Source organism: Grimontia sp. THUN1695 (assembly GCF_059704325.2).
The window spans coordinates 1,268,772-1,326,442 of record NZ_AP046577.1 but is presented as its reverse complement, the minus strand read 5'-3'; the positions used below and the strand labels follow the sequence as shown (position 1 = coordinate 1,326,442).

General features: G+C 48.0%; 46 protein-coding genes and 1 pseudogene (2 of these 47 cut by a window edge). 23 read left to right on the top strand and 24 right to left on the bottom strand.

What is annotated here, in order from left to right; genetic code table 11:
* The 11 genes from AC6IB1_RS09530 to AC6IB1_RS09480 form a co-directional block, all read left to right on the top strand.
* Positions 1-302: the end of a sigma 54-interacting transcriptional regulator gene (locus AC6IB1_RS09530; RefSeq protein WP_497568825.1), read on the top strand. Its footprint begins 1,210 nt before the window's first position; the window shows 302 of its 1,512 coding nt (coding positions 1,211-1,512); its start codon lies beyond the left edge, outside the window; the stop codon is at positions 300-302.
* Between the two features lie 11 nt (positions 303-313).
* Entirely contained in the window at positions 314-625 is a 312-nt protein-coding gene (locus AC6IB1_RS09525; protein WP_114995166.1) for a HypC/HybG/HupF family hydrogenase formation chaperone, read from the top strand.
* A complete protein-coding gene (gene hypD / locus AC6IB1_RS09520) occupies positions 612-1,790 on the top strand; it encodes a hydrogenase formation protein HypD (protein ID WP_497568824.1) in 1,179 nt (392 codons plus the stop codon). The genes AC6IB1_RS09525 and hypD overlap by 14 nt, the downstream gene beginning before the upstream one ends.
* Before the next feature lie 15 nt (positions 1,791-1,805).
* Entirely contained in the window at positions 1,806-2,870 is a 1,065-nt protein-coding gene (hypE, locus tag AC6IB1_RS09515) for a hydrogenase expression/formation protein HypE (protein WP_497568823.1), read from the top strand.
* Positions 2,871-2,939: 69 nt separating this feature from the next.
* The gene (locus tag AC6IB1_RS09510) at positions 2,940-3,536 is read left to right on the top strand and encodes a HupE/UreJ family protein (protein ID WP_497568822.1); all 597 of its coding nucleotides are present in this window, start codon (positions 2,940-2,942) and stop codon (positions 3,534-3,536) included.
* 6 nt (positions 3,537-3,542) lie between these two features.
* Complete coding sequence (gene hypF / locus AC6IB1_RS09505) at positions 3,543-5,915, top strand: carbamoyltransferase HypF (RefSeq protein ID WP_497568821.1); 2,373 nt, start codon at positions 3,543-3,545, stop codon at positions 5,913-5,915.
* A gap of 34 nt (positions 5,916-5,949) precedes the next feature.
* Entirely contained in the window at positions 5,950-6,903 is a 954-nt protein-coding gene (locus AC6IB1_RS09500; protein WP_497568820.1) for an NADH-quinone oxidoreductase subunit B family protein, read from the top strand.
* Positions 6,903-8,411: a nickel-dependent hydrogenase large subunit gene (locus tag AC6IB1_RS09495; RefSeq protein WP_497568819.1), complete on the top strand. Its 1,509-nt coding sequence runs from the start codon at positions 6,903-6,905 to the stop codon at positions 8,409-8,411. The genes AC6IB1_RS09500 and AC6IB1_RS09495 overlap by 1 nt, the downstream gene beginning before the upstream one ends.
* Positions 8,412-8,415: 4 nt before the next feature.
* The gene (locus AC6IB1_RS09490) at positions 8,416-8,901 is read left to right on the top strand and encodes a hydrogenase maturation protease (protein WP_497568818.1); all 486 of its coding nucleotides are present in this window, start codon (positions 8,416-8,418) and stop codon (positions 8,899-8,901) included.
* A complete protein-coding gene (locus AC6IB1_RS09485; protein ID WP_497568817.1) occupies positions 8,898-11,090 on the top strand; it encodes a response regulator in 2,193 nt (730 codons plus the stop codon). The genes AC6IB1_RS09490 and AC6IB1_RS09485 overlap by 4 nt, the downstream gene beginning before the upstream one ends.
* On the top strand, positions 11,087-12,361 hold the full coding sequence (locus tag AC6IB1_RS09480; protein WP_497568816.1) for a sensor histidine kinase: 1,275 nt from the start codon (positions 11,087-11,089) through the stop codon (positions 12,359-12,361). The genes AC6IB1_RS09485 and AC6IB1_RS09480 overlap by 4 nt, the downstream gene beginning before the upstream one ends.
* A gap of 284 nt (positions 12,362-12,645) precedes the next feature.
* On the opposite strand, the gene AC6IB1_RS09475 is transcribed toward AC6IB1_RS09480, so the two are convergent.
* From AC6IB1_RS09475 to AC6IB1_RS09465, 3 genes are all read right to left on the bottom strand, one after another.
* The gene (locus tag AC6IB1_RS09475) at positions 12,646-12,879 is read right to left on the bottom strand and encodes a hypothetical protein (RefSeq protein WP_497568815.1); all 234 of its coding nucleotides are present in this window, start codon (positions 12,877-12,879) and stop codon (positions 12,646-12,648) included.
* 78 nt (positions 12,880-12,957) lie between these two features.
* The gene (locus AC6IB1_RS09470; RefSeq protein WP_497568814.1) at positions 12,958-13,239 is read right to left on the bottom strand and encodes a single-stranded DNA-binding protein; all 282 of its coding nucleotides are present in this window, start codon (positions 13,237-13,239) and stop codon (positions 12,958-12,960) included.
* 12 nt (positions 13,240-13,251) lie between these two features.
* Entirely contained in the window at positions 13,252-14,193 is a 942-nt protein-coding gene (locus AC6IB1_RS09465) for a phage/plasmid replication protein, II/X family (RefSeq protein ID WP_497568813.1), read from the bottom strand.
* Positions 14,194-14,433: 240 nt separating this feature from the next.
* On the opposite strand from AC6IB1_RS09465, the pseudogene istA reads away from it, so the two are divergent.
* Positions 14,434-15,956: pseudogene (gene istA, locus AC6IB1_RS09460) on the top strand (IS21 family transposase).
* Positions 15,957-15,967: 11 nt separating this feature from the next.
* Positions 15,968-16,711: an IS21-like element helper ATPase IstB gene (gene istB / locus AC6IB1_RS09455; protein WP_497566252.1), complete on the top strand. Its 744-nt coding sequence runs from the start codon at positions 15,968-15,970 to the stop codon at positions 16,709-16,711.
* A gap of 72 nt (positions 16,712-16,783) precedes the next feature.
* Here the strand turns inward: istB and AC6IB1_RS09450 are convergent, their stop codons facing one another.
* Positions 16,784-17,161 carry a phage/plasmid replication protein, II/X family gene (locus AC6IB1_RS09450; RefSeq protein ID WP_497568812.1) on the bottom strand — a complete coding sequence of 126 codons (378 nt, stop codon included), beginning with the start codon at positions 17,159-17,161 and terminating at the stop codon, positions 16,784-16,786.
* Between the two features lie 120 nt (positions 17,162-17,281).
* Here AC6IB1_RS09450 and AC6IB1_RS09445 point away from each other — a divergent pair, with 120 nt between their 5' ends.
* A complete protein-coding gene (locus AC6IB1_RS09445; RefSeq protein ID WP_497568811.1) occupies positions 17,282-17,698 on the top strand; it encodes a helix-turn-helix transcriptional regulator in 417 nt (138 codons plus the stop codon).
* 868 nt (positions 17,699-18,566) lie between these two features.
* On the opposite strand, the gene AC6IB1_RS09440 is transcribed toward AC6IB1_RS09445, so the two are convergent.
* From AC6IB1_RS09440 to AC6IB1_RS09425, 4 genes are all read right to left on the bottom strand, one after another.
* Positions 18,567-18,971 (bottom strand): PPC domain-containing DNA-binding protein, encoded by a 405-nt coding sequence (locus tag AC6IB1_RS09440; RefSeq protein WP_497568810.1) that lies wholly within the window; start codon positions 18,969-18,971, stop codon positions 18,567-18,569.
* A gap of 17 nt (positions 18,972-18,988) precedes the next feature.
* Positions 18,989-19,279, bottom strand: a complete 291-nt coding sequence (locus AC6IB1_RS09435; protein WP_497568809.1) for a DUF3634 family protein — start codon at positions 19,277-19,279, stop codon at positions 18,989-18,991.
* Between the two features lie 9 nt (positions 19,280-19,288).
* The gene (matP, locus tag AC6IB1_RS09430; RefSeq protein ID WP_497568808.1) at positions 19,289-19,738 is read right to left on the bottom strand and encodes a macrodomain Ter protein MatP; all 450 of its coding nucleotides are present in this window, start codon (positions 19,736-19,738) and stop codon (positions 19,289-19,291) included.
* A 63-nt stretch (positions 19,739-19,801) separates the two neighbouring features.
* Positions 19,802-19,951, bottom strand: coding sequence for a hypothetical protein (locus tag AC6IB1_RS09425; protein ID WP_497568807.1), 150 nt, complete (start codon positions 19,949-19,951; stop codon positions 19,802-19,804).
* 48 nt (positions 19,952-19,999) lie between these two features.
* Here AC6IB1_RS09425 and AC6IB1_RS09420 point away from each other — a divergent pair, with 48 nt between their 5' ends.
* Together AC6IB1_RS09420 and fabA are read left to right on the top strand one after the other, a co-directional pair.
* Entirely contained in the window at positions 20,000-21,682 is a 1,683-nt protein-coding gene (locus AC6IB1_RS09420; protein WP_497568806.1) for an AAA family ATPase, read from the top strand.
* Positions 21,683-21,745: 63 nt separating this feature from the next.
* A complete protein-coding gene (gene fabA / locus AC6IB1_RS09415) occupies positions 21,746-22,264 on the top strand; it encodes a bifunctional 3-hydroxydecanoyl-ACP dehydratase/trans-2-decenoyl-ACP isomerase (RefSeq protein ID WP_497568805.1) in 519 nt (172 codons plus the stop codon).
* Between the two features lie 237 nt (positions 22,265-22,501).
* Here the strand turns inward: fabA and rmf are convergent, their stop codons facing one another.
* The 10 genes from rmf to pepN form a co-directional block, all read right to left on the bottom strand.
* The gene (gene rmf / locus AC6IB1_RS09410) at positions 22,502-22,672 is read right to left on the bottom strand and encodes a ribosome modulation factor (RefSeq protein ID WP_081456037.1); all 171 of its coding nucleotides are present in this window, start codon (positions 22,670-22,672) and stop codon (positions 22,502-22,504) included.
* Between the two features lie 173 nt (positions 22,673-22,845).
* Positions 22,846-24,684, bottom strand: coding sequence for a DUF3466 family protein (locus tag AC6IB1_RS09405; RefSeq protein WP_497568804.1), 1,839 nt, complete (start codon positions 24,682-24,684; stop codon positions 22,846-22,848).
* Positions 24,684-26,603 (bottom strand): ATP-binding cassette ATPase Uup, encoded by a 1,920-nt coding sequence (gene uup, locus AC6IB1_RS09400; RefSeq protein WP_497568803.1) that lies wholly within the window; start codon positions 26,601-26,603, stop codon positions 24,684-24,686. Before uup ends, AC6IB1_RS09405 begins: the two co-directional genes overlap by 1 nt.
* Entirely contained in the window at positions 26,590-26,847 is a 258-nt protein-coding gene (locus AC6IB1_RS09395) for a glutaredoxin family protein (protein WP_497568802.1), read from the bottom strand. Before AC6IB1_RS09395 ends, uup begins: the two co-directional genes overlap by 14 nt.
* Complete coding sequence (gene rlmKL, locus AC6IB1_RS09390) at positions 26,847-28,979, bottom strand: bifunctional 23S rRNA (guanine(2069)-N(7))-methyltransferase RlmK/23S rRNA (guanine(2445)-N(2))-methyltransferase RlmL (protein ID WP_497568801.1); 2,133 nt, start codon at positions 28,977-28,979, stop codon at positions 26,847-26,849. Before rlmKL ends, AC6IB1_RS09395 begins: the two co-directional genes overlap by 1 nt.
* A gap of 994 nt (positions 28,980-29,973) precedes the next feature.
* A complete protein-coding gene (locus tag AC6IB1_RS09385; RefSeq protein WP_497568800.1) occupies positions 29,974-30,522 on the bottom strand; it encodes a cell division protein ZapC in 549 nt (182 codons plus the stop codon).
* A gap of 144 nt (positions 30,523-30,666) precedes the next feature.
* Positions 30,667-31,677 (bottom strand): quinone-dependent dihydroorotate dehydrogenase, encoded by a 1,011-nt coding sequence (pyrD, locus tag AC6IB1_RS09380; RefSeq protein WP_497568799.1) that lies wholly within the window; start codon positions 31,675-31,677, stop codon positions 30,667-30,669.
* A 57-nt stretch (positions 31,678-31,734) separates the two neighbouring features.
* Positions 31,735-36,552 carry an NAD-glutamate dehydrogenase gene (locus tag AC6IB1_RS09375; protein WP_497568798.1) on the bottom strand — a complete coding sequence of 1,606 codons (4,818 nt, stop codon included), beginning with the start codon at positions 36,550-36,552 and terminating at the stop codon, positions 31,735-31,737.
* 155 nt (positions 36,553-36,707) lie between these two features.
* Positions 36,708-36,935, bottom strand: coding sequence for a DUF2835 domain-containing protein (locus AC6IB1_RS09370; protein WP_005505438.1), 228 nt, complete (start codon positions 36,933-36,935; stop codon positions 36,708-36,710).
* 68 nt (positions 36,936-37,003) lie between these two features.
* Entirely contained in the window at positions 37,004-39,613 is a 2,610-nt protein-coding gene (pepN, locus tag AC6IB1_RS09365; protein WP_497568797.1) for an aminopeptidase N, read from the bottom strand.
* Between the two features lie 437 nt (positions 39,614-40,050).
* Here pepN and pncB point away from each other — a divergent pair, with 437 nt between their 5' ends.
* Complete coding sequence (gene pncB / locus AC6IB1_RS09360; RefSeq protein WP_497569123.1) at positions 40,051-41,211, top strand: nicotinate phosphoribosyltransferase; 1,161 nt, start codon at positions 40,051-40,053, stop codon at positions 41,209-41,211.
* 111 nt (positions 41,212-41,322) lie between these two features.
* Here pncB and AC6IB1_RS09355 read toward each other — a convergent pair whose 3' ends face one another.
* The 4 genes from AC6IB1_RS09355 to msrC form a co-directional block, all read right to left on the bottom strand.
* Complete coding sequence (locus AC6IB1_RS09355) at positions 41,323-41,988, bottom strand: hypothetical protein (protein WP_497568796.1); 666 nt, start codon at positions 41,986-41,988, stop codon at positions 41,323-41,325.
* 252 nt (positions 41,989-42,240) lie between these two features.
* On the bottom strand, positions 42,241-44,244 hold the full coding sequence (gene prc, locus AC6IB1_RS09350; protein WP_497568795.1) for a carboxy terminal-processing peptidase: 2,004 nt from the start codon (positions 44,242-44,244) through the stop codon (positions 42,241-42,243).
* 17 nt (positions 44,245-44,261) lie between these two features.
* Positions 44,262-44,918, bottom strand: coding sequence for an RNA chaperone ProQ (gene proQ / locus AC6IB1_RS09345; protein WP_497568794.1), 657 nt, complete (start codon positions 44,916-44,918; stop codon positions 44,262-44,264).
* A 114-nt stretch (positions 44,919-45,032) separates the two neighbouring features.
* Positions 45,033-45,491, bottom strand: a complete 459-nt coding sequence (gene msrC, locus AC6IB1_RS09340; RefSeq protein WP_497568793.1) for a free L-methionine (R)-S-oxide reductase MsrC — start codon at positions 45,489-45,491, stop codon at positions 45,033-45,035.
* 270 nt (positions 45,492-45,761) lie between these two features.
* On the opposite strand from msrC, the gene AC6IB1_RS09335 reads away from it, so the two are divergent.
* The 3 genes from AC6IB1_RS09335 (at position 45,762) to rsmF (ending at position 51,144) form a co-directional block, all read left to right on the top strand.
* On the top strand, positions 45,762-46,970 hold the full coding sequence (locus AC6IB1_RS09335; protein WP_497568792.1) for a PqiA/YebS family transporter subunit: 1,209 nt from the start codon (positions 45,762-45,764) through the stop codon (positions 46,968-46,970).
* Complete coding sequence (locus tag AC6IB1_RS09330; RefSeq protein WP_497568791.1) at positions 46,963-49,587, top strand: PqiB family protein; 2,625 nt, start codon at positions 46,963-46,965, stop codon at positions 49,585-49,587. The genes AC6IB1_RS09335 and AC6IB1_RS09330 overlap by 8 nt, the downstream gene beginning before the upstream one ends.
* A 126-nt stretch (positions 49,588-49,713) precedes the next feature.
* Entirely contained in the window at positions 49,714-51,144 is a 1,431-nt protein-coding gene (gene rsmF, locus AC6IB1_RS09325) for a 16S rRNA (cytosine(1407)-C(5))-methyltransferase RsmF (RefSeq protein WP_497568790.1), read from the top strand.
* Positions 51,145-51,382: 238 nt separating this feature from the next.
* On the opposite strand, the gene AC6IB1_RS09320 is transcribed toward rsmF, so the two are convergent.
* Entirely contained in the window at positions 51,383-52,219 is an 837-nt protein-coding gene (locus AC6IB1_RS09320) for a CvfB family protein (protein ID WP_497568789.1), read from the bottom strand.
* Between the two features lie 345 nt (positions 52,220-52,564).
* Here AC6IB1_RS09320 and AC6IB1_RS09315 point away from each other — a divergent pair, with 345 nt between their 5' ends.
* Positions 52,565-53,632, top strand: coding sequence for a 3-deoxy-7-phosphoheptulonate synthase (locus tag AC6IB1_RS09315; protein WP_497568788.1), 1,068 nt, complete (start codon positions 52,565-52,567; stop codon positions 53,630-53,632).
* A gap of 81 nt (positions 53,633-53,713) precedes the next feature.
* Positions 53,714-54,196 (top strand): YajQ family cyclic di-GMP-binding protein, encoded by a 483-nt coding sequence (locus AC6IB1_RS09310; protein ID WP_497568787.1) that lies wholly within the window; start codon positions 53,714-53,716, stop codon positions 54,194-54,196.
* Between the two features lie 58 nt (positions 54,197-54,254).
* On the opposite strand, the gene AC6IB1_RS09305 is transcribed toward AC6IB1_RS09310, so the two are convergent.
* Complete coding sequence (locus tag AC6IB1_RS09305; protein WP_497568786.1) at positions 54,255-56,606, bottom strand: helicase-related protein; 2,352 nt, start codon at positions 56,604-56,606, stop codon at positions 54,255-54,257.
* 234 nt (positions 56,607-56,840) lie between these two features.
* Between AC6IB1_RS09305 and AC6IB1_RS09300 the strand changes: the two genes are divergently transcribed.
* Positions 56,841-57,671, top strand: the 5' portion of a protein-coding gene (locus AC6IB1_RS09300) for an NAD-dependent malic enzyme (RefSeq protein WP_497568785.1). Its footprint extends 861 nt past the window's final position; 831 of the gene's 1,692 nt are visible here — the first part of the coding sequence; its start codon is at positions 56,841-56,843; its stop codon lies off the right edge, out of view.

Genomic DNA, 57,671 nt, shown 5'->3' with positions numbered 1-57,671 from the left:
AAAACGAAGTCAGACGGATGTTGGTGATGACGGATTCAGCAACGTTGGGTGCGGACTTGTTATCACCTAACGTCCTGAAAGGGGCATGTGGAGAAATACCAGAACAAAGCCTGATGGCGTCGGAAGAAGGCAGTTTGAAAGATCGTGTTGAACTACTTGAAGCACAGATCCTTAAAGAAACCCTTATCCGGCATAAATGGAATAAGAGTAAAGCGGCGCTTGAGCTCGGGCTTTCACGTGTTGGGTTGCGGGCTAAACTGGAACGCTATGGGCTCGATCAAGACAGGCTTAGCTTTCAATAGGGAGAGAAGACATGTGCCTCGGAATTCCCGGACAGATCATTGGCATCGAAGACGACACCAATTGTATTGCCACCGTTGAAATATCCGGCGTCCGTCGTCCTGTGAATATTGCCTGTGTGCTGAATGGTCAGACACCCAAAGCATGTGTGGGCGAATGGGTACTGGTTCATGTGGGGTTTGCCATGAGTCGTATTGACAGTGAAGAAGCAGAAAAAACTCTCGCGCTTCTGGCTGAAATTGGTGAATTGCAGGAAGAGCTGGAAGCCATAGAACATGCCTCTTATCACGCACACAGGGAGGATGGCAGCCATGAAATACGTTGATGAGTTCCGTAACCCAGACGTGGTTGAAAGCGTCCTTCAGGCGATCAATGTCAAGCTGGATATCATCGAAAAGAGACGCGCTAAAGGACAATCGATGCGCCCGCTTCAGTTGATGGAGTTTTGTGGCGGGCATACCCATACATTGTTCCGGTACGGCATCGAGAGCCTGCTTTCAGATCGCATTGAGATGGTGCACGGGCCGGGATGTCCAGTTTGTGTTTTGCCCATGGGACGTGTGGACGACTGCATAGAAATTGCGGCTAACCCGAAAGTGATTTTCACGACCTTTGGCGATGCGATGCGTGTACCGGGACAAAAAGGTAGCCTGCTGGATGCAAAAGCCCGGGGAAGCGATATCCGCATGGTGTATTCGCCACTGGATACGTTAGCGCTCGCCAGAAAACATCCTGATAAGGAAGTGGTTTTTTTCGCCCTAGGGTTTGAAACCACCATGCCCAGTACCGCACTGACGGTGTTGCAGGCAGAAAAAGAAGGGCTGGATAACTTCTCCCTGTTTTGTAATCACATCACGACCGCGCCTACGATTGAAGCAATCTTGAACGAACCGGATTTGAAGCTGGATGGGTTTCTCGCGCCGGGCCATGTCAGCATGGTGATTGGGCTGGAACCTTTCCAGTTTATTGCCCGTGACTATGCCAAACCCATCGTAATTACCGGGTTTGAGCCACTCGATATTTTGCAATCTATCCTGATGCTGGTCACCCAAATTGCTGAAGGGCGTAGTGATGTGGAAAACCAATACCGACGGGTGGTTGACAAGCAGGGCAACGACCCGGGGCTTGCGGCTATTCAGAAAGTGTATGACACCTATCCGGTAACCGAGTTGCGGGGATTTGGCGAAATCGGTGATGCCGGTGTCAGGCTTCGCCCCAACTATTCTGCGTGGGATGCCGAACAAAAATTTACCGTTTCCCGTCATCAATCCAAAGAGCCTGATGCCTGTCAGTGTGGAGACGTGTTGAAAGGGCTGATTAAGCCCTGGCAATGCAACATGTACGGCAAATCTTGTACGCCGCACGTACCGATGGGCGCGTTGATGGTGTCTTCTGAAGGTGCATGTGCGGCATATTACAACCACGGTTTCCGCGTGCCAGATAAAGGTCAGGGCCGGATCGCCGTGATAGATAACACATCCGCCGTTTGAGAAAGGAAAGTGGTTATGTCCTTACCGCGCCACGTTGATATAGATGGAAATATTGAATGCATTACGCTGGCACACGGCAGTGGCGGGATTACGATGCGTGAACTGGTTGAGAAAGAAATCGTAGCGGTGTTTGACAATCCGCATCTCGCTCCGTTGGAAGATCAGGCCCGTCTGGGGCTGGCAGATATAACGAAGCTGGGTGACCGACTGGCGATGACCACAGATTCCTTTGTCGTCGATCCACTGGAGTTTCCGGGGGGAGATATCGGTACGCTTGCGGTTAATGGCACGGTAAATGATCTCGCCATGGGTGGGGCAATGCCACTTTACCTGACGTGCGGACTGATTCTGGAAGAAGGGCTGCCGCTGGAAGTGCTGCGGCGTATTCTTGCCAGCATGAAACAAGCCGCTGATAAGGCCGGTGTTGCCATTGTTTCCGGTGACACCAAAGTGGTCCATAAAGGGGCAGCGGACAAACTGTTTATTAACACGTCGGGCATCGGCGTTGTGCCACCGAAGATCGATATTCGGGCAAATCATGCCCAGCCCGGTGATGTAGTGATCGTTAACGGATGGGTGGGCGATCACGGTGCCACCATCATGGCATCACGCGGCGATTTGTCGCTCGATACCCAGATCCAGTCAGACTGCCGGGCCCTGTATCCCGAAGTGAAAGCCCTGCTTGATGTAGCGCCGGTTCACTGCCTTCGTGATGCCACGCGGGGAGGCATTGCCACGTTACTGAACGAATTTGCAGAAAGCAGCAATGTGAAGATCGTGCTCGATCATGGTGTTATCCCCGTCCGCGAAGAAGTGCGCGGTGTATGCGAACTGTTGGGGCTGGATCCGCTTTATCTGGCGAATGAGGGCAAGTTTATTGCCATCGTCCCTGCGGAATTTGCTGACAGTGCAATTCAGGCTTTGAGAAGCTTTCCCAGTGCGGAAAAGGCTGCTGTGATTGGCCGGATAGAAACCACAGGTGACCAAAGACAAGGTGCCGGTGTGTCGATGAAAACGGCATTTGGCAGTGAGCGAATGATAGACATGCTGACCGGGGATCAACTGCCACGCATTTGCTGAGGGAAGGCAATTAAAGGTAATTAATCGACATTGGCTGCCGAAAGGCGCAAAGAAAACAGGAAGGAAAAAATGAAACGTAATGGATACCTACTTGCAACTGTTCTGGCGTCAGCCGCGCCTTTTACCGCTGTTGCGCACACCGGCCATGAGGTCAATGGATTTTTGGCTGGGATAAGCCACCCAATTACCGGGGCAGACCATGCAATTGCACTGATTGCCATCGGGATCTGGGCTTTCATGCTGAAAAACATCGGTGTGAAGAACGCAGGCTCCCTGATCCCATCTGTCTTTTTAGCGACAATGGCCTTCGGTGCCGCACTGACTTTCTTTGGTGTCAATGTTCCGCTGGTGGAAACAGGTATAGCGCTTTCGGTGCTATTGCTCGGATTTTTGCTGGTGGTAGGACGCTCACTCTCACTGATCGCAACGTTACCCCTGACAGCACTATTCGCCTTGGCACATGGCGCTGCGCATGGTGCCGAGATGCCGTATGCAGTGAGCACTATTGGCTATTTCTCTGGCTTTTTGATCTCTTCCGCCGCGCTTATTTTTGTGGGTGTAACGTTGGCCAAAACGGCAGAGCGTTTTCAGTCCACCCGTTTTGTCATGCCCATCTCAGGGGGCCTCATTGCGTTCAGCGGTGTGTACCAGTTGATTATGTCATAGGGCCGTATGACGGGGTATCGAATCCGGATCCGCGGTGTCGTCCAGGGCGTCGGTTTCAGGCCGACGATCTGGCGTGTGGCCCGCGGTTTGTCATTGAAAGGGTTTGTCCTCAATGATGGCGAGGGTGTTGTCGTCGCGCTTTGGTGCAACTATGAACTCGCTTCACGGTTTGTGGAAGCGTTAAAGCATGAGCAACCGCCACTGGCGTCGATATCGTCAGTACACCTGCAATTCGCAACCTTGGGGGCGCCTCCCGAGGACTTCTTTATCGCGGAAAGCGATGAAACGGCGCAAATCAATGCCGGTATTCCGGTTGATGCCGCGATGTGTGCGGAATGTGCTGAAGAAACCCTAAATCCTGCCAGCCGGCGCTATCGTTATCCCTTCACCAACTGCACCCACTGTGGCCCCAGACTGACGATCATCAACGCGTTGCCCTACGACAGGCCCAAAACCAGCATGGCTGCATTTCCGCTTTGTCCGCAATGTGAACGCGAATACCAGAATCCTGCCGATCGCCGTTTCCACGCCCAGCCTGTTGCCTGTCCAGATTGCGGACCGGCGGTGTGGCTGTGTGACGCGGAGGGGCGGGAAATTGCACTCCCGGAGATGGATGACATTGATGCCATCCAGGCTGCTGCGCGCTACATTCGTCAAGGGAGAATCCTTGCGGTAAAAGGGCTAGGCGGCTTTCACCTTGTTTGCGACGCAACAAACCAGAATGCTGTCGACACCCTGAGAAGGCGTAAACAGCGTCCCGATAAGCCTTTCGCTGTGATGATGAAAGACACAGGGCTGGTGAGTCTCTATTGCCAGCCGTCGTCAGCCGCATTGGAGATGCTCCGAAGCGCCAGCAGTCCGGTGGTGATAATGCCAATACGAAATGTGACGGCGTCACCTAATGCAAGGGATTGTAGCGTCATTGCAACGGCCGTTGCCCCGAATCTGGGGGAATTAGGCATCATGCTGCCTGCTACGCCCATGCACCTTTTATTGTGCCAAGACGTAGCGCTGCCGTTGGTGATGACGTCGGCCAATCTCAGTGGAAACCCGCAATGCACGGATAACCGGGAAGCACTTGAAGACCTAAAAGGGATTGCCGATATCTGGCTTCTCCACAATCGGGACATCGTTACACGGGCTGATGATTCTGTGTTCCGGCAAACTGATCAGGGCCTGCAAATACTGAGACGGGCAAGGGGGATTGCCCCCAGTCCTATTGAACTGCCACCGGGCTTTGAAGGGACATCCAGCGTTCTGGCAATGGGCGGGGAAGTTAAAAACGCATTCTGTCTGTTAACCGGCCATGGCGCGATAGTAAGCCAGTACATTGGCGATCTGGAACGTGTCCGGGTATGGGAAGACTTTCAGCGCATGTTGTCTCATTACCAAACCCTCTACCGCTTTACCCCTGAAAGAGTAGCCATCGACAGCCACCCTGAATATCTGGCATCAAAATTCGCCAAATCAGTTTACGGCAACCGGATCATCACTGGAATCCAGCACCACCATGCACACATAGCCGCCTGCATGGGCGATAACCTGCTGCCCGTTGATCATGAAAACGTGCTCGGCGTGGTGTTTGACGGACTCGGATTCGGAGAAGATGGCACTTTTTGGGGCGGAGAGTTCCTGTTTGCCGATTATCGCGCTTTTGAACGTATCGGCCATCTGGAGACCGTGGCGTTACCCGGCGCATCCAAAGCCATTGTTCAGCCGTGGCGAAACCTTATCGCGTGGCTTGATCATTCACGTATCGACGTGACAGATAAACGGGCGGTGTTTGAGGCGCTTGGCATTCAGCCAAACGTCGCCAGTAACATTTTATCAATGATTCAGGCAGGTCTTAACTCTCCGCACTCGTCTTCTGTAGGCAGGCTGTTTGATGCTGTTTCGGCACTGCTGTCTGTTTGTATCCATGAACAAAGCTACGAAGGGCAGGCGGCAATTGAACTTGAGGCTCTGGCAGCAACGGGAACACCGGATTTCACCGACACTTACCCGTTTGATATTCGGGCTGGCCTGCCGGCACGGCTGGATCCTGCGCCGATGTGGCAGGCGATGCTCCGTGATGTGTTGAACTTTCAGGAGCCCGGTTTTATTGCCTATAAGTTTCATCTCAGCCTTGCCAAAGCAACCGGCGATATGGTGGTACATCTCTGCCAGCATCTTCAATTGTCGTCAGGTTTGCTAAAGATTGTGTTGAGTGGCGGGGTTTTCCAGAACCGTTTATTGCTGGAAATGACCGTCAGAACCCTTACCCAACAAGGATTTAACGTATTGGTCCACCAACAGGTTCCCGCCAATGACGGCGGGCTGGCGTTTGGGCAGGCCTTAATTGCTGCCGCAACCCCTTTATCCGGTGCGCACAACAGTTGAAGCGCTGTTAACCCGGTTTTGCAGGAAAGCAGTCATGGCAAAAAACAAAATGACATTACTCTGGTTTCAGACAGGAACTTGCGGTGGCGATACTATGGCACTGCTCAGTGCCGATCGGCCTTCTTTTCACGACCTGCTGAATGATTATCCCCTTGAGCTTCTATGGCAACCTTCGTTGTCCGTAGACAGTCCCCATGACCTGCATGATCTGATGCACAACATCATCGACGGTAAACAACGGCTCGACATCCTTTGCATTGAGGGAAGCATCGTGATGGCGCCAAATGGCACCGGCATGTTTGATATGTTCTGCAAGACCGCCAAAAAAGAATGGGTGCAGAAGCTGGCAGAAAAAGCGCGTTATGTTGTTGCTATGGGGACCTGTGCAGCATTTGGCGGTGTACATGCTGCGCCACCAAACCCATCGGATTGTGTTGGTTTGCAAATGGACAAGGAACAACGCGGCGGATTGTTCGATTCGGCGTGGCGAAGCGGCGCAGGTTATCCGGTGATCAATGTGGCAGGGTGTCCGGTTCATCCCAACACCATGACCAAAACGCTGGCGATGATCGCCAGTGGCATCATTCTGCAACTGGACGAACTTAACCGTCCGAAAGAGTTTTTCAGCTCACTTGTCCATCAGGGCTGTACCCGCAACGAATACCATGAATATGACGTGGAAGAATCCGAGTTTGGTACCAATGGCTGCATGTTCTTTAACCTTGGCTGCAAAGGGCCATTCACTCAGGCAACCTGTAACACCGATCTTTGGAATGGCAGGAGCAGTAAGACCCGTGTTGGCGTGCCTTGTTTTGGGTGTACGTCACCGGGCTTTCCGGAAGATGAAGGCCTGTTCCGTACCGAGAAACTCGGCCCAATCCCACAAAAGCTTCCGGTTGGCGTCGAGCGCGCTAATTACATTGCCTATAAAAATCTCGCCAAAGCGGCTGCACCTGAACGGGTGAAAAAACGGAAGATGGAGCCTTGATGGAGAAAAAAACGCTGAATATTGACCTTAACCGCGTCGAAGGTGATTTGGAATTTGAGCTGGATGTGGAAGACGGTGTGGTGGTCGATGCCCGTTGTATTGGCGTGATGTACCGGGGGTTTGAACAAATCATGATAGGGCGCACGCCCCGTGATGCTGCTGTCATCACTCCCCGGGTATGCGGCATTTGTGGCACCGCACATTTGTATGCCGCCACGCTGGCGCTTGAGCAGGTTTGGGGGATTGAGCCTCCACCGAATGCGACCCATATCCGTAACCTTTGTCTTCTGACTGAAAGCATCCAGAACGACATTCGTCAGAGTTTCCTGATGTTTCTGGTCGATTTTTGCCATACCGCATACCAAAACCATCCTCTGTATCACGACATCATTGACGCTTTTGCGCCTTTCAAAGGGAGATTTCATCTGGACGCACTGGCACAAAGCCGGGATGCTGTCGGGATTGTTGCTCTGTTTGGCGGGCAATGGCCACACTCGTCTTATATGCTACCCGGTGGCGTGGTAGGAAAACCCAGTATTCGCAAGATCATAGAAACCCGGGACATCATCGCTAAACTGACTCGCTGGTATGAAAACGCCGTGATTGGTGATTCGCTGGACAACTGGCTTTCGCTCAGCAATGCAGACGTCTTTCTTGACGGGTGGGAAAGCGATGGCCGGAAAGCGAACAGTGCGCTGGGACTGTTTACCCGCTTTTCACGCTTAATAGGTTTACATCAGGTTGGCTTTGGCGCCGGCGATATGTTGAGTTATGGCGGCATTGGCGAAGCCAAACATCATGTTATGCCGGGGGTTTATGATAGTGAGCGTGGTGAGGTTACACCGCTTGACCAATCCCTGATTGAAGAACATGTCCGTTATTCATGGTTTCGCCAATACCCGGGCGGCCGACATCCACACAAAGGGGAAACCATTCCCGATTACCAACGCGAATCAGACCGTTACACCTGGGCAAAAGCGCCACGGTACGACAGTAAAGTGATGCAAACCGGGCCCATGGCAGAGCTCATCATCAATGGTGATCCTTTGGTGTCTGCATTTCACCGGCAGGAAGGGCCTTCAACCTGGTTGAGGCAATTCTCGCGCCTTCGTCGTATCGGTTTTAGCCTGCAACAGATGAAAGACACCGTTGACGCGCTGGCCGGTGATCTTGGCGGCGCGTTTTTCTTGCCACCGCGACCTGAAGATGAAGTCGATGGCAAAGGCGTTGGCATGGTTCAGGCCGCAAGGGGAGGACTCGGTCATTGGGTAAGCATTAAAGATGGGGTGGTTGAGCGATATCAAATCATCACACCGACAGCATGGAATGCCTCACCCAGAGATTCCAATGGCACACATGGTCACTGGGAGCAGAGTGTAATTGGCCTGTCTGTAGATGATTTGGATAACCCTTTATTGGTGGGACATGTTATCCGCTCGCACGATCCTTGCTTAGTCTGCACCGTTCATATGCTGCCAACCGGCAAAAAGTTGCGGTTTGGGGTGTGATTATATGGAAGTACTCAGGATCCTCTGTTTCGGCAATACACTTCACAGTGACGATGGTATCGGTTCGGCTGTTGCATTGCGATTAGAAGACGAAACCTTGCCGTCAGGTGTTGAAATTTATGATGTCGGCATTGGGGGGCTGAATACGTTGCCACTTTTCGATGGTTGTGCCGCTGTTTTGATTGTGGATGCGGCAGACATGGGGTTATCGCCGGGCAGTGTCCGTTTTGTTTTACCCGAGAATATCGGCAGGGGCGAAAATGCAGATCACATGGGCGGCGTGGGGTATTTATTGCAAGCTGTTAATGCCATAACCAGACCGCTCCCTGATATCTCGGTGTTGGCGGTTCAGCCTGCGATATATGAAAGCTTTTCACTGCACGTTTCGCCACAAATTGATGCTGCGCTGGATAAGGTTGTCGCTACCATAACGGCGTATGCCCGGCGTCACGCAGTTAACAAGCTAGAACACCAAAGGTACCCAAGATGACAGTACCTTCAGGAAAGTCCGGGAAAGGGAACAACATACCGGAGCAGGAAAACGCCCAGCTTCGCAAGGAGATTGATGCGCTTTATGCTGCCGCAGAAGCCAGAGAGCAGCAGCTACTGGCAGCAACCCATGCGATGGATGACATTTTGCTTGAAGTGGAATCCCAACGGAACGCGCTGAAGAAGAAGAACAAGCAACTGCTTGAACTCAATGCGTATATCCGCAGCATCAACGATGCCATGAACAGCATATTGGTCGTGGTTGGTGTGAATGGAGAAATTACCCAAACCAATCGTGTTTTCACAGAAGATCTGCATTGGTCGGAAGATGAATTGTCGCAAATTCATGTAGACATGCTGTTCCCTAAAGAGATGCTTTCCCGTATCCGTGAAAAAGCCGGTATGACGTCAGGATCGTTTGTGGTTTCCTACATCACGCAACGGGGCCAGCTCGAATGTGAAATGCCACTGCACCGAAGAAATGGGTCTCTGACAGATGCGGTGTATCTGGTGAAGGGCGAGCAGTTTTACAGTCATCAGGGGAAATTGCAGGGAATATTGCTGACTGCAACCGATATCTCGGACATGCGTCAGCGCGAGGTCGCCCTCAGGCAAAGTGAAATTGCCTTGCAAAAAGCCAAAGCAGAGGCCGATACAGCAAATCAGGCTAAAGGGGACTTCCTCGCCACTATGAGCCACGAAATTCGCACGCCACTGAACGCGATTATTGGTTTTACCAAACTTTGTCTGCACTCGGAACTGACACTGAAACAGCGCGACTATCTTAATAAGGTTGATGTCGCCTCCCATTCGTTATCACACCTGATCAACGATGTTCTCGATCTCTCAAAAATTGAAGCCGGTAAGCTGGAAATGGAGCGCGTACCATTTAATCTCAATCAGGTGCTGAGTAATGTCCGGCATGTAATGTGGTTTGATGTCGCCAAGCGGGGCCTGACATTTTCAGTGGGAGTGGAGCCGTCTGTACCAGACAATTTAATCGGGGATCCGCTTCGTTTACAACAGGTGTTGGTCAATGTGGTGGGGAATGCGATTAAGTTTACTCACAAAGGGGAAGTGTCAGTGACTGTCAGTAGAAAAAAATCCCGCGCCCGAAAAAGTATCACGTTGATTTTTCGCGTATGTGACACCGGGATTGGCATGACAGACGACCAGCTCAGCCAGCTGTTCAGCAAATACCATCAGGCTGAACCGTCGACCTCCCGCCGCTTTGGTGGTACCGGGCTGGGTCTGACTATCAGCCAGAAACTGGTGCACATGATGAAAGGGCGCATTCATATTAACAGCGCGTTGGGTCAGGGGACTGAATGCGAGTTTTCGGCTGAATTTGGCGTGATTGATGAGTCAGCCCTGACCCATTCTTCGGTGGTTGGCGCTAGTGAGAAATTAAGCCTGTCACAGGTCAGTGAGCTGGAGGGAAAACAGGTTCTGGTGGTAGATGATAATACCATCAACCGGGAGATGATCCGCGAACTGCTTTCTTCCCTAGGCATGGTGATCAGTCAGGTCAGCTCGGGGGAAGAGGCAATAGAAGTGGTTAAACAACAGGCGTTCTCCCTGATTCTGATGGATCTACGTATGGCAGGCATGGATGGTATCGAAGCAACAAAAGCGCTGCGTAAATTGCCAAATGGTAGCCATGTTCCGGTTATCGCGCTGTCTGCCAATACTTCTGCCAGCATGGCGGAAACCTGTATTCAGGCAGGGATGAATGACTATCTTCCCAAACCTATCGATTTTCGGCGCCTAATTCAGGTCATCGCCAATCATCTCGCTGCAAGCCAGCAAAAGGGGACTGGTTCGGTCGCAGAAGCGCCAGTATTTCATCCGGAAGCGGCACTGCTAAGGTTAGGCTCAAACAAAAAGGTTTACCTCAGAATGCTTGAGACGTTCCTCTCCGAGTGTGAGCTTCGGTTAAATGCGCTGAAACGTGTCTACCAGACACAGGATAAACCGGCACAAAAACATGTCTTCCATGAGTTAAAAGGGATCACGGCTGCTTTGGGGGCAGAAAAGCTTTGCGAGATCTGTGAGCAACTTGAGTGGGCGTGCAGGGACAAAGCCCTCGACAGCCACACTTACCAGCCCCTGTTGGATGAGTTTAACCAACTCATTAAAGCGCTGGAAAGCTACATGTCACAGGAACAAAATCAAGGGAACGGTCAATGACATCACTGCGGAATACTAATGATAAAGCGCCCGTCATTGCTGTGGTGGATGATTCGGTCACGTTATGTGAAATGCTTTGCGAGCTGCTAAAGGATGAAGGCTATCAAACACAGGCATATTTTTCCGGCGCAGCAGCGCTCGAAGGGATCAAAGTAAACGTACCAGATTTGGTGTTGCTTGATATTGATATGCCTGACATAGATGGATTTGAGGTTTGTGCCCGGCTTAAAAAAAATCAATCCCTGGTAGATATACCAGTGCTTTTTATCAGTAGTTACAACGAGTTGGATGACAAGCTTAAAGCGTTTGATTATGGTGCTCTGGATTATGTTACCAAGCCTATTCACCTTGCTGAAGTCAAAGCACGGATCAAAACACATCTTTCTTTACGTCATTACCAACAGGCATTGGAAGCACGAAACGACGAGCTGGCAGAAACCTTAAACCAGTTAAAAGCCGCTCAACAACAGCTGGTTCAAGCCGACAAACTGGCATCTCTTGGGCAGTTAACCGCAGGGGTAGCCCATGAAATTAACAACCCCATCAGTTTCATTGTCGGTAATGGGCATTCCCTGATAAAGCGCGCAGAAAGACTCAGGCAATATCTGGAGATGGTTCACGCTGACCCACAACCGAAAGTTGCCGCGCTTCGGGAAACGCTGCGTATTGACGATATTACCCAGGATTTGGAGCCCATGGTCAAAGATATACTGGAAGCAGCAGGGCGTGTGAGCGATATTGTTGAAGACTTGAACCATTCTTGCGTTTTACAGGCAGAAAAGTCGGAGGTGGTATTAAATGATGTAGTGGCACTTGCGACTAAATGGGTTTCTGCAAACAAAGCATTAGAACAAGTAATTCAATTGGCTCCGAGCCAAAACATTGTGGTTATCGGGCACAAAGGCCAGTTAGTTCAGGTTGTTGTAAACTTGCTTAACAACGCGTTTGATGCGTGTAAACACCACAAAAATCCAAAAATCATAGTTGAATCCGGCATCGACGCGCCCAAAGCCTGGTTAAGTATTACTGACAACGGGAAAGGAATTAACGCTGCTGATATTGGCAAGGTATTCGACCCATTTTTTACCACCAAAGATGTCGGCAAGGGTACAGGACTTGGTCTTGCTATCAGCTATCGGTTAGTGATGGATCACCATGGCGACTTGTTGGCAGAAAACATGCCACAAGGTGGCGCGCGGTTTACGCTTAAGCTTCCACAGGTTTTAAACTTTGGAAGCGACCATCATGAAAGCGCTGATCAAGATGGATGACAAAGATAAATCCCGTTAAAAGCTGTCGGCAGCCACTCAAGCTTGCTTCTGATTAGATAATTCACCAACGCTAGAAGAACTCAGTTGGAACAATATGATCCAACTGAGTCTCTTAGAGAATTGGTAATTATCTATTTTATGGTAAATAGATAATTACGTTCAATACGACGAAGTCTATAAAGAAAGCGGGTGATTGCAGGCTTAAGGAAATTAGATTTGGCGTATCTGTGCATATCATTTAACATAATATACATAATGCGTAGTTTGGTGTGGTAAGGAATTGATTAAATTACTTCTTTCAGCGTGGCTTCCAGCTGGCTAGTTTGTTGGGATTGCAGTTGATTGATAGTCATCAGTGCGCCGTGTAGCTGCTCTATTAATCCGAACTGATGTTCCTGTAATTCGGCAATGGCTGTTTCTGGGTAAAATGCGGCGGACTCATGCAAGAAGTTACTGAGGTGCATTAACTGGCTTGATAGCTCAAGGGCTTCGATTGTGGCATTATTTGTGGCAGTCATAATCAACTCTCCGTAAGTTGGTTGTGGTCAGAAGCCCGTTGACTGCTACTACAGTTAGCCGGCTTTGTTGTTAAAGATTCATGCGTCTGTTTCAAGTGGTGTAATTTTTATGCCGAACTTGCGCAACTCAAGCCCCCCATAGCTATTGACGATATAGCTTTCACAGTCCGGCGTATACACTCCCGCTGGGTACGGCGGCTGGCTTTCATCGAGCGAGAGTTTTATCTGCACGGGAAATTTGCCGCCTAAATAGGCATAAGCAACCTGCTCATGAATTTGACGTGCGGGTTTGTCATCTTTAGCACGTATAGTGCGAACATCAACTTTGGTATCTTCTGGAAAAACTTCGATTTTTAACATGAGGTTACCTTCCTAGGCAGAACGTAGCTGAACAACGTTGTCACGTTCGAGGAGCTTGCGTGTTAACGGGCCATATTGCGGTTCGACATACCAATCGGGATATTGCTGAGAAAAATCGACGGCAATCACATCAACCAGAGGCACTACATTGCTCATGCCATTACCACGAAGGTTCTGTAACTGTGCTTTAGTGAATCCGGCTTCAAGCAGCAGGTTGAAGTTGTTATAGAACGTTTGCTTAACACTGAATGAGCGCTTCACTTCCAGATAACCTTCATTAACCAAGCGACGGTAAAATGAAAACGCCCTATCCGCTTTGGCGTAACTGATATTGCCCTTGGGAGTCAGTTTTCGGTGTTTGGCTTTGAGTGTGTTCTGTACTAATTCATCATCATAGATATTCATGCTATGACCTCGATATGTGTGATTTATCAGCTCGCCATATGTCATTAACCAGAGTTCTTCTATCAACTCCTTTCCCGTTTCTTGCTTGAGCTGTTCTTGATAAGTGATTAGGTCGTTAATTTTCGTCGGTATATTCAGGTCGGTCAGTTTTCTTTTCGTGATACTGGATTCAAAGCGAATAAGCCATTTAGCAAACTGGTGTAAACGTGGGTCTGACATGGCCTCGAAAACACCTTGTGCGTGTTTGTCCCCCTTCTCTGCTTTCAGTCGATATTCGTGGTATTGCTTTTCAAATTCGTGATTTTTGGAATAGCACTTGCCACTCCAGTGTGAAGATTTTCGGTTGTGGTAACAGGTGGTTTCATAGTCACTGCGTGAGGCTTTAACCTGACGATGAGAGACATTCGCCATATGTGCGATAGCCTGTTTGGCTTTTTGCTCGGTATCAACACGCGCTGAGAATGTACAGTCCATGCCCATAACCTCACCCTCATCCCAATCGAGCATATCCATCAAATCAAGGTGTGTAGTCTGCAAGGCCGCGTACATTTCGGCATAGGTGCGTATTCCGGCCGGATCTGAACAGTAATTCCGGAAACACTTGAACACCTATTCTGGAATCATTTGAACTCTGATTCCGGATTTATTTAGTACAGTTTTGTGCTCATTTCCGGAATCGGTGTTCAAGTACACCGGAATTTTCTCAACGCATTGAAATAACAATTAATTTGATAACTTAACCACTGACTTTTCGTTGGCGAGTGAGGGGTAGGTTTGAAAAGGATCACAATGCGTAAAATCAGAGAGGTTTTAAGGCTGCATTTCTCGGCAGGATTGAGTATCCGAGAGATCCACCGCAGCACCAAAGTCAGTGTCGGTAGTATTCAAACACTGCTCAGCAAAGCCAAGAGCATGAACTTATCCTGGCCACTGCCGGGTGAACTGGATGATGCGCAGTTGGCCCGCTGCTTTTATCCGCAAGCCGATACCCGCCATGCCAAGCGATTCCAAGAGCCGGATTGGGCAGACTTACGTAAGCAACTAAGCCGTAAGGGCGTGACGAAGCTGCTGTTGTGGGAGGAATACACTCAGCAATACCCCAACCGCTGTTACAGTTATTCCCAGTTCTGCGACCGCTATCTGCACTGGCTGAAGAAACAGCGCCGCTCCATGCGTCAGCATCACCGGGCAGGTGACGTCTTGTTCGTCGATTACGCAGGGCAAACCATGCCTGTTGTGAATCCACAGACTGGCGAGATCCGGCACGCCCAAATCTTCGTGGCGGCCATGGGAGCGAGCAGCTATTACTTCGCCGAAGCGACCTGGACGCAAGGTATACAAGACTGGCTGGGCAGCCACGTTCGGGCCTTTGACTATCTCGGTGGCGTCCCCACTATGGTGGTGCCGGACAACTTAAAAAGTGCCGTCACCAAAGCCTGTAAAAGCGACCCAGATATCAACCCGGCCTATCAGCAACTGGCGGCTCACTATGATACGGCCATCGTGCCGGCCAGACCGTATAAGCGAAGGATAAAGCCAAGGCCGAAGTGGGTGTACAAATCATTGAGCGCTGGATATTAGCCCGGCTTCGCCATCACACCTTCTTCTCACTGTATGAGCTGAATCAGTGCATCAGCGCGTTACTGATAGAAGTAAACAGTAAGCCCTTCAAACAAATGGCTGGAACCCGTCAGCAGTGGTTCGACGAACTGGATAAACCCGCCTTAAAACCGCTACCGTGTCATGCCTATGAATACACTGACATCCGCCAGGCTAAAGTGAACATTGATTACCATGTGCAGTATGAGAGCCATCTTTACTCAGTACCGCATCAACTGGTTGGTGAGCGGGTTGAGCTTCACGCGAAGCCGCGCTTAGTGCAAATCTACTTCCAGGGTAAATGCGTTGCCAGCCACCCCCGTAATGACCGCTACGGGTTTACCACTACACCGCAGCACATGCCTGTACAGCACCAGCATTACCACAAAGTCAGTGAGGGCAGTCTGATGAACTGGGCGAAGGACATCGGCGATGACGTGCTTGTCTGGGTAAAAGCGCAGCTTAAACGCAAACCGCATCCACAGCAGGCGTTCCGCGTCTGTCTGGGCGCATTGCGATTAGCCAGCCAGTATCCACCGCAGCGGCTCAATACCGCCTGTAAACTGGCTAATCAACATCAGCTCTATCGCCTGCAACAGCTCAAAGACATCTTAAACAGTAATCAGGACAAGCTCATCAGTGAATCCAGCCAGGAAACACTGACACTCCCTCAGCACCACGAAAATATCCGTGGCCCACAGAGCTTCCATTAAGGAGAAAACCCATGGTAAACACCACACTCTCCCAACTGCACCAACTCAAACTGAGTGGCATGGCAAAAGCATTGAGCCAGCAACTCGAACAACCGGGCCAGTATCAGGACCTCTGCTTCGCTGAGCGGCTGCAACTGCTGGCCGACCAGGAAATCCATGAACGGGATAACCGTAAACAACAGCGCCTGCTCAGACAGGCCCAACTAAAACTTGCGGCAACCGCCCAGGACATCGATTATCAGCACCCGCGCGGCCTGCAAAAAAGTGTCATGACAGGGTTGCTTCAATGCGACTGGCTACAGCGGCAGCAAAACCTGTTACTGACCGGGCCATGCGGCACCGGGAAAACCTATATCGCCTGTGCGCTTGCTAACACCGCCTGCCTGAAAGGCTACACGGTGAAATACTACCGGGTGAGTCGTCTGCTCATGGAACTCACCCAGGCCAAAGCCGATGGCACTTACAGCAAGAAGCTGAAAAGCCTGGCTAAACTCAACCTGCTCATCCTGGACGACTGGGGACTAGAACCGCTAAAAGCCGCGCAGCGCAACGACCTGATGGAGATCATGGATGACCGCCATGGCAGTAGCTCAACCCTCCTCATCAGCCAACTCCCCACCGACCAATGGTATCAATCCATCGGTGATAACACGTTGGCCGATGCCATCCTCGATCGCCTGATGCACAATGCACACCGGATAAAACTGAAAGGAGAGTCAATGAGGAAAATACTGGCGACCGTTGACGCCACTTGAACACTTAAGTTAAAAATCGGTTAGCCAACGATGCGTTGATCTGAGGTGTTCAAATAAAACCGGAATGGCTGTTCAAGTAAATCGGAATACGCAATAGGCCAACAGAATGGAGTTTGAACCGAATACGTTATGGCCTTGAATGATCTTGGCTGGGCTGGCTTTCATCTCGACAGATGGTGGCACATTAGGAGAGCCGTTATTGAATTTGAGCGCTATGCCCGTGAAGCTGGTCGGTATCGACTCATAAGGCAGATACTCACCGCTGATGGATGACACAGTGAGATCCGCATTACGTTGCAGCGTTCTAACCCCTGTCGGGATATCGAGGAGTGCTGATACACGTCGAACGTCAAGTTCTGAATGATAAGCAGAATTCACCGAAGAACGGCTCTCAAGCTGAAAGCAATATTCAGCCTTGAAAGGAACCCTAATTCGAAGTAAATCCAGCATTCACAAAAACCTGTCAAGTAACGTTTTTTATAACCTACTATCTAATATAACTAACTTCAAGCAATGCCTTTAAAAAAGTGGTATTACAATAATAAATAAAGTTACCAAAGGGCGACCGGAATGCTAAAAGACGTGATTAAAGATGCCAGATTAGGAAAGAATCTGACCCAAGAACAAATAGCCAGCCTTGTGAAGGTTGCAAAGCAAACGTACATCAAATGGGAAAGCGGCGAGACAGAACCGAAAGCAAGCCAGATTAGGCTACTAGCTCAACACTTAGAGCTAACGGCAGATGAAATATGTAACGGACAACGGCACCAGAAGATGCCGCTGGAAAAGTTCATATACACCATTGCAAAAACGCCCCATTACAGAGAGCTAGAAATGTTAGCTACATGGAAACTTGTACCTGACCACGAAAGGTACATATCTGAACTGAGCATGGATGATGGAAGCGATGAATTTATTGCAAGAGAAGTAGCTGAGACAGAAGACAACGTAAATACGCACTTAAAGCATGGCGTACCAATCGAATAGTCTAAATATTGGACTAGAGTAGACTATTAAAGGGAGTCTACTCCCGATTCGCGTGACGTGCATCACCCCTATCGGCAACATGAAAAAGACAAATATTAGACAAAAGTACATGGGGCCATGAGCGCAAGTTTGCCCAAAATGGGAAAAGAGTACAGCATTGAAAAGTATAGAGTCCTGAAGTCAGGACTTAGTTGGGGTGTAACAGTAACCCCAACTCAAAACCGCTCGAAAGTGTCAAAATGATAAGAGAGTACACTATTAAAGTAAGTGTACTCGCCCCCTCCTCCTTCCTCCTACGCTAGCTTCGCTCGTCGTCGGTCGTCGAGGTCGAGTCACAGAGATTGAATGCCTGACGCGCGTGAAAGTGACGGTGAAATGATCGTGTGATGTTGACGCTTGTCGGACTCAGGCCAGCGTGGAGGGTTCCCCTCCAAACCGTCCAGAGTCTTAACTGTTATAAATACACATTTATGATAGTTGGGAATGATTACCAGCGAGGAATGATGGCATTTTATTGCCAGGAAAAACGGTGCCGGCGGGTTTTATGATTGCAGTTTTGTTCCTGGGAAGGGTTCACCAGGGCGGAAAATGGCAGCGAAAGCAACCTCCGCATTATGGCCATTATGTTACGGGTTTAAGTTCCCGCCCCTAATGAATCCCGCTTCGCGTACCCACATTCGGGACGGCTTAAACCGCCGACTGATAAGAGCATAGTCGGCGGGATCCCTCAACATAACGCCAGACTACATAATACGTAGTTTTGTTATAGGTGCAAATCCGTCAAAGTCTCCAGCAGCTTGCATCTCGTTGTAAAGCTCTGGCGTTAACGAAATCTCGATTTGTAAACTCAAAATGTGAATCCACTAATTTAAGGCTTTTTCACCACCAGTTCAGTGTATCCAGTGTCTGCATCAGGTTCTCTGCCGAATGTGTACCCATCAAAGCGCAATAAGCAGACTTCTACTGTGTGACTGACGATACAGCCTTCCATCATATGCCCGCCAAGCATCTGTCCTCTACAGTCGGCAACAGAAAGGTGCAGGTGCACATGTTCAGGGGTCAATGTTCCAGATACAGAGACAATTTCAAATGGCTCGGATTTTTGCAGTGTAGACGCGCCATCCGCCAGACGAATGGCCAGGTCAGATAAACACCCTACCAGTGATACAACGCAACCGGCCTGGATATGGTGTTCTTTAACGGCATTCATGATGGATTGTTTGAGGTCTGCCCCTCGGGAAAGGCGAAAAGCTATAGGTTCAACAGTAGACATAGTGGCTGGAATGGTGGTTACTTAAACGATTTATAAGGGAAAACATTTCGAATACGTTGCTGCACTTTGTGGTCAATCCCCTTCGACAGCACAAGTTTGGCGGGTGTAAAGCGGTTACGGTAAACCTTGATGGTGCCGTTGACGGGCGTGCGTTTGTTGATTTCTTCGCAGTCATGGAGGAAACCGTGTGGGATCTTGCCTTTCTTTTTCACCAACCGCCCATCTTTAAACTTGATCAGGACAATAGGACGATCAACCATTAAGTAAGCAAATAAGGCAATAAAACTGCCAGCGAGAAAATATTCCATTGACTCACCTTACATGTCTAGCAGGCTGCTGAGATCTTTCTTCAATGCATCCACTTTCTTGTTGGCATTCTGAGAGCGGTTTGCCTCGCTAATCAGGTATTCAATGGTGTCTGACAAAGTGGCGTCTAGCTCTTGCGCTTTCAACGACAATTTCTCCCACACCCTGAAATCCAGATCGATGGATTTCTTCCGGGTATGTTCTTGCTCGGCATTGAAATGGCGTTTACGTTTGGCACGAATCGCCTGTTTCAATTTGTTATCGAGCTCAGAAGACATATGTTCGCCGATCCAATCAATCACTTTGGTTGGCTCATGCTCGAGCGCCATCAGTGATTTCACAGTTGCATCTACCTCGCTGGTGTCAACGTAACGGGTAACGTTAACGCCCTCTTTGTATTTCTTGACCAGATAACTCCATTTCCATCCAGCCTCGAGGTTTTCAAGTTGTTGATATTTCATAATTCGAATTTTTATCGTGAGAGTGAAAGTAAGGTTGAAATACAGTGACAGCGTAACAGTGGATTACTTTTTAATCAAATATTGTGCACTCATCCTTTTAATCTTTTCCGCTATGATGTCGCAAAAACGATCTTTTCCACCTGTGTCATCCCTGCCTTGTTTTTGTAATGCTGGCAAGCCGTTATCTTTGCTACTTTGAGCGTGCGTATTCATTTATACTCTCAGTTATTAATACACCGACAAAAGTTGATACCAAAACGCATGCAAGAAGTTTCCTGGCAGTCTGTCGTACCGCAGTTTTCCCACATTAAGCAGCACATTCTTCAGTATCCCGCAGTAACAGCGGCGTCTCCCAGTGCACTTCAACCAAGATTGGAAAGCAGCATTGCCCGTCTTGTGCACGAAGACCATTTCCCCCGCCTGCTGCTTGTGACAGCGCCGGATGTCTATGATTACCTGACATTGCTTGCAAACATGGTGAAAAATGCCCTGCAAAATGCAGAAAAGCCGGTTGTGATTGCGGAAAATGCTGATGAAGTTCAATTATTTGGCGTAGTATATCCGAACTCGTTAGATGTTACAACGTCACGAAACGTTACTGGTTTGCTTCATGATGCGAATAACGGTGTGCTTCTCATTTCTCTTGGTTGCATCCTTTCACAGCCCAATATCTGGGCTCGATTGAAGTCCCTGCTCTCCACCAACAAATTACATTGGAAAAACGCAAAGCCGGACCTGTATTGCGACCTTCCACCTGCGTCGGATATTTCTGTTCGTGTGATTGTGGTTGGCGATCGTGCCCTTATGTCCGATTTTGAAGCCGGTGAACCAGAGCTTTATAGCCTGGCAAGCTACACCGAGTTTGAACAGGATATGTACCTGACCGAAGAAAATATCAATACTTACCTGTCAGTGCTGAAAGGTTATCAAGAGTCCTTTGGTGTCAAACCACTGGAACCGGAAGCTGTTTTGCGCATAATGCAGGCGGGTGCACGTTTCACCGAAGATCAGGATCGGTTGCCGCTTTGCCCACTTTGGACCCAGACACTTCTTCGGGAAGCGGATTTCCAAAGCCAGGGGGACACCATCACGGCAGACCATGTCGAACAAGCCATTGAAGCAAAATACTTCCGCGAATCTTACCTGCCACTCCGAGCGGTAGATGACATCCACAAGGGACAAGTATTTATTGATACCCGTGGTGAACACATTGGCCAAGTTAACGGCTTAACGGTGATTGAAATGCCTGGTCACCCGATGGCTTATGGTGAGCCTGCTCGTATCTCTTGTGTTGTTCACTTTGGTGATGGTGATATTGCTGACGTTGAACGTAAAGCAGAGCTTGGCGGCAATATCCACGCCAAGGGAATGATGATCATGCAGGCATTTATCAGTGCCGCGCTGGATTTAGATGAACCCTTACCCTACTCAGCCTCTATTGTGTTTGAACAATCTTATTGTGAAGTAGACGGTGACAGCGCCTCGCTTGCTGAACTGTGCGCTTTTGTCAGCGCCCTCTCCCAAACACCTATCAACCAGAGCATTGCAATTACCGGTGCGGTAGATCAGTTCGGCCGTGTACAAGCGGTTGGCGGCATCAATGAGAAAATAGAAGGTTTTTATCATATCTGTGAGCACCGTGGTCTCACTGGCTCCCAAGGCGTGATTTTGCCCAAAACAAACCTTAATGCACTTTGCCTGAGCAAAGATGTGACTGAGGCGATTAAGGCCGGCAATTTCCATATTTGGGCAGTAGAACATGTCGAAGACGCTTTCCCACTGATCACTGGTTTGCCGTTTAGCGGTGATGAAAAACAACAGGGTGACAGCGAAACTGAAACGCTTCTTGGCAAAATCGCCCACCGAATCGATGTTTTTCATCATGGTGAGCAGCGTCACACATCCTTAATTAATAAGCTGAAACACTGGTTAAACCACCACTGATCCGAGTTGTTTAGCTTACACGTGTACGCTAAAGTGCTCCTAACTTTTTGCAGGAGCAATTAAATGCTAATGAAACGCCACTCTTATGACAGAGACGACCTCCTAGCCTCTAGCCAGGGAGAGCTTTTCGGCCCAGGTCGTCCACAACTTCCAGCGCCAAACATGCTGATGATGGATCGCATTTCAAACATCACGGACGAAGGTGGTGATTTTGACAAAGGGTTTATTATTGCAGAATTAGATATTACCCCAGACCTATGGTTTTTTGACTGTCACTTCCCCGGTGACCCAGTAATGCCTGGTTGCCTTGGTCTTGATGCAATGTGGCAGTTAGTTGGTTTCTTCCTCGGATGGTCTGGTGGTAAAGGAAAAGGTCGAGCACTGGGTGTGGGCGAAGTGAAATTTACTGGCCAAATTCTACCTACCGCCAAGAAGGTAACCTATGAGATCCAAATGAAACGTGTCATCAACCGTAAACTGGTCATGGGCCTAGCTGATGGCCGTGTACTGGTTGATGGCCGGGAGATATACGTTGCGAAAGATTTGAAAGTAGGCCTATTCCAAGACACGTCTTCTTTCTAATCACTAACGGCATGCAAAATCCTAAACCGCCCTCATTGGCGGTTTTTTGGTTCTACGATCGTCTCTGTCTTCTATAAAGCTTACTTACTGGTTCACTTTCATGATCAGGAAGGCAGACTATTTATGTTGAAAGATCTGTTTTTATTGCGACCAATATATAAAGTTATAGTGCGTTAAAATAGTTTACAAAAGCCCCTATTACGGGGCTTGAGTCTGTTTTTGGGGTAAGTTAAAAAGTTACTTCAACATCGATACTTTTGTATCTCGACCTTCGCGCCAACCTCCTAACCATTGGCTGCGCGCGTCCATGGCCTGATAGGGACATGCTTCAGAGGATCGACCGTTTACACCAGCTTGATAGCCTTTCGCCTGTGCTCGCTCTAAACGATCTCGCTTCTGTCTTTTCATATATTCGCCCTCTTATCCTAAGATGGTTGTATCTTTTCAGTGAGGTTTCATTCAAGCCGAGCTTTTGCTTTTAATGAAGCCTACCCAATTAAGATTCACGCATGGTTAATAAATAATCAAGCATCAAAAGGCTCATCCACGCCAAATTTGTGAAGATGAGCCAGAATATGAAATTACTTTTTACGGCGTAAAAAACAGCCAACGGCAAGCAAGCAAAGGCTCAGTACACCCATTCCACCACCGCTACGCGTAATGTTATTTTCTTCGTATGGACGTGGGGTAATATCCCCTGTTTGACGAGTAAGTTTAACGGCTACCAGCTCTTCTTCACCATGACAACGTGCATCGTGTGCAGTCGAGCTATAACCACCAGCACAGTAAAAAGCAGAAGCTGCGATATCTCCTTTATCGTTGATATCAAACGCTTCGGCTATGCGGAACTGGTTATTGTTACCTGACACATTCTGGTCATTAGTCAGGTCATCCAGAAGCCAACCAGAAGCACCGCCAATGTTGCCACCATGAGTATAAATATAGCCACGCTGACGGCGTGAACGATCACGGATGTTTTCTACATCCACTTTACCGACCAGTTCATTATTGTTGTTAATGGCGGCTGCGGTTCCATTGTAACCATCGAAGAACAACGCGCTTTGAGAGCGTCCTAACAAGGTTGTCGAATTACCTTTGTTGATAAAAATCTTTTCTGCGTATGCACCATTATTCAAACGGGCATTTTTCGCTATCCCAACAACTAATCCCTTGTTATTGATATCAGTTGCTTCTGTGTAGCTGTAGATGATATCTCCACCTTGTCGGATATCGATACCGGGTATTGGAGACATAGTCCAGCAACGTTTTGAAGCATTTGTTTCTAATTCAGTCAGGCACGTTGCAAAATCTGTAACAGGCGAAAATTTGACTGCCCTTGCATAGAAGTCATTATCGTTGTAAGTACTGAAACCGACCATAGTGGGTGCGGTGGCTCCTGATACCAATGCCGCTGCATTAACGCTCGCTTGCGCAGTGTCATCCGTATTGCCTGTTGCGCCATTAGGAAAGTCAGCAATCACGCGGGCGTTATTGGGGTTTGTTGAGTAATCAGACACCCAAACTGCAGCTTGATTAGCAAACTGATAATACTGACAAGCGCGATTGTTGTAATCAACAGCGGAAGAGCAACCGTTAAGGTTACCTAACCCTGTACCTTCAGGTACTTTATTGCCATTGTTAGGATCAGCCATATTGGCCACTGATGCTGAACCAAATACAATGGTTTTTCCCGACGCCTGAATTACACCATTAGCGTTTGTTTGGCCAATGGCATTAATAACAGCACTTGAGCCAGTAGGAGGCAATAACTCTGCTTGTCCCAAAAAACCCCTGCGCTGGAATGCTCGGGCGTAATGAGACCCTGTACTGTAGTAAGGGCTGCTTGATACACCAATTGCTTCCCCTGCATCGGTCACGGCATTGATAACAACATTGGTTGAGCCTGAGTCTGCACTGCCTGTTGGCGCGCTGCTGCTTACGCCAGAGCCGAATGGATTGTGAACGACCCCATTAACACTTGCCACACTGTTACTGGTAAAGCCATTGTTCCAGGCATCAATCTCTTTCTTGAGGCCACCGGAGCAAACCTGCTCACTGTCGCCACTGTTACAGATTTCGCCACTGTCTTTAATACCAAACCAGCGCTCTGCCGCCCACGCCTCACAGGTGTTGTAACCAAGGTTATCACGGCAGTACAGGAACAAGTCATCTTCACTGTTGATGAAATGTTCCACATCCATCATAAAAGGCAACTCCTCGGAGTAATTCACACCAACAGGGCCTGAAAGCACTTGAGTTGCTATCTGAGTGGAATTCGGAGAAATAGCGGTCGCAACAGCAGACTGGGTGGATGCCGCATTATCCACCCTTTCGACTGTGTATAAAGCGGCATTTGCTAGCGTTGGAATACCCGCTACCGCAAGCGCGATAGCCGATAGTTTGAATTTATTAAATTGCATTACGATTCCTTTTGCATTTCTTCAAGCTCTTCCCATCGTTCAAAAGCGGCTTCCAATTCTGCCTCTGCATCGCTTAACCGTTGCAACACAGGTTGAGTTTCGTCCGTGCTTTTCTGGAAGAACGCTGGATCGTTTACCGATTCCTGAATTTGCGCGATTTCATTCTCTAGGTTTTCAATAAGCTGAGGAAGGGCTTCAAGTTCTCTTTGTAACTTGTAAGACAGTTTTTTCGTCGGCTTATTGTTAGTTGTTTGTTTTTTGGCGCTCTCTTCTTTTGTCGCTTCCTTCGCTTTTGGCTTTTCAGCTTCTATCGTCTTGAGATAATTATCACGCTGCTGCATGGCATCGTGATAACCACCAACAAATTTTCTGATGACACCCTCACCCTCGAAAATCCAGCTATGGGTGACCGTGTTATCAACAAACTGGCGATCGTGGCTCACTAACAGTAAGGTACCCTGATAATTGGCAAGCAATTCCTCTAAAAGTTCCAGCGTTTCGATATCCAAATCATTCGTGGGTTCATCAAGTACCAACAAGTTACAGGGTTTAAGGAAAATCCGAGCCAATAACAGACGGTTTTTCTCACCACCGGAAAGGGCTTTTACCGGTGTCCTTGCCCGACGTGGATGAAACAGAAAGTCTTGCAAGTAGCCAAGCACATGGCGTTTACGCCCCCCGACTTCGACTTCCATTTTACCTTCGGCTAGGTTATCGATAACCGTTTTTTCCGGATCCAGTTTTTCACGATATTGATCAAAGTAAGCCACTTCGAGCTTGGTTCCAACATGGAATTTGCCTGAATCGGGTGCAATTTTCTCCAACATTAACTTCAACAACGTACTCTTACCGCAACCGTTCGGGCCGATAAGCGCAATTCGATCGCCCCGCATCACATTGAAGCTAAAGTCGCTGATTATCTTCTTACCATCCCAGTGGTAACTAATGTCACTGGCTTCGAAAACAATTTTGCCAGAGCGCACGGCTTCATCGAGATGGATATTGGCATTACCCTGCACGTCAATACGCTCTGCACGTTCACGGCGCAATTGTTTCAATGCACGCACCCGGCCTTCGTTACGTGTACGGCGCGCCTTGATACCCTGACGTATCCAGGCTTCTTCCTGAGCCAGCTTCTTATCAAATTCGGCATTCTGTTCTGCTTCAACGCGAAGCATCTCTTCTTTACCTTCGAGGTATTTTTCATAGTCACCCGGCCAAGAGGTTAACCGGCCTCGATCCAAATCGACAATGCGGGTCGCCATCGAGCGAATAAACGCGCGGTCGTGCGAAATAAAAACAATCGCGCCTTTAAAATCCTTCAGGAAGCTTTCCAGCCAGATGATGGTTGCTACATCCAAGTGGTTGGTTGGCTCATCAAGAAGCAGAACATCAGGATCACAGACCAATGCACGAGCCAATGCGGCTTTACGTTGCCAGCCACCCGATAATTCAGAGAGTTTCTTGGCGCCATCCAGTTTCAGCGCGCCAAGCACCATGGTGAGCTGGTTCTCAAAGCGCCAGGCACCGGAGTGCTCCAATTGCTCCTGAACACGAGCCAGACGGTTGATATTTCGTTCACTGGGATCATGCTCAATCAGGGCCAGTAGATCATGATATTCCTTAAGTTGAGCACCAACCTCGGCCAACCCTTCCGCAACATAGTCCACAACTGTACCGTCTGCATCTCTCGGTGGATCCTGCTCAAGACGCGAGACTTTCAGATCAGCCTGACGGTTAATGCTGCCATCATCCAACTGGACCGTACCGTGGAGCACTTTCATCAACGTCGATTTACCCGCGCCATTACGCCCAACCAGACAGACACGCTCCCCGGGTTGAAGAATGAATTCTGCATGATCCAGCAACGGATTATCACCATAAGCCAGTTGCGCGTTAGTGATGTTAATTAATGCCATGTTTTACTAACCAAGTGTTTAAAGCTGAGGAATCGAAAGGCCAACCCAGTTCATCGACAACGGATGAGCCGTCATCATTTTCGAGAGAAAGCACTGGAATTGTGACGCCGTAACGGGAAAATAAGGCATCATCAAAGGCAATGTCTACAACGCGTAAGGCAGCGGTCTTTCCCGCTGCCTGATATAACGCCAATGCCTCTTCACATAAGTGGCACCCTTCTGTGCTGTAGAGGATTAAAGCCATTACCCTTCCTTGTGAGTGATAATCCAACAGTTATGAATGTGTTGATTGCGTTCAAAGTCCATCGGAATTGAGCGGGACGTGATGTTTTGCGCTTTTAGCCCCAGCGCCTCCAGTGCCTCGGTATCCATCTTAAAGTTACGCTTGTTGTTTGAGAACACAATTTCGCCATCCTGACGCAACAGACGTTTCAGCTCAGTCATCAGCTTAATATGGTCACGTTGTACATCAAAGGTATCCAACATACGCTTAGAGTTGGAAAACGTCGGCGGGTCAATGAATATCAGATCATATTGTCCCTTCGCCGTCGAAAGCCATTTCAGGCAGTCTGCCTGATTGAACGCATGCTGGCGACCTAACTTGCCATTCAGCTTCATGTTACGTTCTGCCCACGCTAGATAGGTTTTAGACATATCAACCGTGGTTGTGGACTTTGCGCCGCCAACAGCCGCATGGACCGTTGCTGTACCTGTGTAGGCAAACAAGTTCAGGAAATCTTTCCCTTTGGCTTTCTCACCCAGCATTTTGCGCGTGTAGCGGTGATCCAGGAACAAACCAGTATCCAGGTAGTCATAGAGGTTCACTTCCAGCGTGACGCCATATTCTTGGACTGTCATGAAACGCTTGGCTTCACCCAGTTTCTCATACTGGCTGGTGCCTTTTTTCTTTTCGCGGGTTTTCAGCACCACGTTGTTGGCGTTGACACCAGTAACAGCAATGGTTGCACGCACCATATCTAATAGACGTCGACGCGCTTTGTCTTCAGAGATACTCTTTGGCGGCGCATATTCCTGAATGACGATGTGATCGTTGTAGCGGTCAATTGCGGCGTTATAGTCAGGTAAATCAGAGTCGTAAAGACGATAACACTCTATCCCCTGCTGTTTGGCCCATTTGCTGAGTTTTTTGATGTTTTTGCGCAAGCGGTTTGAAAATTCAGGGGCAACATCAGCGGTCGCCCCAGTGCCGTCTTGTGACGCCGTCACTTCCCCGCGTGCAGTGATTTGGTACGTTTTCATGACGCAATCAAGCGCACCATTACGGAGCTTGTAACTACTCTCTGCACGCATACATAAACAACTCAGCAGTTCGTCAGAGCCAGAATAAATAGAGGCAACCGAGCCTTTAAATTCACTCTTCAAGCGCACACCCAACTGGGTATATAACGCGATAAGCCCTGGCGTGGTGCCCAAGCGCTCCCCATATGGCGGGTTACAAATGATGTGACCCTCTTCAAACCCTTCAGGGCGCTTAAGCTCAGCAGCGTCATGCAGATCGAACTGGATAAGCTCCGCTACACCTGCGCGACGTGCGTTGGCTTTTGCCGTTTCAAGCACACGGCGGTCGTTATCAAAGCCAAAAAAGCGGGTCTGGCATTTCGCCGGGCCTTTTTTCGATTTGAACGTTACATCTGCGTGAACTTCCATCCATATTTCACGGTTGAAAGACTTCAAAGATTCAAATCCCCAGCGCTTACGTTTCAGGCCAGGCGCAATTTGGGCTGCCATCATCGCCGCTTCAATCAACAACGTGCCAGAACCGCACATTGGGTCCATCAGAGGCTTGTCAAAGGTCCATCCGCTTTTCATCACCAAGGCTGCTGCATTGGTTTCACGCAGAGGAGCCGCGCCCGCTTCGGTACGGTATCCGCGTTGGTGAAGGCCGCTACCGACCATATCAATGCCCAACAATCCCTTATCTTTCGACAGACGCATATGAATACGCAAATCAGGCTGCTCACGGTCAATGCTCGGACGTGCCAAATCGGCTTTTACAAAGCGGTCTACGATCGCATCCTTGATTTTCAGTGCGCCGTACTGGCTGTTGCGGATTTCACGGTTTGTCCCATTAAAGTCAACAGCAATGCGTTTATTTTCACTGAAGTATTGCGGCCAGTTGATGGCCGATGCGCCTAAATACAGGTCCATGTCATCGCGAACAGTGAACTCACTCAATACCAGAATGAAACGCGACGCAGTGCGGCTCCATAAACAGCACGTGTACAAGGTTTTCTCATCCGCGCGGAACCGAACACCGGCGCTGACAGCTTTAACGTTGCTGGCACCCAGTTTTTCAAGTTCTTCTGCAAGTAGGTTTTCGAGACCGCGGGAGGTTATAGCTAAATATTGATTCATGGATATGGATTATGAGGAATGTTGCGCGCGATTATAAACGAATTCGCCCGCCAGCGCTCTACCAAGAGAGATGAATATCATGGCTTCCTTATTTTGAGCGGATTACATCTTTTGCCAGGCTTCGCACGTGATAGCAGCAAGTCTTATGGACAATGCCATTCTTAGCGTCATTGCCATAAATAACTTTCCTTCCAAACTTCTACCCAAAAGTCATGCCAGCTTAGATTCGTTTTAAGCCTAGTTCACTTTCTGGCGCAATAAAATGCAGGTTATCCACACCCACTCAACCGTTTCCACCAGGAAACATAAGAACAACAATGTCTACTATCGTTGATTTATGTATTTCACGTATCGCACTTCAAACTTATTTGAACAAAAAGTAAGCACGCACTTATCCACAAAGTACCTTTTTTAGGGATATGTATGTGTTGATGATTTGAACACTCTTTCTTATAAGGAATGATATAATAGCGACAAGTTTGGTCTATACCAGAATACATAAAAACAAGAAGGCGTGCTTGAAATGAGGAAAAACATCCTTGTTATGTTTACTGTTTGGATAGAAAACTGGGCGATTACGCCAGGAAATGATGCTTAAATAGCAGTCAAATAGATTTAAATTTCGTGATCTAAATCACTATTTGATTTTAAGAAAGGACACTGTTTTTCCTTTTCCGATCATATTTTGTGGCATTTCTTTGTGTCCATTTGCAGGTTTTCGCTCTTACTCTTAATGCACCCAATCGGAAAGCAAAAAGATGTAATGCTTCCTTTTCACTGTTACAGAACAGGCCAATACCGGTTTTTACAGGTACGGATGTTTGCCTTTGGTGGTGTTATCAATACACCCTGTTCCTGTCATAAATCATGAGGGTTAAGGGTGAAACACGGTAGCGTGCAATTCGAGGGATTAGGTTTGGTAAAGGAAGGGATAGGAGGTGTTTATTACAATGCTATAGATAAAGGAAAAAAATAGGCTGATACAACTGCTCTATCAGCCTACTAACGCATAATGACCACTGCCGTCATCATATTGCTGTTGGTATGTTGATAACCGATCATTCATTACTTTTATGGCTTCGCAAAACCGCATATTTTTAGTGTCGTTCAGCATAAGCGGGGTTTCACTGGCATGCATACACAGTGATGCTGTGCCTGCATTTTCAATCACCAGGAAGGCTTCGCTGCCGTATTCGGTTTTCAGCTCAACAATGGCACCTATATCCGGAGAGATATTCCCTGCCTGAGCCTGAAAAAACCAGCTTTTAGGTAGAAGCGGTTTATGGAAGCGCTTTGCTGCCACTGCGTTCAAAACAAGTTCAGCCTTTCGGGGGCTGCTAAGAGGTAACGCACTTACTGCATCTGAGTACGTTTGAAAAAGTGATGCGTCATCGACTGAAAATGGGGTGTCGATAAACGCATCAGGGATGAGATGTTTCTTATCAATGGCTACACGGAAAACCATCTCTTGACCCAAATCCAGCATCAGCGTTTGAGCTTCGTCATCGAAGTACCACTTCCACATATTGCTTGGCTTCAACATCGTTTTCGCTCCTGCGATAACTCGAGACTGGGTCCGCGACCATTGGTAATAAAAAAAGTGCCGTATACGGTAGTTTAATTGGGCGAGGATAAAAAAAAAGGGGAAACAAATCCCCCTCCCTTTCTATATACTTAATTTTTCAGGCTAAATATTTCGAACAATATCTTTTACCAAACGTGGGCCGTGATAAATAAACCCCGTGTAGACCTGTACCAGTTCTGCACCTGCCATCATTTTCTCTTTGGCAGCTATTACGGAATCAATCCCTCCCACCCCAATGATCGGCAGCTTACCATTCAGTTCCTGATGTAGACGGCGAATCACCTCGGTACTCTTGTTTTGAACCGGACGGCCACTCAACCCACCCGTTTCATGAGCATGTGGCATTCCCTCAACCAGTGAACGGTCTAGCGTGGTATTGGTTGCAATCACACCATCAATACCATGACGAACCAGTGCGTCGGCAACTTGTATCAATTCTTCCTCCCCCATGTCTGGTGCAATCTTCAATGCCAGAGGGACATATTTACCGCGTTCTTCAGTCAATTTTTTCTGTCGGGCTTTAAGGGAAGAAAGCAGATCATCCAATGCTTCACCGTATTGCAAAGAACGCAGTCCCGGTGTGTTTGGTGAAGAGATGTTTACCGCAATATAACCGGCATGGTCATAGACCTTATCCATACAAATCAGGTAATCATCTTTACCCTGCTCGATAGGTGTGTCTTTGTTCTTACCGATGTTGATACCAATAACACCTTCGTATTTGGCTTTCTTTACATTTTCTACCAGCGCATCCACGCCATGGTTATTAAATCCCATGCGATTGATGATGCCTTCGGCAGGCAGAACACGAAACAGACGTGGTTTGTCATTCCCGTCCTGAGGGCGTGGTGTCACCGTTCCTACTTCAACGAAACCAAACCCCATTGCACCAAATGCGTCAATACATTCGCCATTTTTATCAAGGCCAGCAGCAAGACCAACTGGATTTTTGAAATGGAGTCCCATGACTTGAACAGGACGGGGAGGAAGATGTTGACGATAAAAGATATCGAGAGGAGTGCCGGTGAAACGAGAAAAGTTTTTTATTGCCAGATCATGAGCATGCTCTGGGTCTAACTGAAAAAGCGCCGATCTGGCGAGGCGGTACATCATGTAACCTCCAAAAAAAGCCCCGAATAAACGGGGCTGTATTATTAACGCTTTGCAGTCTTAATTCAAATTTAAAAGCGTAAGTTCTCGCAACGCCACAGAGAATTTCGCAAATTCGTGGACAGTACCCACTTTAAATTCCGCCACGATACTCTCCCAACGCCCCAAACTCACGGCATGCTCTACCATCCAGGATTCCAATCCCAATTCTGCAGATTCACCGTTATTCATGCCTTCGAGGATGTGGGCTGTCAGCATACGTTGCTGCCAATCCAGATCTTCACGGAACGATGCCCGGGCCAACGCCTGCCAATGATTTTCTACTGGTTGGTTGGTGATTTGCTTGAGGAACCAGTGCAATGACAACGTATCGCCTAACACAAAGTAAAGCCTTGCAACAACATCGAATGGTTTCTCCATTTGCTCGGAAACCTGAGCCAAATCCAGGCCAGCATATAAGCTGGTCAAGCGGACAATTTTATCAGCAATCGGCTTCGGTACACCTTGTGTAATGTACTCCTCGGCCTGTTCTTGATGCTCTTCGATTTCCGACGGAACAAGATATGCATCCAGATTGTCTGCCAGGTTCTTAACCGCAGGTTTGTAGAACGCCACCTGCTCCTCAATCCCTTTATCTTTCATTGGATTGCGCAGAATCCAGCGTGTAGTACGACGCATCATACGTCGACAACGGAACATCAGTGCATACTGCACTTGGGCTGGTAGCTGGTTGTCCAGCTCACGGATTTCTTCGAAGGTCCTTTCAAAATCAAACACTTCACGTGCAATCGCATAAGCGGCAGCAATGTCTCCTACACTCGCACCGGTTTCATCCTGCATGCGGGTAATAAAATTGAAACCCATGTCATTAGACATCTGATTTGCCAGGCTGGTAGCAATAATTTCACTACGCAGAGGGTGTGTTTCCATCGCTTCCCGATAGTTACGTTGTAACTCTTTAGGAAAATAAGCAGGCAATAATTTACCGAAGTGTGGATCCTGGGTAATTTGTTCAATTACCAGTTGCTCTTTCAGTACCATCTTGCCGTAAGCCACCAACACAGCAACTTCAGGGCGGGTCAGACCAATCCCACGCAGTTGCCGTTCTGCCAGGGTTTCATCATCCGGCAGGTATTCCAGAGCACGATCCAGTTTCCCTTCTTTTTCCAGATAGTGGATAAAACGGATCTGCTCTTTCAGCAAGGCAACTTGTTGCTCGCAGGTCACGGAGATAGATTCGCTCTGACAGTACGCATCATCGAGTACAATCTCTGAAACTTCATCTTCCATGCGCTCCAGCAGTTCGTTGCGCTGTTTGTAGGTCAGGTCCCCTGCTGCTACCAAGCCATTGAGAAGGATCTTGATGTTGACTTCATTGTCTGAACAGTCAACACCACCCACGTTATCGATAAAGTCGGTATTAACTCGTCCCCCGTTCATGGCGTACTCAATGCGGGCAAGTTGGGTCATCCCCAGGTTGCCACCCTCTCCGACAATTCGGGCACCGAGCTCATTGCCATTAACACGCACAGCATCGTTGGCGCGATCACCAACTTCTGCATGGCTTTCTGTTTCGGCCTTCACGTAAGTACCGATACCACCATTCCAGAGCAGATCGACTTTGGCCTTCAGGATCTGTTTGATCAACTCATTCGGCGTCATGGATTGTTTGCGGACACCCAGCATTTTCTGGATTTCCGGTGTCAGTTCAATCGACTTCGCTTTACGTGAAAATACGCCGCCACCTTTCGAGATCAACGTAGGATTGTAATCTTCCCAACTCGAACGTGGCATTTTGAACAAGCGATCTCGTTCTACCCAGGATGTGGCAGAGTCTGGGTTCGGATCGATGAAGATATGCATATGGTTAAAAGCTGCCAACAGCCTGATGTGTTTTGACAGCAGCATACCATTGCCAAATACATCCCCCGCCATGTCACCGATTGCCACACAAGTAAAATCTGTTTCCTGACAGTTGATGCCAATTTCGCGGAAATGGCGTTTCACCGATTCCCAACCACCTTTCGCCGTAATTCCCATGGCCTTGTGGTCATAACCGTTAGAACCACCGGATGCAAAGGCATCGCCTAACCAGAAGTTATATTCTTCAGATACGGAGTTTGCGAGATCCGAAAATGTTGCCGTGCCTTTGTCAGCAGCAACCACCAAATACGGATCATCTTCATCATGACGAACCACATTCAACGGCGGCGTCAGTTCGCCTTCTACAATATTGTCAGTGATATCCAACAAACCACGGATAAAGATACGGTAACAACGCTGCCCTTCAGCAAAAATCTCATCACGGTTGCTCAATGAATGCTGTTTCTTACAGACAAAACCGCCTTTGGCGCCAACCGGCACAATAACCGTATTCTTAACCTGCTGCGCTTTCACCAAACCCAGTACTTCGGTACGGAAGTCTTCCTGACGATCTGACCAACGCAGGCCACCACGGGCCACTTTACCGCCACGCAGGTGAACACCTTCAACATCAGGGGAGTAAACAAAAATCTCAAAGAAAGGGATCGGTTTCGGAATTTCTGGAATCGTCGATGGTTGCAGTTTCAAAGAGAGATACTCTTTCCACTCACCGGTTTCCTTGTCTTTTTGGTAGAAGTTGGTACGAAGTGTTGCCAGGATCATCTCCATGTAACGGCGGATGATACGGTCATCATCCAGACTTTCAACTTTCTCGAGCGCGTCTTCAATTTTCTGGATAATGAGCTTCTGTTCTTTCTCGCTGTTCTTCTTCGGGTTGAAACGTCTGCTGAACAGTTCCACCAGCAACCGGGCTAAGCTTGAATGACAAGCCAGCGTGTCTTCGATGTAAGCCTGACTGAACGGGAAAGCGACCTGACGCATGTAACGCTGGTAAGCACGGAGAATCGTGACTTCACGTCCATTTAAACCGGCATTCAGAACCAGTCTGTTAAAGCCATCATTTTCCAGTTTACCATGCCAGATCCCGGCAAACGCATCCTGAAAACGCTCTCGCACATCAGAGAGTACAAAGCCGCTGTGTGCATTATGGAGCATTGAAAAATCGAGGATCCAGTATGTATCACCAGACTTTGTCTCCACTTTATAAGGGGCTTCGCCGATCACACGCAGACCAAGGTTTTCCAACATCGGCATCACGTCAGATAGATGAATCGCCTCATCTTTCTGGAACAATTTCAGACGAACGGAACGTGAATCCTTGGGCTCTTCCTGGGGACGATAAAAAAGCATATCCAGCTTTTTCTCTTCATTCAGGCTTTCAAGACGCTCAATATCAGCAACGGCCGAGCCTGGCAACATAGCTTCTTTATAAGAACGGGGAAACGCTCCGAGGTAGCGTTTGGCGATGGGGGTTCCCTGATTTTCGCCAAACGTCGTGATCACCGCTTCTTTCAGGCGATCATCCCAGGTTGATGCTGCTTCAGTCAGGTTTTGCTCCAATTTCTTCACGTCAATGTCAAAGTTGTTGTTCTCTACACGCACAATGTAATGGGTTCTCGCCAACGGGCTCTCAGAAAAGAACGTGTTGAATTCAACGTCTTGGTCGGAGCCAAAATAGTTCTGCAAAATACGTTGGGTGGTACGGCGCAATGCGGTGTTATATCGCTCTCGCGCGACATACACCATGCAGGATAAAAAGCGGCCAAACGGGTCTCGTCGAACAAATACTCTCAGCAGATCCCGATCCTGCACTTGTACAATGCCCATACCGATATCGAGCATTTCGGCCTCACTGGCCTGGAACAATTCATCACGTGGGAAGTTTTCAATGATGTTGGCCAGCGCTTTCCATGAATGCGAGCCCTCATAATACCCACTGGTCTCAAGGATCCGGCGAACTTTATTCTTGAGGGCAGGAATGTTCGAAGTTGCCTGGTTATACGCTGAAGAGGCATAAAGGCCATGGAAGCGGTGCTCACCCACCACATTGCCCTTTTTATCAAAGCATTTAATGCCGATGTAATCCATGTATGCAGGACGGTGAACCCGAGATTTACTGCTAGCTTTGTTGATCACCAACAGGTCTTTACGCAATGCCGTCGCACGCGCGGATTCCGGCATTTCTGATAACCTCAAACCCGGACGCTTAGGATCGAGCTTTTTCGCTAACCCCAGTCCTTCCTGTGTTGAGGCTTTCAATTCATAGTCACCTTCAATGGCATTGAGCTCATAATATTTGTACGCCATAAAGGTGAAGTTGTGGGAAGCTATCCACCCCAGAAAATCCAGCGCTTCTTGTTGGAGTGACTTGTCGACGGGCAGTTTATCTTTCTTAATTGATTCAATCACCGATGTCATCTTATCCTGCATCGGTTGCCAGTCGTTTACAATCAATGCCACGTCATTTAAGGTTTCTATCAGCTCTTTCTCCAGTGCCAACATCTCCTTTTTCGAACTCATCCGGTCAATTTCAAGGTGGAAAACGCTCTGCATTACCCCTTTTTTATCGCCAATTGACGTGACATTGCCCTTCGCATCTTTCTCGACAGATAACGGCCCGTTAAGCATTAAGTGGGAAGCGATGTCCAGGCGGTTAAGTGCCATTCGTACAGAATCAACAAGGAATGGCGCATCTGGGGTCAGGATTTCAACAATGGTGTGGGTGGACTGCCATCCATCGCCGCTCAATGTCGGATTGAAAACCTTAACGAAAATCTTGTCTTGTTCGAACGTATTGAGATGATGCCATAGGCTGATAACAGCACCATAGAGGTCGGATTCATTCCGTTCCTGTAAATCATCATCTGAAATGGGACCCAAAATCCTTTTTGCCAAAGTTTCTACAAGCGGTTGTTGTGTTTTGTCCAGTTTTTCAGCAATAAGATGATAAACCTTCTCAAGTAACACCGGCACAATAGGGTCACGCGCGGTCATGGTGTACTCCATATATTTTTTATGTAATCGCTATGAGTATAGAGGTTAATTAGTCTTTGCGACTCATGGAGTAGTTTATGGTGTCCTTTATAAATTTGTTACATCAAAATTCGTTAATTTGATTCGATTTTTGAGTTATGTGATTGCCGTACGGTTTAACCTATTTTTTCAAGGGATTTAAACCGATTGTTTTCATCAACCATCAGGCGAAATCGTCCTTTTACACCCAGTTGACTGAGGAATGGACGCAGTCTGGATGCGGGCAGTTGTAGGGTTAACCCATTGTCCGTTCTTACAATGACCGTCGACGCCGCGCCACTGTAGTGTTGCAGGAAGAGATGGTAATCAATATCGACTGAAAATAAATAGACTCTCATTTTCATAAAAAAAGCCGTCTTCTTTTAGACGGCTTTTAAATTACCTAATCGGCATTATTTCGCAAGCATGCAGTTTACACTTCCAGCGCTTTGTTGATTTTCTCGAAAAGATCTTTCGCAAGATTATCCAACGACGCTAAATGCTCAAGTTGATCACGCATGAGTTTCTGGCGATCTTGATCAAAGCGTTTAAATTTCAGCAGTGGATCGATCAACCGTGAAGCCACTTGCGGGTTCGATTCATTCAGTGTTAACAGTATTTCTGTCAGGAAAGCATAACCAGAACCGTCTTTGGCATGGAAATGCACAGGGTTGTTATTACAGAATGACCCCACCAGTGAACGTGTGCGGTTTGGGTTTTTCAAGCTGAATGCCGGGTGAGACATCTGCGCTTTCAGGTTTTCCAGTGCATTGGCTGCCGGGTTGCAGCCTTGCAGTGCAAACCATTTGTCCATCACCAAGCCATCATGCTGCCACTTGTCACTGAACTGTTTCATCAGGCTATCGCGATTCGGTAGTTCTGCATGGTTCGCAGCTGCAAGCGCCGCCGCGGTGTCCGTCATGTTGTTTGACTCTGCATAATGTGCAGACACCAGCGCTTCCCCTCCCTGAAGTAAGGCAAGGTAACCCAGACAGACATTACGCAAGGCACGTTTACCGATAGCGGCGTGTTCAATACTGTAACTGTCTTGTTTCAGGGTATGGTACAACGCACTCAATTCGTCCGCTAATGCCGTTGCCAGGCGCAGCTTAATGGCATTGCGTACTTTATTGATGGCATCCACATCGACGATGTCGAACCAACCACCAATTTCGTTTTCACTTGGCAGTGTCAGCACTTCGGCAATCAGGGCAACATCCAAGTCTTTGTTGAGCAACACTCCACGAAACGCGTCAACAACATCGTCAGGGAATTCAACCTCTTTACCCTGCTGCACACGTGCCACATTCGCTTTGATGTGTTTCGCCAGCAACATCTGCCCTGCGTCCCAACGTGCAAACTCGTTTCGCGCATAAACCATCAGGAATGCCAACTCTTCATCGCTGTAATCAACGTTGAGTTTCACCGGCGCGGAGAATTCACGCAACATAGAAACAACGGGCTTTTCCGGCACATTGTCAAACACGAATGCTTGCTCTGCGTCAGTGACATGCAGGACGTTATCAATCACCTTTCCGTTACGGCGTAACTCGATAACCTCACCTTTCGCATCGTACAGTTCAATATCAAAAGGAATCAAAAGAGACTGTTTCTCTTTCTGGTCTGCTGTTGGTGGGGTGTGCTGCTTCACTGTCAGCGCGAAAGTCTTTTCGCTTTCATTGTATTCACTGGAGACATCCAAAACAGGCGTACCAGACTGGCTGTACCATAAACGGAACTGACCCAAATCGATGCCCGACGCATCTTCCATCGCCTTCACGAAATCTTCACAGGTCGCTGCGGTACCGTCATGGCGTTCAAAATAAAGTTTCATACCTTTCTGGAAGTTGGCTTCACCCAGCAAGGTATGCATCATCCGAATCACTTCGCTGCCCTTTTCGTACACAGTCAAGGTGTAGAAGTTATTCATCTCGATCACTTTTTCAGGGCGGATCGGATGCGCCATTGGGCTGCAGTCTTCAGCAAATTGTGGACCACGCATAACGCGGACATTATTGATGCGATTAACAGCACGGGAACCAAGGTCTGAAGAAAACTCCTGATCACGGAACACTGTCAGGCCTTCTTTGAGACTGAGCTGGAACCAATCGCGACAGGTGACACGGTTACCGGTCCAGTTATGAAAGTATTCATGACCGATAACAGATTCAATACCGAGATAATCAGTATCCGTCGCAGTTTCAGAGTTGGCCAGAACATACTTGGAGTTAAAGACATTCAGACCTTTGTTTTCCATTGCTCCCATATTGAAGAAATCGACGGCAACGATCATGTAAATATCGAGGTCGTACTCAAGATCAAAACGCTCCTCATCCCACTGCATAGCGTTTTTCAGGGATGCCATGGCATGGCTTGCCCGATCTAGGTTGCCTTTATCAACGAAGATTTCCAGTGCCACCTTTCGGCCACTTCGGGTTGTAAACGTATCTTCAAGCAAATCAAAGTCACCCGCCACCAATGCAAACAGGTAACTGGGTTTGGCGAAAGGATCTTCCCATTGAACCCAATGGCGGCCATTTTCCAACTCGCCCTGCCCGATTTTGTTACCGTTGCTCAGCAAAAACGGGAATGCAGACTTATCAGCAGTAATCTTGGTGGTAAATGTTGCCAGTACGTCAGGGCGATCCAGATAATACGTAATACGTCGGAAACCCTCGGCCTCACACTGGGTACAATATGCACCGTCTGAAAGGTAAAGGCCTTCAAGTGATGTGTTTGCTGAAGGATCAATCTCTGTCTCGATCAGCAGCTCAAAGGTTGCTGGTAGTTTCGAAAGCAAAAGTCCTTCTTTGCTCTCTTCATAATGTGACCAGCTTTCACCATTGATTTCTATGCGTTTCAGTGTCAGCCCTTCACCGTCTAACACCATCGAATCTGCACCGGCAACCTGCTGAGACACCCGGCTTTTTGCGATTACGCGCGTCTGAGACTCATGTAAATCAAAATCCAGGTCGATATGGGTTATCGTAAATTCAGGGGCCTTATAATCTTTACGGTATTTGGCCTGAGGTTGTTGCGTCATGTCAGATTCCTTGTATTGCATAGCGTAATCAGACGGTTGGGGCAAAACCGAACTCGCCATCTGTTATAAAAATAGAATAATCGTCTAAGATACTCGCTTCATACTCGCTTTGCCATATGACGATTGTTTAAATGACAATCACTCTACCCACAACGATTAATCAGAGTCAGAGAAAGCCTACCGTCAACGTCAAAGATGAGCTCCCTGCGCGCACTGTTTACATTACGTTAGGTCACACTAAAAACGGAAAAGCCATAAGGCAATGGCTGTAAAGTGCCGGTTTCACGCACAATAACACCTGAAAAGCCTCAATCAGGTTGACTCAACAACGCCATTTGACGTTAAATTTGCTCCCTTGATCCCAAATCAGTGCACTGTCGCTTGGGAAAGCAATGAACGTTCAAACAAAACCCGACTCAAAAGGTTATTTATCAGGCATGCTTACTCCAATCATTTCGTCATTATTAGACACGGATGCCTACAAACTGAATATGCAGCAAGCAATTTTCCATCACTACCCTGATGTGAAAGTTTCGGCTGAATTTCATTGCAGAAGCGATGAAAGCCTTGTTTCGCTTAAAGAACGTTTAGCATTTGAAATCCAAGCTTTGGCGAAATTACGTTTCACCGAAGAAGAACTGGCTTACCTGCGTAGCCTTGGTCACTATCAAGATGACTACCTGGCATTTCTGCGTACTTTCTCACTAAACGCGGATCACGTCTCTGTTTCCATTCAGGACAACCAACTGGCAATTCATATCGACGGACGCTGGATTGATATCATCCTGTGGGAAGTGCCTCTTTTATCCATCATCTGTGAGTTACGCTGTCACGCAAAATACCCTAATTCAACACCTGAACAAGCCGTTGAATTACTCAAGAAGAAACTTTTGGCATTAGACAGTGTGAATGAAGACTTCCAGTTTGTGGATTTCGGCACACGCCGCCGCTTCTCTAAAGATGTTCACTATGCGATTGTGGAACACTTGGCGAACCACTGTTCTCACTTTTCGGGAACATCAAACCTGTTTCTGGCCAGAAAACATGGTATTCCCGCTGTCGGCACACAAGCACATGAGTGGTTTCAGGCTCACCAGCAGTTGGCCGGCGATCTAGCCGACTCCCAACAGCTCGCCCTGAACCGTTGGTTGCAGGAGTACCCAGACAGGCTGGGCATAGCCCTCACTGACTGCATTAATATGGACGCCTTCCTCAAGGACTTTAACCTTAACCTGAGTCAGAAATTTACCGGCCTTCGTCATGATAGCGGTGATCCTATTGAATGGGGTGAAAAAGCAATTCGCCACTATGAGAGCCTTGCTATCGATCCGCTCGAGAAAACACTGATTTTCTCAGACGGATTAACACTGGAAAAAGCACTGGCAATTTATAGCCATTTTACCGGACGCATAAACACGTCGTTTGGTATTGGCACCCAGTTAACCTGCCACCTTCCTGGCGTAGAGACACTCAACATTGTGATTAAACTGGTCACCTGTAATGGCAAACCTGTTGCTAAGATCTCTGACGAACCAGGTAAATCAATATGCCGGGACGCGTCTTACCTTGATGCACTGAAAAAAGCCTTCAACATTTGATGTCAGACAGATGAATCCTCAACCGTTCATCCGGTTTATATGATGCTGAATTGAAAAGACAAAGGGCGCCCAAGCGCCCTTCCTTATTTGTGTTCTATTTATTACTGACAGTTATGGCGCTTTCTGCCGCCTTAATACTGCTTCCATACCAAACTGGCTATTCGTGAGTGTCAGTGTGTCAGTGTCGAGCTGATACTGGGAATCTTGTTGACCACCACGGTAAATCAAAACCAAATGATCATCTTCAAGAAAGTAGACACCACGATGCGTCACGGATTGTCCCTCTGTGCCTGATACCCTTACTGAAAACAGAAAATCAGGGCGAAGCATCAACGCCAATTTACTCACATTTTCATCAACATCAAGCCCTTGAATCACATCGCTATACCAGGCACCTGAAAGGTTGTTGGGTAAGATTTTGGTAAAGCTTGCACCTCGAAGCATAAGTTGGTTGTGATTCAATTTATATTCATGGTGTTGGGTCTCACCTTGATCATCATTGAGCATCAGAGTCCTGTCATCCAAATCATAGAAGCCTCTCGCCTCCTCGACCGAACCATCACGCTTCAAAAGTTTCACATTAAAACGATATGCCGAATCAAAAGAAATCGTAATGGCTTTATATTGATTGTCAGCACCTTCTGCATCTTGCTGGTCAGGGCTAAACCAATACCAATCACCAAGCAATAGAGGAAAGTCGAATTGAGTCAGATCTGTTGCCTTAACAGGCAAAGATAAAGAGAAAAACAGGGTTAACAGGCTTATCCATTTTTTCATAGGCATCTCCCTTCGGTCTGTTCTTATAATTTTAGACACATATCACAATAACGCCCGGGGAGTATGATATTTTTAGCACATCGATGCTTACCACAACCTATTTATCCATTCGCTTCACACAGAGAAATGACACTTTAACGCAATACAGTTGTTCTATACCCAAGCAACCTGAATTCGAGCATCTTCAGGTTGCTTGGGTATAATAGTAAAAAAGCGGGCATTTGCCCGCTTCGTGTATCAATGGATTTGAAATTAACTGTTTAGCTTTTTCGCCAGATCCAAAGTAATCGCTGCTGCTTCATCAAGATAAGCATCCGGTTCTTCATAATCATTAGGTACATCATCTAACGATTTGAACGGTTTCTTACCCAGCATTTTCTGGCGGTCATTCAACCTAGCCAGGCGTTTTTTATCCGCATCTTGTTGCTCAGAAATACGTATTTTCTCACTCAGGGAGATAACATTCTTGTCTTTCTCAGCTTTATATTCAGCAATATCACTTAAGATAAAACCAAACTCCGCATCATTCTTGATGCGTTGCTGGTGGTTTTGATCCAGTGCAGGCACAATTTTCTTTAACGTGTCGCTGGATTGATAAGCGGCAGGGCTAATGCTATCCCAAGGCAGTGCATTATCTTCGACACTTTCCCCTGTTTCTGACGGATCGACCGCTGTTGGGAAAGCAATGTCTGGCACCACACCAAGGTGCTGTGTACTGCCACCATCTATCCGATAGAACTTCTGAATCGTGTATTGAACATGACCCAAAGGTTTATCAAACAAATCGTAGATATGGTTGAGAGAGCGATGTTGCTGCACTGTCCCTTTACCAAACGACTGCTCACCAAGAATGACGGCACGACCGTAATCTTGAAGCGCTGCCGCAAAAATTTCTGATGCTGAAGCTGAGTATCGGTTAATCAGTACTGTTAATGGGCCCTTGTAAGAAACCGCATTGTCGCTGTCGCTGTTAACTTTTACCCGACCATAACTGTCACGTACCTGCACCACCGGGCCATTTTCAATAAACAGCCCCGTCAGTGCAGACGCTTCACTCAATGCTCCACCGCCATTATTACGAAGATCCATAACAATACCGGCGACTTTATCGGCTTTGAGTTTGGCGATTTCTTTCTTGGTGTCTTCCGCAAGACCAACATAGAAACTCGGCACAGAAATTACACCTATCTTGTCTTTACCCTGCTGAATCACTTCGGATTTCACGGCACGATCTTCCAAGCGAATTTTATCACGCACGAGTGTGACAGTGTAACTCTTGGCATTCGCCCCGTCAGGCAGGATCTGAAGCAATACTTTACTGCCTTTAGGTCCTTTGATCAGCTGAACAACGTCATCAAGACGCCAGCCAATCACATCAACGACTTTTTCCTTATCCTGGCCCACACCGATAATCCGGTCACCTGGAGAAAGCTTTTTAGATTTTGATGCAGGGCCACCAGCAACCAGTGAGCGAATAACAGTAAAGTCATCTTCCGCCTGAAGCACGGCACCGATACCTTCCAGTGAAAGGTTCATTTCCGACTGAAATTGCTCAGCATTACGAGGAGAAAGATAACTGGTGTGCGGATCTACTTCCCTGGCAAATGCGTTCAGGTAAATCTGGAAAACGTCCTCACTTTTGGTTTGTGTCAGACGCTTCAGTGCACTGTTATAACGCTTTGACAAGGTTTCCTTAATCTCTGGCCAGGTTTTTCCTGCCAATTTCAAGTTTAGTGCGTCGTTTTTAACGCGTTGGCGCCAAAGTTCATTGAGTTCAGCGTCGTCCTTTGCCCAAGGGAGTTCGCTGCGATCAATCACCATTTCTTCGTTTTCATCGAACGTGATCTCGTTGTCCAATAACGTCAGTGCGTATTTGTAACGTTCAAACCGACTACGAAGAGACACATTGAAGATATCGTAGGCCGCAGACGTATCACCTGAGCGCAGTTGTTCATCTAAACTCAATCGCCATTTAGATAATGCATTCACCTCTTTCTGGGTCAGGAAAAGACGGTTAAAGTCGAGTGTTTCGAGATAACGGTCAAATACGGCGGCGGAGAACTCATCATCCAATTGGAATTGTTTGTAATGTGACTTCTCAAAACGACGGGTAATACGCTTGCTGGCAGTTTCATGCTGGGGTTCAGAAACCAAAGTAGGCAAGTCAGCAGCGTTGTAATTGGCCTCAAGGGCATGGGCGGATGCCGCCAGCAAAAAGCTGGCAGCAATCGCGGAAAAGCGAAATCGACAAATCATGCGTCGAGGGATCTCCTTTACGAGCTGAGGTGCTCCGCTTTTACCAGCATGGTCAGGCCATTACTTAGACGGACACGGACCTCGTCCTTGTTGAGTTCTACAATGGTGGCAGCCATATTGCCATTACCCATATTAACGTTGACATCTTTACCTACGACAATGTCTTCAGCCTTGAGTTCGCGACGCGGCTCAGCAGGCTTCTTCTCTAGCTTAGTATTTTTTGATTTTGCTGGTCGAGGTTTTGATGGATTAGCTGTTGATTTATTTGATTTTGGTGCTTTTTGGGCTTTCGCATCACCTTTTTTATCACCACTTTTCGCCGCTTGCTCCTTACGACGTTCTGCTGCGCGCGCTTTGCTCTCTGCCAAAGCCGTTTGGGCGTGGTCAATATGTTCTTGCTCAAGCTCGCCACAATCGTTTCCGTCCAGATCGATACGAACTGCACCTGCTTTCACGCCGTAGAGGTAACGCCAGGAAGAGGTATATTGACGCAACGCAGCACGGAGTTGAGTTTTACTTACTTTCGGGTCATCAGCAAGACGCTCTGCCAAGTCTTGGAAAATGCCGATTTTTAGAGGACGAGCCTCCCCTTCAAGAGTAAAGCATTGCGGGAAACGTTCAGCGATATAGGCAATGACTTGTTTGCTGTTGGCCAGTTTTTCAGTGTTTTCCATTTTTCTTCCTGTCTCATTGCTCAATAGCGGCAATAGAGAGTGTGTACAAGTTAACAAATTAAGTGCTGCGTATTATAGATACCTGTGCTTGAAAAACCACAGAGAAGCTTCAATTTAGAGGTGTTTTTGCAATTCACTGACCAATAAAGTGAGTCCGGTTTCATCCTCTTGATCAAATCTTGCTTTTTTTGGCGAATCTATATCCAATACACCGATGCATTTTTCGCCTTGGTACAAGGGTGAAACAATTTCTGAGTTGCTCGCTGCATCACATACGATATGGTCATCGAAAAGATGAACGTCTTCGACACGTTCAATCCTACGGTTAGAAAAAGCACGTCCGCATACCCCGCGCCCATAAGGGATCCTCACACAAGCAGGTTTCCCCTGAAAGGGCCCCAGAACGAGTTCGCTGCCATCATCAAGATAAAATCCAGCCCAGTTAATGTCGTCAACCGACTGAAACAAAAGCGCACTGATGTTTGACAGGTTTGCGATAAGGTTGGGTTCATTCTGGATGAGAGAAACCGCCTGGCGGGTGAGAAGAGAATAAAAATCCGCTTTGTTTTCCATATTGATACGACGCCCTAAATTTTCTGACTCTCTACGATAGGCAAAATGGGCAACCTATTCAATCATGGCATTGACCGTTTCCTCCCCTTTTGGTGGCACTCAAGAATAAAAATCACGTGCCCTACACTAATGAATTGATTAAGATGCCTATTTGTTGAAGTGATTCACTCTGGCTTCTTTCCGTCATCTCTGCACGTGAAAAAGCTGTAGGTTCCTACGGATTGGATATATACCAAAACCACCATGCTTATATAAGAGGAAAGATCTGCTATGCATGTGCTGAAATGTACGTCATGCGATCTGTTGGTACACGTCGTACCTGTCGCAAGAGGTTTCTGTGCACGCTGTCCATCCTGTGGCACCCGTGTTATCAAGAACTCTTCGATCAGCCTGTCTGGTGAACTGGCGCTCGCGTTAGCTGCTTTGGTTCTGTTTTTTCCTGCCCAGTTTTACGCGCTGGTCTCGATTGAGCTGCTAGGTGTACCATTATCAACGACGGTAACAAGTGGCAGTGTTATCCTGTTGGAAAGTTTTCCTTTTGTTGGTGCATTGGTCATTTTTTGCGTCGCTGTGGCTCCCCTGCTGTACTTGCTCACTATTCTTGTATCCAATATTTCAGTCTCATTCAGGAATGCCCGGATTCTGTACTACAGTTCATCAGTTTTAAAGGTCATCCGCCACTGGGTAATGGTTGATGTTTTTCTGGTCAGCCTAGCCGTTGGGTGTTTTAAAGTTCAGGATTTTGCGGACATCAGCGTTGATGCAGGCTTACTGAGCTTTGTGTTGCTACAGGTGTTAACAGCCGTATTGCTGTCAAGGGTTTCGCCTAAACGGTATTGGGACGCAATGGGCGAGAGCCAAAACCAGCGTGATGAAAATGAGGAAGCCCCTCTGGCCTCTGAGGCTCTGATTGGATGTAATCTTTGTGGACTCACGCAGTCGGCTCACCATCAACATTGCACCCGTTGCGGCAAGAAAGTAGAGCATAGGATATACCAAAGCCTTCAAAAAACCTGGGCGTCATTGCTCGCCGCCGTCGTGTTTATTTTTCCTGCCAACCTGTATCCGATTTCGATATTGCTGACAAACGGTAAAAGACTGGAAGACACCATTTTTTCCGGTGTCGCCTCTTTGATTAAACAAGGTATGTATGGCATTGCCATTATCATCTTTACGGCGAGTATAATTGTGCCTGTGATAAAAATAATATGCCTGGCGTACATCCTGCTTTGTATCCACTTTAAGGTGGAATCTGGCAGGAAGCTGCGTATGAAGCTGTACCGGTTTGTTAAATGGATTGGAAAATGGTCAATGATGGACCTTTGTGTTATCGCCATCATGGTGTCACTGATTGACCGTGGCAACCTTCTCGATTTTACACCAGGGCCTGGTGCCATCGCTTTTGGGCTCGTTGTGGTACTCACTATGATTGCTGCTGAAAGCCTGGATTCACGACTTATTTGGGATAAGTATGAGTAATGTTGAAGACTCTCGAGTCAACGATCCTGTCATTAAAAAAGATAGGAGCATTTCGCCACTTTGGATTTTCACCCTACTGGCTTTCGTCCTTGCAGGCTGGCTTCTCTATAAATCCGTCAATGAAGCCGGTAAGCGAATAGAAATTTTCTTTACCGATGCGCAAGGCATTGAGGCAGGCAGAACAACGATTCGTTATCAAGGTCTTGAAGTCGGTATCATCCGCAAAGTGACACTTTCTGATGATCTGAAAAGCATTTCTGCCGAAGCTGAAATCTACCCAGAAGCGAAGAAAATCCTTCGTGAGAATACGGTTTTCTGGGTGGTTCGTCCCCGAGCCTCTATCACTGGCATCAGTGGTCTTGATGCACTGGTGACGGGTAATTACATTGCAGTCCAACCCGGTACCGGCAATGAAAAAACGACGTTTGTTGCCGCTGAAGAACCACCTGTTGACGCATTTGGCGACGACGGTCTGCGTATCCAACTTCAAGCGCCTGATCTTGGCTCAATCAGTGTTGGCTCTGGGGTCTACTTTAAAAAGATCCGCGTCGGCGAAGTGATTGGTTATCGCTTAACGCCTGACAGCCAAAACGTGACACTGTCACTTAATATTAAAAATGAATATGCCAAATTGGTTACCAAACAAAGTAGATTCTGGAATGTGAGTGGCATTAAAGCCGACATTGGTTTAAGTGGTGTCGATGTGAGTATCGAAAACCTCGCGTCGGTGATTGCTGGTGGTATCGCATTTGACTCGCCAGAAGGTGGAGAAGCAGCTCAACCCTTGGAATTGTTTACGCTCTACCCCTCTATCAACGACACAGAGCGTGGTCTGCCAATCACGATAAAACTGCCGGAAGATCACGGCATTACCAACCCAGAATCGCCCATTCTCTATCAAGGATTAGAAATTGGCCGACTCAGCGGCATCCATTTCAACAAAGATTTCAGCGGAACCGAGGCGACAGCCAATATCAACCCTTCCATGGCCTGGCTGCTTAAATCTGACAGCGAGTTCCTGATTGAAAAGCCGCAAATATCATTAAACGGTGTAAAACGCCTTTCCAACCTCATTACCGGTAATACCCTCTCGATCAAACCCGGGAAAGGTGAAGAGGCAACAACCTTTACAGCCGTAACACACAACGCGCTAATTGAACAGGATCCACGTTCACTGATGGTAACGGTGTCGTCTGAAAGCAGCTGGGGATTGAAAGAAGGTACCAACGTCCTTTATCGCGGCGTTCAGGTTGGTTTTGTTAAAAACATCGTGCTCAGCAATAAAGACGTAAAAATGCAACTTGTTATCTCCCCCGACCATAAACATCTGGTTAAAGGCGGCTCACGCTTCTTTATTCTGGGAGGCGCAACGGGACAAATTAACGCCGAGGGTCTCGAGTTCAGCATTCCTACCGTCGCACAAATGATCGAACCGGCTATCAGCTTTACCAGCACCGGTGACGACAAGCCACTTACAGAATACCCTTTGTTCAAGTCTGACATTCAGGCGAGAAACGCCAAAGATGCCATCAAAGGTTACCAACGCTTCACCTTGATTGCCGACAAACTGCCTTCCGTGTCAGAAGGCAGCCCAGTGCTGTACAAGAATTTCACTGTCGGTAAGGTTGAAGGTTTTGAACTGGATAAAACCCGCGTAAAAGTCACCGTGCAGGTTGAAAACCGTTATCGCCATTTGATCACTGAAAACACCGTGTTCTGGAATCATTCAGGCGTTGAGATTGAAGCGGGTCTCAGTGGCGTTAAGATTGACACAGGCTCACTGAAGTCCATCGTTTCTGGTGGTATTTCCTTTGGTGATATTAAAGGCATCGAAAACCGTGCTGGATCAGACTGGAAACTCTATGACAGCTTTACTGATGCGCAAAGCTATGGACTGAAACTAACGTTTGATGCCGACGACGCGAGCGGCCTGACAATAGGCAGCAAAATCAAATATCAGGGTGTCAATGTCGGTGAGATAACAGAACTTTCCCCTGCTTTTCAGACCGATGGTGTGACAATCAGTGCAATGATTTACCCAGAATTTGCAGATCAACTGGCCCGTGCCACCAGCTATTTCTGGGTTACCAAACCCTCACTTAGCCTGACAAAAACCGAAAACCTTGATTCTCTTTTCGGCTCCTACATTTCTGTGGTGCCGGGAAAAGGCAACAAACGGCAGTCTTTCCAGCTGCATAAGTCCGCCGAATATGCGAGGGGCCTTTCACTGGTGCTGGAGAGCGAAAGCCGTGGTTCCGTGACTGTTGGCACCCCTATCCTGTTCAGGGATTTTGAAGTAGGCTCTGTCACAGGTGTCCGGTTGGGGCGTTTTGCTGACCGGGTGTTGATCGAAGTGAAGATCAGTGACGATTACAAACATCTGGTGCGCAACAATACCGTGTTTTGGAACCAGTCTGGTGTCGATGTATCTATTGGTATTACCGGTGCAAATATTCGCAGTGGGACACTGGACAGCATATTGAAAGGCGGCATTACCTTCGCCACTCCACCGGGTAATACACTGGCTAAGCCGGCCCGCTCTGACCAACACTTCCTGCTGCATAAAGCGCCCCAGGAAGAGTGGACGTCTTGGCGAACTGCCATCCCTTATTTTTAAATTCTACTTCGTAAGCGCGGGTTCCATTCCGCGCTTTTTCTTTCTCTACTTCCGTTCCCGCTGGTTTCCCGTCGTTATTTTTTTTACACTTCGGCATTACTTCAACACCATCAAGAGACCTTTCAGGTGCACCCAAACATTAAGATCCCGGCATCATTCTTAAACCAGATAGAACAGATCCTGCCTCCTCACCTTTCCATGAATGACTTTATCGAGGCTTGCAAACGTCCATTGCGACGCAGCATCCGCGTCAATACCCTAAAAATTTCCGTGGCGGATTTTCTTGAGCGCGCCAATGAGAAGGGCTGGAAACTTTCTCCGGTGCCTTGGTGTAGCACCGGTTTCTGGCTGGATGACTATGACGAGGATGTCGTGCCACTGGGTAATACGGCGGAGCACATGGCAGGACTTTTCTATATTCAGGAAGCAAGCTCCATGCTTCCTGTCACCGCCCTTCTTCAGAACACTACTGAGCTGAACTGCGTGCTGGACATGGCAGCCGCTCCAGGGTCAAAAACCACGCAAATAGCCGCGGCACTCAATAACAACGGTGTACTGGTCGCCAACGAGTATTCTGCAAGCCGGGTGAAAGTGTTGCATGCTAACCTGTTGCGGTGTGGTGTAGTGAATGCAGCGCTCACCAATTACGATGGCCGGGTATTCGGTAACTGGCTGCCTGAAACGTTTGATGCCGTATTGCTGGATGCCCCCTGCTCCGGTGAAGGCACCATACGCAAAGATGCAGATGCATTCAGCAACTGGAGTCTGGAATCGGTTCAGGAAATCGCACAAACCCAAAAAGATCTGATTGTCAGTGCATTCCATACCCTGAAGCCGGGCGGAATCATGGTGTATTCAACCTGCACACTCAACCATGAAGAAAACCAGCATATCTGCCACTACATCAAAGAAACCTTTGGTGATGCCGTAGAGTTCGAGCCGCTAAACGATTTGTTTGAGGGTGCTGAAGCGGCATGCACGGAAGAAGGATTCCTCCATGTCTTCCCGCAAATCTTCGACAGTGAAGGTTTCTTTGTTGCCAAACTTCGCAAAACAGCCAGTGTCGGCTCAGAAATGGTGATAAAACGTCCCCGGAAATTCCCTTTCCAAAAAGCATCAAGCAAGGATTCACAAGCCGTGTGCAAAGCGCTCGATGAAACGCTAGGCCTTCGTGTGCCCGCATCGTCCAATGTTTGGCTGCGAGATAAAGAAGTCTGGATATTTCCTGCTGCCATCGAGGCAATACTGCCCGAAATAAAATTCGACCGTATAGGCCTGAAACTCGCAGAAACCCACAAAAAAGGGTATCGCTGGCAACATGAAACCATTATGGCCTTGGCTAAAGGCTATGAGTCTACGTGCGTTGAACTGACAGTTGATGAAGCTAAAGAATGGTATATGGGACGTGATATTCGGCCACAAAACCCGCCGGGAACAGGAGAAGTTATCGTCTGCTACCGCAAGCAACCTATTGGTATTGGAAAATGGGTGGGAAACCGAATCAAAAATGGCCTTCCCAGAGAGTTAGTTAGGGACGTCAACCTTTTCGTTGAATAAACGTTGGTGGAATTCTCAACGATGAAACGTCACCAGAGCCTTGCACCAACTAGATTTAAAACGTTATAAATCTCCATTTAACCAGTTAGCGCAAGGCTCTTACGAGCCATTCCCCTAAGCCCGGAACAGGAATCGTTCCGGGCTCTTTTTATCTAACCCTTTCACTGTTTTTTGAGGCCATAAAAATAATAAAGGCCGCTGACGCGACCTTCCGGCTTCCACTATTACTAACCGGCAATTATTTAATGAGATAGATACCATCTTTCTCAATGCGGATGCGGCGTTCTTTATACAAGCCGCCGATTGTCTTCTTAAACGTCGCTTTACTGGTACGGAACAGCTCAAAAATCTGATCCGGGCTACTCTTGTCGCTGACAGGCAGAAAGCCGCCTTTGCGCTCAAGGGTACGAATCACTTTTTCAGCTAAATCATCAACTTTCCCCTTGCCCAGCTTTTGCAGGGACAGGTCAATCTTGCCATCTTCACGCACTTGCTTAATGTAAGCTTTGAGGTGTTTGCCAATAAACAGTTTGCCGAACACTTCTGACTTGAATAACAAACCGGAGTGAACGTCGTTCACTGCGCATTTATATCCCAATTCAGTTTCTTCCAGTACCGTGACATGCACCTGCTCGCCTTTCTTATAACGCGCGGGTGTTTTATCAAGGAACTTGTTGAATTTGGTCGTGCCCACAATACGGCCTGATGCATTGTCAACATACAGGTAAACCAGGTACTCTTTCCCTTCCTGCATCTTCACACGTTGCTCACTGAATGGAACCAGCAAGTCTTTCGGCAACCCCCAATTCAGGAAAGCGCCAACGCGCGTTGTGCTGATGCACTTTAACTTGGCAAACTGCCCTACCTGTGCGAGTGGCTTTTCCGTGGTTGCAATCACATCATCTTCTGAATCAAAGTAGATGAACACCTCAATTTCATCACCAACCAGCGTGCCTTTAGGGACATAGCGCTTTGGCAGCAAAATGTTGCCGTATTCGCGCCCTCCGTCCACAAACACGCCAAATTCAACGTCTTTTACTACAGTGAGGTGATTCAACTGACCGATTTTTATCATGGATGTATTGCTCTTTCGTTTTAACCAAGGCGCAGTATACGGGATTTATACCACGATGTTTGCAGTTATTTGAATGGAATAACGGCCGCGTCATTTTGCAACCAATTGATTTCCTTCCATCCGACGGGAAACATACCCAGTGAGCATCACGGATACAAGCGAAATTCATCCTCGTGTTTTATCCCGGCAAACCTGAAATCTGCCCGGTGTTTGTGGATCTTTCCGGTTAAAACAACGGCAATAAATAGAATAAATGACTGAAAGGACAGATCCCTGCTTTTCTGTCACTGAAATTTTGCTATCTTACTGCCTTCGCAACAGCACTGACGTAAGGAAGGCAGCACCATGCCGATTAAAACTGACGAACTTAGAACACAACCGATTGACACTTTGCCGACACCGGCGGAAGTAGAAGCTGATTCCCCACTTACAGACAGTGTTGCACAACATATTGCCGAAGCCCGTAAATGCGTCGAAGACATCCTTACCGGACGGGACAACCGGCTTCTTGTTGTTGTTGGTCCTTGCTCCATTCATGATCCTGTAGCAGGTCTTGATTATGCTACCCGCCTTAAAGCACTGGCTGACAAACACAAAGACAATCTCTTGATTGTTATGCGTACTTACTTTGAAAAGCCACGTACGGTTGTTGGCTGGAAAGGCATGATTAACGATCCTGATCTCGACGGCAGTTGCAACCTCCGTGAGGGCCTGTTCAAAGCACGCAAATTCCTGGTTGATGTCAACACACTCGGCTTGCCAACAGCGACAGAGTTTCTCGATATGGTTACCGGTCAGTACATTGCCGATCTGGTCACCTGGGGGGCGATTGGCGCCCGCACAACCGAATCACAGATTCACCGCGAAATGGCGTCAGCCCTCTCCTGCCCGGTTGGTTTCAAAAACGGCACTGATGGCAACATCAAAATCGCCATTGATGCGATTCGCTCCAGCCAGACCTCGCATTTGTTCTGCAGTCCAGACAAACATGGCGTGATGACAATTTACCGCACCAGCGGAAACCCTTACGGACACGTTATTTTACGTGGTGGCCACCAGCCAAACTACTCAAAAGCAGATGTAGCCGCTGCTGCGGCAAACCTGTCAGCGTTCAATCTGACACCACGATTACTGGTTGATTTCAGCCACGCAAACTGTCAAAAACAACACAAGCGCCAGTTGGATGTCGCTGCTGACGTCTGTAACCAGCTTGTTGAAGGTGATGTATTTATTGCCGGTATCATGGCGGAAAGCTTCATTGAGGAAGGCAATCAACCGGTCGACAAAGAAAACATTCACGCCCTGGCTTACGGCAAGTCAATCACGGACCCTTGCCTTGGTTGGGATGACACTGCAGTCATGCTGCAAATGCTGTCTGACGCAGTAGCAAAACGTAATCGCACCTTCGCTTAACAAGCTGTGATATGATTTCGCCCAGGCGGCAGAGAATCGTTTGCCCGGGCTATTTATCAGTTAAATATCAGGAAATGACTTATGCCTTCTTTTGATATCGTCTCGGAGATTGATACTGTTGAGCTAAAAAACGCCGTGGATAACGCCAAGCGCGAGCTTTCCACCCGTTTTGACTTCCGAAACGTCGAAGCAAGCTTCGAACTCAACAAAGAAGTGGTTAAGGTGTCTGCTGAGTCAGATTTTCAGGTTAACCAGATGATGGACATCCTTCGTGGTAATCTGGCAAAACGCGGCGTAGACGCCCGCGCTATGGAACCCAAAGATATTGTTCACTCGGGGAAAACCTTTTTCAGCGATGTCCACTTCAAAAACGGCATTGAAGCCGACGTTGCCAAGAAACTGGTGAAAATAATAAAAGAAGCCAAGATCAAGGTTCAGGCGCAAATTCAGGGTGACAAACTGCGTGTTACTGGCAAAAAGCGCGATGATTTACAGGCAACCATGCAACTGGTGCGTGAAGCAGATCTGGGGCAACCTTTCCAGTTCGACAATTTCCGTGATTAACCCCCCGCCTTCAGGCACTATGACGGAAAAAGCCAGTGATTGACTCACTGGCTTTTTGTTAACGAACGTCGATAACTTTGCTCGCTTTTTTGTATTGAATTTTCCAACCACGCCAGCTTGGCAGTTCCCATCGCTTTGGCCCCTCTTTTCGCTTTCCTTCTAAGTAATGTACGACCACAGTACGCTTCCCCTTCTGGTACTCAACAGAAAGTTGTAATTCAGGCAGTTGGAGTTCTAATGGATATTTACTGGCAAAATCATCAAATTCCCAGCACGGAATGCCTTCAAAGTTCAGATCATCACTGTCAATCAATGCAAGATCGTCCGCTGACTCCACACCGAGCGCTAACAACCTCTGTTCAACCCATAGCTGGGGCTCAACAGACGGTTCAGGTTCTACTGCTTCAAGGTACTGATAAAGGTTCCAGAACGCGATGTCTCGTTTCAGGTGCTCACCGCACCCTTCCAACCAAATGCCATCCAGTATCTGGCTGGCCAGCGCCCGTATCAGGCTTTCGCCTTGTGATGCCTTGCGCATTTCATTGATAACCCTGCCGGCATAGATACGCTGCACACAATCAAAAACCTGCCCATCGATATCGACAGACTCAGCCACAATGTCTTCACCGAGTCCGGCCTCTGTCAGCCAATCGAAAGGCACAGGCGCCATACAGGTCGCATAAGAGGTTGTTTGTTTTACGCCACGCCCTGCTAAATGGAATTGGTCAAACACAATGGCAGCCTGTGGCTCTGCGGGAAAATCACTGTCGCGGCTGAGCATCACTTCACTGACGCCATTCCCAAAGGCTTGCTGGCGCTTTTCCCGCCTGACATACGCTAACTCCGGAGCAATAGCCAACACATTTTTCAATAGACTCTCACGGCTAAAACGGCTTGCTGCGTCCCACTGGGGTAATACCAGCGCTTCCCTGATGGATGCAGACAAACGCCGCGCCTCTTCCAGTGCAATGGGATCAACATCAATAATATCTGCTGGTTGCTCACCACGAAGCACTGCAATGGCGGTGACAACGTCACACAAAGCTGGATTCCAGACTTTATAATCATCAAGAGTTAGCTCGCCGCTTCTGCGTCTCCATACCGTCATCGGGGTTTGAAGCACTGCGGCCAGATCCACCATCGCTTCTTTGTCAGCTTTCTTTTCCATGCCTGATATCAGGTGGGCAAACAGACTGTCTATCGGTAGCGGATAAAGGCGCTTTCCGTGGTCGGTGACCTGGCCATCACTATCTATCGCGCCCATCGCCACCAAACGTGTTGTCGCCGCCTGCAATGACTTTTCTGGTAATGCAGACAAGAAACTCAGCGTGTCAAGCCTGAAACCACAGCAAGCCGCCGCCAACATAGTCTCGGTCAAATCTTCCCGCTCTAATTCTGGCGGGGTAAAGGTTTCCAGCGGCGCATGTTCCCCATACAACCTTTCACAGAAACCGGCAGCGATACGGCCTGCCCGGCCTGCGCGTTGTTTAGCGCTGGCTTTGGAAATGGCATGCAAAGCCAGTGCTGTACGGCCATTGCGCTGGTGGGTTCGACGTTCCATGCCACTGTCAATCACAGTCACAATACCGGGAATGGTCAACGATGTTTCCGCCACGTTGGTAGCAAGAACAATGCGCTGGTTGTCAGATGGGTGCAATGCACGGTGGCGATCCGTGTCCGATACAGAGGCATGAAGCGGGATCACGTCTGCATTCAAACTTTTCAACACCGATTGGCACTGGCTGATTTCTTTTTTGCCCGGCAGAAACACCAATACATCCCCACCACGTTCAAGCGCCTTCTCCACCAAGGGTTTGATACGGGATTCCAACCCCTTACCAGAAGGCATGTGCTGGCTATCAAGCGCATGATGACTCACAGTGACACCGTAACTTATAACGTCAGCAGACAGGATTTCAGCCATGAAGTAATCCGCAAGCACTTGGCTATCCAACGTCGCCGAGGTGATGATTAAGCGGTGCGCATTATGCTTTAAAAGCAGTGCAGCTAGCAGATCGGTTTCTGCGCGACGCTCGTGGAACTCATCTATCATCACCACATCAAACTGGGCCAGTTTGTCCTCGCTAAACCAGCGAAGCACTACGCCCGGCGTGGCAAAAACAATGCGGGAGTCTTCAGAGAACCGGTAATCAAACTTAATCGCGTACCCCACCTTGCCACCCACGTCCGTGTCCAGTGTCTCTGCAACAAACCCCGCGAGTGATGTACACGCCACACGGCGGGGTTCAACCACCAATACTCGCCCATATGTTGCCGCCCATACGGGCAAACGGGTCGACTTACCGGTACCGGTATCAGACTGAACAATCAGGTTGGAATAGCCCAGAATACGCTCAACATCGTGCTGGAGGGTGTCAATAGGAAGGGAAAGCGTCAGTGGATTGGCCATGTGTTCAATGGAATTCTTTTATTTTTGCCAAATTGGAAGATTCTACCCTATTTCATGCATGAGTGGGGCGAATGTGGCGATTTATACCCTTGGGATTTGCGGTAGTTCACCGTTTCATGCTTGGCGACTCGTTTATAAGAAAATCCACTTGAAAACCGCGGGATAAGGACACTACACTTCATCACCTACTACTTTAGTACTATTTATATTCTGAAAGAACAGAGTTATCTCTCCATGAATAATCAAAAACGTCCTCTCTATATCCCTTACGCTGGCCCTGCATTGCTTGAAACGCCTCTCCTTAACAAAGGCAGCGCATTTTCTGTTGAAGAACGTATGTTCTTTAACCTTGAGGGTCTGCTTCCTGAAGCCATCGAATCCATTGAAGAACAGGCGGAGCGTGCCTATAAACAGTATCAGCGCTTTGAAAATGATATGGACAAGCATATCTACCTGCGCAACATTCAGGATACTAACGAGACTCTCTTCTACCGCCTTGTGACTAACCACATCACAGAGATGATGCCTATCATCTATACCCCTACTGTGGGTGCAGCATGTGAAAACTTCTCTGAAATTTACCGTCGTGGCCGAGGTTTGTTCATTTCCTATCCAAACCGCTACCGTATCGACGATATGCTGAATAACGCATCCCGTCACAATGTCAAAGTGATCGTGGTTACCGATGGCGAACGCATTCTGGGTCTTGGTGACCAAGGTATCGGCGGCATGGGTATTCCTATTGGTAAACTGGCTCTGTACACCGCGTGTGGTGGTATCAGCCCGGCCTATACCCTGCCAATCGTGCTGGATGTAGGTACCAATAACCCACAACGCCTGTCAGACCCAATGTACATGGGCTGGCGCCATACCCGTATTACAGGGCAGGAATATGATGACTTTATCGAAGAGTTCATTCAGGCCGTACAGCGCCGCTGGCCAGATGCACTGATCCAGTTTGAGGACTTTGCACAGAAAAACGCGATGCCAATTCTGGAGCGCTACAAAAACCGCGTATGCTGCTTCAATGATGACATCCAGGGCACCGCAGCGGTAACCGTTGGT

Coding starts and splice junctions, on each gene's coding strand:
- matP (WP_497568808.1), bottom strand. CDS start 19,738: ATGAAATATCAACAACTTGAAAACCTCGAGGCTGGATGGAAATGGAGT.
- AC6IB1_RS09395 (WP_497568802.1), bottom strand. CDS start 26,847: ATGGCTTTAATCCTCTACAGCACAGAAGGGTGCCACTTATGTGAAGAG.
- AC6IB1_RS09310 (WP_497568787.1), top strand. CDS start 53,714: ATGCCTTCTTTTGATATCGTCTCGGAGATTGATACTGTTGAGCTAAAA.
- hypF (WP_497568821.1), top strand. CDS start 3,543: ATGACGGGGTATCGAATCCGGATCCGCGGTGTCGTCCAGGGCGTCGGT.
- AC6IB1_RS09355 (WP_497568796.1), bottom strand. CDS start 41,988: ATGAAAAAATGGATAAGCCTGTTAACCCTGTTTTTCTCTTTATCTTTG.
- AC6IB1_RS09335 (WP_497568792.1), top strand. CDS start 45,762: ATGCATGTGCTGAAATGTACGTCATGCGATCTGTTGGTACACGTCGTA.
- AC6IB1_RS09445 (WP_497568811.1), top strand. CDS start 17,282: ATGCTAAAAGACGTGATTAAAGATGCCAGATTAGGAAAGAATCTGACC.
- AC6IB1_RS09525 (WP_114995166.1), top strand. CDS start 314: ATGTGCCTCGGAATTCCCGGACAGATCATTGGCATCGAAGACGACACC.
- AC6IB1_RS09435 (WP_497568809.1), bottom strand. CDS start 19,279: ATGGAATATTTTCTCGCTGGCAGTTTTATTGCCTTATTTGCTTACTTA.
- AC6IB1_RS09315 (WP_497568788.1), top strand. CDS start 52,565: ATGCCGATTAAAACTGACGAACTTAGAACACAACCGATTGACACTTTG.
- AC6IB1_RS09370 (WP_005505438.1), bottom strand. CDS start 36,935: ATGAAAATGAGAGTCTATTTATTTTCAGTCGATATTGATTACCATCTC.
- AC6IB1_RS09480 (WP_497568816.1), top strand. CDS start 11,087: ATGACATCACTGCGGAATACTAATGATAAAGCGCCCGTCATTGCTGTG.
- AC6IB1_RS09470 (WP_497568814.1), bottom strand. CDS start 13,239: ATGTTAAAAATCGAAGTTTTTCCAGAAGATACCAAAGTTGATGTTCGC.
- msrC (WP_497568793.1), bottom strand. CDS start 45,491: ATGGAAAACAAAGCGGATTTTTATTCTCTTCTCACCCGCCAGGCGGTT.
- AC6IB1_RS09485 (WP_497568817.1), top strand. CDS start 8,898: ATGACAGTACCTTCAGGAAAGTCCGGGAAAGGGAACAACATACCGGAG.
- AC6IB1_RS09500 (WP_497568820.1), top strand. CDS start 5,950: ATGGCAAAAAACAAAATGACATTACTCTGGTTTCAGACAGGAACTTGC.
- rlmKL (WP_497568801.1), bottom strand. CDS start 28,979: ATGAATCAATATTTAGCTATAACCTCCCGCGGTCTCGAAAACCTACTT.
- AC6IB1_RS09490 (WP_497568818.1), top strand. CDS start 8,416: ATGGAAGTACTCAGGATCCTCTGTTTCGGCAATACACTTCACAGTGAC.
- AC6IB1_RS09450 (WP_497568812.1), bottom strand. CDS start 17,161: ATGCTGGATTTACTTCGAATTAGGGTTCCTTTCAAGGCTGAATATTGC.
- pepN (WP_497568797.1), bottom strand. CDS start 39,613: ATGACGCAACAACCTCAGGCCAAATACCGTAAAGATTATAAGGCCCCT.
- AC6IB1_RS09375 (WP_497568798.1), bottom strand. CDS start 36,552: ATGACCGCGCGTGACCCTATTGTGCCGGTGTTACTTGAGAAGGTTTAT.
- fabA (WP_497568805.1), top strand. CDS start 21,746: ATGCTAATGAAACGCCACTCTTATGACAGAGACGACCTCCTAGCCTCT.
- AC6IB1_RS09425 (WP_497568807.1), bottom strand. CDS start 19,951: ATGAATACGCACGCTCAAAGTAGCAAAGATAACGGCTTGCCAGCATTA.
- AC6IB1_RS09330 (WP_497568791.1), top strand. CDS start 46,963: ATGAGTAATGTTGAAGACTCTCGAGTCAACGATCCTGTCATTAAAAAA.
- AC6IB1_RS09475 (WP_497568815.1), bottom strand. CDS start 12,879: ATGACTGCCACAAATAATGCCACAATCGAAGCCCTTGAGCTATCAAGC.
- AC6IB1_RS09385 (WP_497568800.1), bottom strand. CDS start 30,522: ATGTTGAAGCCAAGCAATATGTGGAAGTGGTACTTCGATGACGAAGCT.
- pyrD (WP_497568799.1), bottom strand. CDS start 31,677: ATGATGTACCGCCTCGCCAGATCGGCGCTTTTTCAGTTAGACCCAGAG.
- istB (WP_497566252.1), top strand. CDS start 15,968: ATGGTAAACACCACACTCTCCCAACTGCACCAACTCAAACTGAGTGGC.
- AC6IB1_RS09495 (WP_497568819.1), top strand. CDS start 6,903: ATGGAGAAAAAAACGCTGAATATTGACCTTAACCGCGTCGAAGGTGAT.
- hypD (WP_497568824.1), top strand. CDS start 612: ATGAAATACGTTGATGAGTTCCGTAACCCAGACGTGGTTGAAAGCGTC.
- AC6IB1_RS09405 (WP_497568804.1), bottom strand. CDS start 24,684: ATGCAATTTAATAAATTCAAACTATCGGCTATCGCGCTTGCGGTAGCG.
- AC6IB1_RS09440 (WP_497568810.1), bottom strand. CDS start 18,971: ATGTCTACTGTTGAACCTATAGCTTTTCGCCTTTCCCGAGGGGCAGAC.
- AC6IB1_RS09510 (WP_497568822.1), top strand. CDS start 2,940: ATGAAACGTAATGGATACCTACTTGCAACTGTTCTGGCGTCAGCCGCG.
- rmf (WP_081456037.1), bottom strand. CDS start 22,672: ATGAAAAGACAGAAGCGAGATCGTTTAGAGCGAGCACAGGCGAAAGGC.
- pncB (WP_497569123.1), top strand. CDS start 40,051: ATGCTTACTCCAATCATTTCGTCATTATTAGACACGGATGCCTACAAA.
- AC6IB1_RS09465 (WP_497568813.1), bottom strand. CDS start 14,193: ATGTACGCGGCCTTGCAGACTACACACCTTGATTTGATGGATATGCTC.
- AC6IB1_RS09320 (WP_497568789.1), bottom strand. CDS start 52,219: ATGATAAAAATCGGTCAGTTGAATCACCTCACTGTAGTAAAAGACGTT.
- AC6IB1_RS09305 (WP_497568786.1), bottom strand. CDS start 56,606: ATGGCCAATCCACTGACGCTTTCCCTTCCTATTGACACCCTCCAGCAC.
- proQ (WP_497568794.1), bottom strand. CDS start 44,918: ATGGAAAACACTGAAAAACTGGCCAACAGCAAACAAGTCATTGCCTAT.
- hypE (WP_497568823.1), top strand. CDS start 1,806: ATGTCCTTACCGCGCCACGTTGATATAGATGGAAATATTGAATGCATT.
- AC6IB1_RS09420 (WP_497568806.1), top strand. CDS start 20,000: ATGCAAGAAGTTTCCTGGCAGTCTGTCGTACCGCAGTTTTCCCACATT.
- uup (WP_497568803.1), bottom strand. CDS start 26,603: ATGGCATTAATTAACATCACTAACGCGCAACTGGCTTATGGTGATAAT.
- prc (WP_497568795.1), bottom strand. CDS start 44,244: ATGATTTGTCGATTTCGCTTTTCCGCGATTGCTGCCAGCTTTTTGCTG.